Raw genomic sequence first — 57,671 nt, forward strand, 5'->3', positions numbered from 1 at the left:
AAAGAAAGCCTCCCATTTCTCATGTCCAAGAAATGGGAGGCAGTTCATTAGCTCGGCAGGAGGGCCCTTCCATCTCCCCGCAGTTTGAGTGGGGCAACGTCCCAGTGAAAATGGGCGGGCCGATTGTGGCCGGATGCTGGGCAGCTTGCAGAGCAGCCGCTAGCAAATCCTAGGCAGCTGCTCTCCCACGAGCATGTCGAGGATGCGGGTCGATCCCCAGCCGGTGCGCACGCGTACGGCGGGACGGGTGTCCTCGGCAAGCGGCAGCACGCGACCGATAATCGCGGCGTTTTCGCCGTAGCGCGCGGCGCGCATAGCTGCCAGTGCGGCATCGGCCTGCTCGGCCGGCACGACGGCGACCATCTTGCCCTCGTTTGCTACCTGCAGCACATCGTAGCCGAGCATCTCACATGCCGCCTGCACGTCGGGGCGCACGGGCACGGCATCCTCGTCGATCTCCATGGCAACGCCGCTGGCCTGGGCAAACTCGTTGAGCGTGGATGCCAGGCCGCCGCGCGTGGGGTCGCGGAAGCAGCGGGTGTCGGGGGCGGCGGCGAGCACGTCGGCAATCAGATGATTGAGCGGCGCAGCATCGCTTTCGATGTCGCTCGAAAACGCCAAGCCCTCGCGCTGGCTCATGATGGCGATGCCGTGGTCGCCTAGCGTACCCGATACCAGGATGGCGTCGCCGGGCCGACAGTTCGCACCGCTGAGCGTTACGCCCGCGGGCACTTCGCCCACGCCGGCGGTATTGATGTAGACGCCGTCGGCACCGCCACGCTCGACCACCTTGGTGTCGCCGGTGATTATGGACACGCCCGCCTCGCGCGCCGTTTCGGCCATGGTCTGCACAATCTGGCGCAGCTTGTCCATGGGATAGCCCTCTTCGAGGATAAAGCCGCATGAGAGGTAGCGCACGTTAGCGCCCGAGGTCGCGACGTCGTTGACGGTTCCGCATACGGCGAGTCGGCCGATATTGCCGCCGGGGAAGAACTGCGGCGTTACCACAAAGCTGTCGGTTGACATGGCGATTCGCCCGCTTGCGGGCAGCGCGGCGACACCGGCATCGTTGCCCGCAAGCAGCTCGGGCGACCCAAAAGCATCCAAAAAGACCTCATCGATAATGCGCTTCATCATCTGGCCGCCGGAGCCGTGGCCCAACAGGACAGTGCTATCGGTAACGCTATGGGACATATCGAAAACTCCAATCGAGGGTGGTGCCGGTGTGCGGGTGCGTCTGGGCTAGTCGTGGTAGCGGTAGTACGCCGCGCAGCTACCTTCGGAGCTCACCATGCAGGGGCCGACGGGATGCTCGGGTGTACAAGCGTGGCCGAACAGAGGGCAGTAGCTCGGCGTAATGGCTCCGCGCAGCACGTCGCCGCAGCGGCATCCGTGTGGCTCGACCGTCGGCTCGATGGGCACGTCAAAGCGGGTGCGGGCATCAAAGCGCGAGAATTCGGGACGAATGGCGAGTCCCGAGTCGGCGATTGGCCCCAGCCCGCGCCATGTGGTATCGCACGGCTCAAATACCTGCTCGACCAGCTGGCGCGCCACGGGGTTGCCGTCTGCGTTGACGCCACGGCGGTAGGCGTTGTCGATCGCCGGCCTGTTCTCGACAACCATCTGGATCAGCATGTAGATACCCTGCAAGATGTCGACCGGCTCAAATCCCGTTACCACGCCTGGGGTCTTAAACTCGTCGACCAAAAAGCCAAAGGGGGCTAAGCCCGTGATGGTGGCGACGTGGCCCGGCAGGATAAAGCCGTCGATAGTGGTCTCGGGATCGTTGGCGATGGCGCGCAGCGCCGGCGGCGTGGTCTTATGGGCGCAGTAGACCGAGAAGTTCTGCAGCCCGCGTGCATCTGCCTCCAGGATGGCGGCGGCGATGGTGGGCGTGGTGGTCTCAAAGCCCACACCCATAAAGATGACCGGGCGGTCGGGGTTTTGCTCAGCGATGTCGAGTGCGTCGAGCGGGGAGTAGACGATGCGAATGTCGCACCCTGCTGCCTTTTGCGCGGCGAGCGAGGTGGACGATCCGGGCACGCGCATCATGTCGCCAAAGGTGGTGATGATGGCGCCGTCTATGTTGGCGAGCGCGATTGCATGGTCGATATCGCGATTGGCGGTAACGCAGACGGGGCAACCTGGGCCGCTTAGCAGCTTGAGTCCCGCCGGCATAATGGAGCGAAAGCCATAGCGGCCAATGCTCACGGTATGCGTACCGCAGACTTCCATAAGGTTGATGCTGCGGTTGCCGACAAGCTCGTGAATACGATCAATGAGCTCGCGAGCCAGCTTGGGGTCGCGAAATGCCGAAAAGTCGATACCGGAGCGAACCGGCTGCGCCGCCGCCACTAGTATGCCTCGGCCGGGTTGGTGGCGAGCTGGTCCTCTTCGGCCAGCTCGGCCATGGTATTGACGAGTTCGAGTGTCTCTTGGGCTTCCTGCTCGTCGACGATCTGAATGCCAAAGCCGGCGTGCACGAGAATATAGTCGCCTACCTGTGCCGTCGGCACGAGGCGCAGCGAAACGGGGCGCTCGATGCCCATCATGTCGACGGTCGCCTTAAGGTCGTCGTCGCGTTTGACCACTTTACCGGGAACGGCAAGGCACATAATGTTCCCCTTTTATACGTTTTGCGCTGGATAGGCGCCTAATTACCCATCAATTGATGGTAGCGCTCGCGGGAGTCACGAGCAAACGCGTTACACCTGTGAGACGGCGGCGCGCAGGCTGGCAAAACAGCCTATCGCAACGCCGTCTGCGCGAGGCGAGCGCGAGCGATGGCGGCCTGACCGTAGGCGATGCAGCCGTCGTTGGCGGGTACGGTTTGGGGAACCAAGACCGTAAGGCCTGCGTCTTTAAGCTCGCGGGTGAGGAGCTGAAGCAAAAGTCGGTTCATGAACACGCCGCCCGAGAGCGCGACGGTATCGATGCCTTCGCGCGCGCAGATTTCGCGTGCAATTCGTGCCGAAGAGCGCGCGATGGCGATATGGAAGTCGAGCGCTAGCCTGTAGGCCGCAGCGCCGGCCCTGATTCCCTCCAAAAGCGCCTCAAAAAGCGGTCTGGAGTTCAGAACATGGCAGTCGTCCGGACGGGATGATTCGGTTACGGAAAAGCTGGCCATATTGCCGGCGGGGCAGGCACTTTCACTGCTGAACGCGCGCCAGGCGGCGGCTTCGAGTTCTATGGCGGGTTCGCCCTCGTAGGTTGCCTTGTCGCAGATGCCCAGAATTGCTGCCGCGGTATCAAAGAGACGCCCCATGCTGCTGGTACGCGGGCTGTTGATGCCGCGCTCGATCATGGTGGCTGTCACGCGGCGCGTTTGCTCGTCGAGGCTGTCCAAAAGCCGAGCGGCACCTGGGTGCTCGAGCAGGCCGAGCTCACTGAGCAGGGCAAAGGCGTTGCGGCGGGCATCGCGTACGGACGCTACGCCACCGGGTAGGGCCCAAGTGCGCAGATGCGCTGCGCGCTCAAAGTCAGCAAGGCCAGCGACAAGAAACTCGCCGCCCCATATGGTGCCATCGGTGCCGGCACCCGTGCCATCGAAGGCAATGCCGAGGGCGCGCGCCTCGGGCGCAAGCTGGCCTGCAACAATCGCTTCTGCCATCACGCTCGCGATGTGCGCATGATGGTGCTGGACTTCGATAAGTGGCAGATTGTGCTCCCGTGCCTGCTCGCGCGCCCACTGGCTCGATAGATAGCTGGGGTGCAAATCGCAGACCAAGGCGGCGGGCGCCAAGTCAAAGAGATCTTCCAAGCGTGTGCGCGCGGCGTTCCAGGCATCGAAGGTCCCGCCGTTTTCAACACCGCCGATATGCTGCGACACAAAACAGGTTGCCTCGCCGTTCGTCCCTTCACGCGTGAGCGCGATCGTGGCCTTTTGTTGTGGGCCGCAGGCGAGCACGCAGGGTGCAGTGCCGTCGAGCGCCGGCAGCGCTAACGGCTGCGGCGCATATCCGCGCGCGCGACGCACAGGCATAACGGCGCCGTCGACCACGCGCACCACGGAGTCGTCGTAGCGCGAGAGAATCGCGCGGTCGTTGCCGAGCAGCGCGTCGGCAATGCCGGCGGCAACGAGGCGCTCCCAGGCAAGATCGTCATCGGTCTCGATGGGCTCTTCGCTCAGGTTTCCGCTGGTCATGACGAGCGCGTGCATACCGCGGGCTTCTGCCGCGGCAAGCAACAGATGCTGAAGCGGGGTGTAGGGGAGCATAATACCGAGCTCTGGAAGGTCGTGCGCGACGGACGGCGCGAGCGCGAGGGCGTCGGGGGAGCCGCCGCTCTCGCAAGCAGCACGTCGGCGCAGCAGCACAATGGGGCGAATGCTGCCGGCCAGCAAGCCGCGTGCAACGTCGTTGACATGGCACAGGCGTTCAGCGTCGGCAAGGTCGCGTACCATAACGGCAAGCGGTTTGTTGCTGCGGCGTTTGCGGCGGCGAAGCTCGGCTACCGCCTGCTCGTTGGAAGCGTCGCATGCCAAGTGAAATCCGCCCAGACCCTTGATGGCGACGATACCGCCACCGGCCAGCAGCTCAACACAGCGGTCGATAATGGCGTCGCTGGTCTCGCGCGTGGTGCCGACGGCCGGCAACGCGGCGGCTTCGCCCGGCTCATCGCCCACGCTCGCTTCGCGCCACATGATATGCGGCCCGCAATCAAAGCAGGCATCGGGCTGCGCGTGAAAACGCCGGTCGAGTGGGTCGGCATACTCCGCGGCACACTCAGGACACATAGGAAAACAATTCATCGACGTGGCCGCTCGGTCATAAGGCAGCGACCGGATGATGGTAAAGCGCGGTCCGCAGTTGGTACAGTTGATAAAAGGGTAGTGATAGCGCCGATCGGCGGGGTCGAACAACTCGCGCAGACAATCATCGCAGGTGGCGATATCGGGCGAGACGAGCGTCGTGTGCGCGGTCTGGTCCTGCGATGCTACGATGCGAAAACCCTGTTCATTGGCGGTATCCCAACCGTGGGCTGCCAGGTCCACAACCTCGACATACTCTACGCGGGCTGCCGCAGGCGCATGCTCAGAAAGCGCGGCAACAAAAGCATCGAGCGCATCGGCCGGAGCGTGCGCCTCGATATGCACGCCGTCGCCCGCGTTGAGCACCCATCCGCAAATGCCATGCGCCATGGCCTCGCGATACACAAACGGCCGCATGCCAACGCCCTGCACAATGCCCGTTACATGAATATGCACATGTCGCATGCGACACCCCTCATCAAAACCGACCAAATAGGGACAGGTGCGCTACAGTCCCAGGCTCTGCTTGGTGGCGGCGCACGTGAGCTCGCCGTGCTTAACGCCGCGCAGGCCCAGCAGACGGTCGGCCAGCTCGTAGACGCGCTCGCCGCGACCCTTGAGCGCCAGAATCTCTAAGCAGTTGTGGTGATCCAGATGCACGTGCATGGTCGATACGATTTCGTCGGTGTAGTCGTGCTGCACTTCGTCCAGACGGCGCGTCAGGTCGCCGGTATGGTGGTCGTAGATCATGGTGAGCGACCCGATAACATGCTCATCGGGCGTGCGCATCTGCTCCTTGGCGATCGAGGCGCGAATCAGGTCGCGCACGGCCTCGGAGCGGTTGGCCACGTCGCCGCGGCGCGCGATCTGTTCGTCAAAACGGCGCAGCAGGTCGTCCGGTGCGGTAACCGAAAAGCGGACCAGCTCGGAGCCGGAGCCACTACAGTGGCAGCCTGCGTCACCGTCCGCCCCGTGCGGATGCTCGTGCTCGTACCCGCAGCCGTGCTCGTGTTCGGCCACGTTACACCAGCTTCACGGAGCCGACGGAGTTGTGGTCGGCCTCGATGGCCTCTTCGTAGCCCTCGAGTGCGTCGTGGGCCTCGTGCAGCGCGGCCATGGCTGCCTCGAGCTTGGCGCCGATGCGCTCCATGTCAAAATTCTCGGTCGCATGCAGCAACTGATGGCTCCACTCGTGAGCGAGCTCGATGGTGTCGTCGACCTGCTTGACGCTCATGGCAAGCTGGCTCATGTTCATTCCAACATCATGCATGGGAAATCTCCTTGTGTGGACGGTAATCCAGTGATTCAGATTTTACTACGCCCGCTCTGCGCGCCGCTGCATAAGAAAACGGGTGCGAGTCTGTGCGACTCGCACCCGTTCACTGGGGGCTGTTTGTAACTACCATACTATCCATGGTCGCACGCGCCGCACCCGGCAGTCCGGCGAGCGGTGCAAAACCGCTCATGGACGGCGGGCAAGTAACAAGCGTATTACAGATGCTTCTCCAGCAGCGCCTGCAGCCTCGCCTTGGGCAGAGCGCCAACCGAGCGGTCAATCTCCTCGCCGTTCTTAAACACAATCAGCGTGGGGATGCTCATGACGCCATACTTCATGGCCAGGTCCTGGTTGTCGTCGACGTTGCATTTGGCAACGGCAAGCTTGCCCGCCAGCTCATCGGCTACCTCGTCCACGATGGGCGAGAGCGATCGGCAGGGCCCGCACCAGGGCGCCCAAAAATCGACCAGCACGGGCAGGCTGTCGTTAACGATGGAATCGAAGTTCTCGGGGGTAATCTGCTTAATGTCAGCCATGGTGACCTCCATAATACGACGCGGCTCGGCCGCGTAAAACTCAGTACGACCGTGCTTATACCCAGCCGCCCGCAAAGCAACCACTCGCGGGCAGCTCTTTTATATAATGGTGGGCACGCAAACGATTGGAGAGCGCATGTCCACGTCACAAAGCCAGAAAAAAGAAGCCATCGCCCAGGCGGCCGAGCAGGAGCTCACATCGCTTGCGGTCCGTGGCGTGCGCATCGTGGGTAACGCGTGCTCGCCGATCGTGCTGGTCAAAGGCGATTTGGACGAGGCCGAGCGTTCGGGCGGCGAGCTGGCTGCCGGTCCGGACGGTGCTGCGCTGCGCAAGGCGCTTGGGGCCATCGGCTACGCGCCCGAGGATTTTTGCGTGCTGGCAAGCGTCGCCGGCACAGGTGACGGAGCGGTCGCGGTGGGCGAGACTCTGCCGTGCGAGCTGTTCCGCGAGGCGCTTGAGGCTCTGGATCCCGAGGCGGTGCTGCTGCTCGATAACAGCGCGGCCGATGTCATGCGCGAAACCTACGCCGATATGCTCGTGGCGATTGATGACTTCGACACCGCCATGCTCAAGCCCGGCCTGGTCGCCCATGTGCAGGGCCGCCGCGTGCTCGCGCTCGATGGCTTTGAGGCGGCGCTGACCGACAAAGCGGCCAAGCAGCGCATGTGGGCCTACATCAAGCAGCTGACCCCGGCGGTCGCTCCACTGTAGCGGATCGGCACCGGCGAGCGATTGCCTGGCGGGCGAGGCGCGCCGCGAGATCGGCGCCGTACTTCTACATCACAGCGCGCAGCTCAAACCGATCGCCGTTAATGCGGAACTGGCAGTTGCCGTTCATGCGCTCCACGGCAAGTTTGATGCTCTTGGTTCCAAAGCCGTGGCCCGCATGCCGGGTCACGGGCATGCCGTCGACCATGCGCGGCGCGCGGTCAAACGTGTTGGAAACTAACAGCAACAGCTGGCCGTCCTCAAGTCGCAGGTCAAGGTCGACGAATCGCTTTCCTTGGGGTGCGGCGCTTGCGGCGGTGATAGCGTTTTCCAAGGCATTTGAGAGCACGCTAAACAGGTCGGCGTCACCTACGTGGACGGTTTCGGGTACGGCGGCGCGCAGGTTGGCGGTAATGCCGTTTCTATTGATATCTGAGTTGAATGACGAAAGCGCGATGTTTACGGTCTCGTTGGCGCAGAAGCGGCGTACGGCGGTGCGGTCACCGGCTTCGCAGAGTTCGTCGATGCGTTTGAGCGCCTCGTCGGTGTGGCCCTCCTCAATTAAAGCCGCCAGGCCGCGTAGGAAGTGGCGCATATCGTGGCGAAGAATCGACAGCTCGCGCCCAGATTGACGCCAAGCCTCGAGCTCTTTGATGGCGGCGCTGTCGCGGGTTTCGAGCATCCAACGCTCTCGCTCGGCGGTTTCCTTTTCTTCGTATTCGCGCAGGTAAACGGCAAGAAACATAAGATAGAAGGCACAGAGCGCAAATGCCAAAAGCTCAACCGTCACCACCGAGCCCGAGTGGAACAGCGTGGTGTAGACGTTGGTGGCATAGTCAAAGACGTAATAGACGAGCGGCAGGATTAATAGGATGCCCAGCTCGGTGGGGCTTTTAATCGCCAGGCGGGGTCCAATGTCGCCGGCCCAATGCAGCAGGACGGCAAAGACGCCGAGCGTGGTCGCGATGCGCGCCAGATAGTACGCGATCTGCGAATCGGTTGCGGCAAAGGCGGCGATGCCCATCCAGTTGCTGAACTGACAGCTCAGATAGGCGCTGGTGACGCCCAATGCCGCGAGCAGCGGGCTCAGACGGTAGCGCGCACACAGGTAGACGGTAAGCGGCAGGTGCACGACGAGCGGATAGACCTGACGGGCAAAAAGCTCTCCGCCAACGACATTGGCGATCGAAAAGGCAGCGCCGGTTGCGGCTCCGACCCCCACCAACTCGAGTGCATGGCGTCGATTGATTTCGATACCGCATAGCGCCGCCGAGGCAAAGACGCCAAAGAGTAGCGTTGTGGCGTGGTGGATTGCCCAAAGGACCATTTCGACCGAGGAGATCATCAGCGTCTCCCGCCCTCGAAGCGCACCGCAAAGTAGGCGTCTTGGAACCCCTGCTTGCTGCTGCGCGACAGCGGAATGCACGCGCCGGAGCGCATGACGATGTCCGTGCGATCGAAGTGGTCGATGTTGCGCAAGTTGACCTGGTAGCTACGGTGGCATTTAAAGAAGGTGGCATTTTGCACCAAACGGTCCTCGACGCTGCGGAACGACTCGAGTGCCTCGATATCGCGTCCGTCGCGCAGGTGGAAGACCACGTGCTTGTTGCGCGCCTCGGCATATTCGATGTCGGACAGGCGCAGGGCGTGGTAGCCAAAGGACGTTTTGATCACGAGCTCGTCGGTTGCCGCCGGGCGCATGCTCGAAAGTTCGTCGAGTAACTGCGCCAGGCGTTCGTAAGTCACGGGCTTGAGCAGATAGTCGAAGGCGCGGACCTCGTAGGACTCCAGTGCAAACTCGGGCGACGAGGTGAGGAACACCAGGCGCACGGCGGTGTCGGCCTGGCGCAATTCGCGTGCGGTGTCCATGCCGTTGACGAGCGGCATGATCATGTCGAGCAGGATGATGTCGGCGCGCGACGCGGCATGGCGCGCCAGCAGGTCCTCGCCGCGCGTAACGAGCGCAACATCGACCGCCGTGCCCGTCTCGATCGACCAACGGTCGATCATCCGGTGCAGTCTATCTAGAAAAGCGACGTCATCGTCGCAGGCAATAATCTTGAGCATTCTGAGCCCCCTTAGTAGTTCGATTTTGCCACATTGGGCGCGGACCACTCGCGGGGGAGCGCCCGTTCGTGCCTCACGGTGCGCAACTCGCGCCGAGCGGTATTGCGGTGGCGAAAGATGCCTCCTGCGCTATCGAGAGCCCGGCTATCCTCAGCTTGCCAGTTCGAAAATGGACCTGCCGCATGATTGAATCTTTATTTCAACTTTACACCTAGGTTTACAGCTGTCTTGTCAGCTGTAAACCTAGGTGTCATACTAAAGCCCCAAGATTCGCCAAAAGAGAGGGGCCTTGATGGCACAGAGCGCGAACATGGATGCATCGGAGCTTGCACGCGATATCGCGGCCGGCCTAGCATCGGCAACGACGGCAACGGAGCGCGCGGCACTGGTGCCCGCAGAGCTCGTCGAGGCCATTCAGCAACTAAAAGCCCAACGTGACGCGGTAATCCTGGCGCACTACTATGTGGCGCCCGAGGTCCAAGCCGTTGCCGATTACGTCGGCGACAGTTTCTACCTGGCAAAACTCGCCAAGAGCCTGCCGCAGCAGACTATCGTGCTGTGCGGCGTGGAGTTTATGGGCGAGAGTGCCAAGCTGCTCAACCCCACCAAGACCGTGCTGCTGCCCGAGCCGGGCGCGGACTGCCCCATGGCTCACATGGTCAAGCGCGAGACGGTCGACGCGGCGCGCGCCGAGTACGGTGACGACCTTGCCGTGGTCTGCTACGTCAATTCGACGGTCGAGATCAAGAGCTGGAGTGACGTGTGCGTCACCAGCTCCAACGCCGTCAAGATCGTGTCCGAGCTGCCGCAGCAGCACATCCTGTTCATCCCTGACCAAAACCTGGGCCGCTTCGTGGCCGAGCAGGTGCCGCAAAAGCACGTCATTCTCAACAACGGCTACTGCCCGCGCCATCACATCATCACCGTCGAGCAGATCGTCGACGCGACGGAGGCCCACCCCGACGCGCTCGTGCTGGCGCATCCTGAGTGCAAGGCCGACGTCCTGGCCGAGGCCGACTACATCGGCTCCACCGCCGGCATCATCAAGTATGCCGAGGAGTCGGACGCGAGCGAGTTCATCATCGTGACGGTCCGCGGCGTGCTTTACGAGCTCGAGCGCCGCTGTCAGGGCGCCGGTAAGAAGTTCTACTTCCCCGCGGTGCAGCCCACCTGCGTCAACATGGATCTCATCACGCTCGAAAAACTCGTTCGCTGCCTGGAGACGGGCGAGGGCGAGGTGCAGATCGGCGTGTCGGACGAGGCCGCCGACCAGGCCAAGCTCACGCTCGACCGCATGCTCGAGTACGCAGCGCGCTAGAACAATGCGGCATGAGGGACGGTCCCTTATGCCACATTCAAGGGAGAGGATTCCTGTGGAAACCAAGCAATACCCCGACATGGAGTGCGACGTCGTCATTGCCGGCTGCGGCGTGGCGGGCCTATACGCGGCCCTCAACCTGCCGACGAGCACGCGCGTGGTCATGCTCTCCAAGGGCGCTGTCGACGAGTGCGATTCGATGCTCGCGCAGGGCGGCATCTGCGTGCTGCCCGAAGGCTCGGACTACGATGCCTTCTTTGAGGACACCATGCACGCCGGCCACTACGAGAACCGCCGCGAGAGCGTCGACATCATGATTCGCTCGAGCCGCTCGGTCATCAACGACCTGTTGGCCATGGGCGTGGACTTTGAGCGCAAGGCCGACGGCAGCCTCAACTTTACCCGCGAGGGCGCGCACAGCCGCCCGCGCATTGCCTTCCATGCCGACATTACAGGCAAGGAGATCACGACCAAGCTGCTCCAGGCCGTGCGCAAGCTGGACAACGTGCAGATTCTCGAGCACGTGGCCATGACCGACATCCTGACGGGCGAGCGTGACGGCGCCACGGTGTGCGCCGGCGTCGTCGCCGTTTCCGTGGACGAGGACAACTCGGTTCGTCCTGCCGACGAGCTGACAAATGCCGCCGAGGGCGTGCATGCCGGCGAGCCGTTTAAGATCCATGCCCGCCAGACGCTGTGGGCGACGGGCGGCATCGGCGGCGTATACGACCATTCGACCAACTACCCGCAGCTCACCGGTGACGCCTGCTACATCGCGCAGGAGCATGGCATTAAGATGGAGCACCTGGACTACGTGCAGATCCATCCCACGGGACTGTTTTCGCCGCAGCCGGGCCGCACCTTCCTGATTAGCGAGAGCTGCCGCGGCGAAGGCGCGATTCTGCTCAATGCCGCCGGCGAGCGCTTTACCGACGAACTGCAGCCGCGCGACGTGGTCGCCGCCGCTATTCGCGAGCAGATGAAGCAGGACGGCACCGAGCACGAGTGGCTGAGCTTTGCCCCCGTCGAGCGCGACGTGGTGACCGGGCATTTTGCCAATATCCGTGCGCGCTGCCTGGAGGACGGACGCGACATCCTGGACGAGCCCATCCCTGTCACACCCACGCAGCACTATTTTATGGGCGGCGTATGGGTCGACAAGGACGGCCGCACCTCGATGCCCGAGCTCTACGCCGCCGGCGAGACGGCCTGCAATGGCGTGCACGGCAAGAACCGCCTGGCTTCTAACAGCCTGCTCGAGTCCCTAGTTTGGGGCCGCCGCGCTGCTTGGCGTATGCGCACCGGCGAGTCGCTGACCGTGGAGCAGGCCGGTGAGCCCGCGCTTGACGGACGTCACCGCGCCCTGAGCGCCGAGACCCTTGCAATCGATGATTTGGCCCGTGCCGCCGGCACGCAGGCCGTGGAGGAGTAGACCATGAATCCCATTACCATGAAGCTCGTCGTCGATGATCTGATTTTGCAGGCTCTGCGCGAGGACATCACGTTTGAGGACGTGAGTACGGCGAGCGTGTGCCCTACGGCGCGCCCCGCTACCGTTGAGCTCATCGCCAAGGCCGATGGCATCATCGCCGGCTTGGATGTGTTCGCTCGCACTTTTGAGCTGCTGGATCCGCAGAGCTCGGTGCTGTTTGATGTCGCGGACGGCGACGAGGTGCACGCCGGCGACCACGTGGGCCAGGTGCGCGGCGACGCGCGCGTATTGCTTTCGGGCGAGCGCGTGGCGCTCAACTACCTGCAGCGCATGAGCGGCATCGCTACTTACACGCATCGGATGGCGGCTGCGCTCGAGGGCACCAAGACCGTGCTTGTCGACACGCGCAAGACCACGCCGGGCATGCGTGTCTTCGAGAAGGCCGCAGTCGAGATCGGCGGTGGCAGCAACCACCGCTATAACCTGTCGACGGCTGTCATGCTCAAGGACAACCACATCGACGCCGCCGGTGGCGTGGCGCGCGCGATTGAGATGGCGCGCGCCCATGCGTCGTTTACCGCGACGGTCGAGATTGAGTGCGAGAACCTGGACATGGTACGCGAGGCCGTGGAGGCCGGTGCCGACATCATCATGTTCGACAACATGACCCACGATGACATGGCTACTGCGATTGAGCTTATCGCCGGTCGTGCCAAGACCGAGTGCTCGGGCAACGTAGACGCCGACAACATTCGTGCCCTGGCCGACCTGGGTGTTGACTATATTAGTTCGGGCGCTCTGACGCACTCTGCGCCGATCCTCGACCTCTCGCTTAAGCACCTGCGTCTGCTGGACGGTAAATAATGAATGCCCGCGAGCGTCGCCGTGCCATCATGGCCGTGCTCGAGGGGGCCAAAGAACCTGTCTCGGGCAGTGCGCTTGCCCGCGAGGTGGGCGTGAGCCGTCAGGTCGTGGTGCAGGACATCGCCCTGCTGCGCGCCGACGGGCACGATATCGTCGCCACCAATCGCGGCTATGTACTACAGGAGGCCCCCAGCAGCCCCGCCGTGCCCACGCGCTTGGTCAAGGTTCGCCACAGCGTTGAGCAGGCAGGCGATGAGCTCACGAGTATCGTCGACGCCGGCGGCGCCGTGCTCAACGTGATCGTCAATCACCGCGTGTACGGTAAGATCACAGCCGACCTGGACATTCGCAATCGTCGCGATGTTGAGCGCTACCTGCACGATATCGAGAGCGGCAAGAGCTTTCCACTATTAACGGTGACGAGCGGCTATCACTTCCATCGCATTGCGGCAGAGGATGAGCAAACCCTCGACGAGATCGAGGCCATGCTCAAGGAGAAGGGCTACCTTGCCGATTTAATGCCTTACGAGGACGATCTATCGTAGCCGATGCTGCAAACGTCCCTAAGCGGCAATCTGACGTTCAATCGTCGGTCGCGTACCAAAGTACGCTTCCCTCCTCTTTCACGTCACCTTGCTCGCTTAGGGGCGTTTTCGCTGACGTGAGCTCAACCTGCGACGGTGCCAAATTAGTTATCCGCACAAAAAAGGAGGCCTCCGCGGCGATGCGGAGGCCTCCTTTTTGTGCACGGTGTACTTGTGAGTGTGCAAGCGGGGGAGTTGTTACTCCTCGACGATCTCGGTGATCGCGCCGGCGGGGCAAGCGTCCTGGCAAGCGCCACAGGCGACGCAGGAATCCTCGTCAGCGACGGTAGCGACGTCCTGGAGCTCCAGAACACCAGCGGGGCAGGAGTCGACGCAAACGCCACAAGCGATGCACTCGTCGGCATCAATTACGGGATGAGCCATGGTAGTTTCCTCTCTGTTGACCGACGCTACAGGCGATGCGCGCCGGTTTGATTCGGGCAAAAACATACCACGGGAGCGACCGTTTGCAATACCCTCTGACCGGCATCTTCATACCGTTCGCCGAGTATGCCACGGCTTACTAAAAAACATGCAGGTGAGGCCGTTGAGCTGCGCAAATGTTAGCTACAGGTGACTTGAAATAAAGGGCGATTGAGTGTGCTTGCGGAAACCGCATCCCATTATTTGGCCGAAAAACGGGTCGAACTTTCCCCAGGGAAGCCCGGGGCCGCCATGTGCGCTCCCAAGCCCAAACCTCAGCCATCTCTACATAGATCTCAATAGATCTGCCGAGAACTCAAACAGTGCATTTACCTGCGCATTTGAGAACCTAAACTCTCAGAGATAAGAAATCTTATATGAATTGACTTAGATTTTGTATATTCCGGCCCATAAGGGGATACACTACATCCTGAAAGACAAGCCGAAGCGCCGCGCGACAGACCGTCGAGGCGGCGCGAACGCACAAGAGAGAGGGAATTTCTAATGAGTAAGATTCTTGGTATCGACCTTGGTACTACTAACTCCGCTATGGCCGTCCTCGAGGGCGGTTCTCCGACCATTATCGTGAACGCCGAGGGCGACCGCACCACCCCGTCCGTCGTGGGCTTCCGTGCCGACGGCGACCGCGTCGTGGGCAAGGCCGCTAAGAACCAGGCGGTCACCAACCCCAAGAACACCGTGTTCTCCATCAAGCGCTTCATGGGCCGCAAGTACTCCGAGTGCACCTCCGAGATCAAGACCGTGCCGTATGAGGTCAAGGAGGGCCAGGGTGGCCGTGCCGTCGTCGACATCGAGGGCAAGGACTACACCGCCGAGCAGGTGAGCGCCATGACGCTCGCAAAGATGAAGGCCGACGCCGAGAAGTATCTGGGCGAGACCGTCACCGATGCCGTCATCACCGTCCCGGCCTACTTCAACGACGCCCAGCGTCAGGCCACCAAGGACGCCGGTAAGATCGCCGGCCTCAACGTCAAGCGTATCGTCAACGAGCCGACCGCTGCTGCTCTTGCCTATGGCCTGGACAAGCAGGGTACCGACCAGCGCATCCTGGTCTTCGACCTGGGCGGCGGCACCTTCGACGTCTCCATCCTTGACCTCGCTGACGGCGTGTTTGAGGTTCTGTCCACCTCGGGCGACAACCACCTGGGCGGCGATGACTGGGATCAGCGCGTCATCGACTGGATGGCCGATAAGTTCCAGCAGGAGAACGGTGTCGACCTGCGTCAGGACCCCATGGCCCTGCAGCGTCTGAAGGAGGCCGCCGAGAACGCCAAGAAGGAGCTCTCCGCAGCCCAGCAGTCCACCATCAACCTGCCGTTCATCACCATGAACCAGTCTGGCCCGCTGCACCTCAACTACACGCTGACCCGCGCCGAGTTCGAGAAGATCACCCGCGACCTGCTCGAGCGCTGCAAGCAGCCTGTCACCAACGCCCTGCGCGACGCTAAGCTCAAGCTCTCCGATCTGACCGAGGTCATCCTCGTCGGCGGCTCCACCCGTATGCCCGCCGTCCAGGATCTGGTCAAGACCATGACCGGCAAGCAGCCCAACATGTCCGTGAACCCCGACGAGGTCGTTGCCGACGGCGCTGCCGTCCAGGGCGGCGTGCTCACCGGCGACGTCGAGGGCATCCTGCTGCTCGATGTTACCCCGCTGTCGCTGGGCGTCGAGACTATGGGCGGCATCATGACCAAGATGATCGACCGCAACACCACGATCCCGACCTCCAAGACCGAGGTCTACTCCACCGCTGCCGACAACCAGACCAGCGTCGAGATCAACGTGCTCCAGGGCGAGCGCGAGCTTGCCCGCGACAACAAGTCGCTCGGTAAGTTCCAGCTGACCGGTATCCCGGCTGCCCGCCGCGGCGTGCCGCAGATCGAGGTCACCTTCGACATCGACGCCAACGGCATCGTCAAGGTCTCCGCTAAGGACAAGGGCACCGGCAAGGAGCAGCAGATTACTATCTCCGGCTCCACCGCGCTTTCCGACGACGAAGTCGATCGCATGGTCAAGGACGCCGAGGCTCATGCCGAGGAGGACAAGAAGCAGAAGGAAGAGGTCGAGGTCCGCAACCAGACCGACAGCCTGTGCTACTCCACCGAGCAGACCCTCAACGAGCTGGGCGACAAGGTTTCCGCCGACGTGAAGTCCAAGGCCGAGGCCGCTATCGCCGACGCTAAGAAGGCGCTCGAGGGCTCTGACGTCGAGGCTATCAAGGCCGCCGGCGAGTCCCTGCAGTCCGTGGCCTACGAGCTGGCCCAGGTTGTCTACGCCGACGCTCAGCAGCAGACCGACGGTGCCGCCGGCGCCCAGCCTGCCGATGATGACGTCGTCGACGCCGACTACGAGGTTGTGGACGACGAGGACAAGTAATCATGTCCGCCCGTAAAGCTCGCACGGAGGCGGCTGCCGCTGGCGCCGCCCCCGTTGACTCTGAGGAGAAGGACGTGAAGATTCCCGTAGAAGCCGTCGACGATACCGAGGCCAACGAGGCCGAGGCCGCCGAGGCTGCCGAGAACCAGGTAGAGGATTCCAACAAGGAGGCGACGATGACCGAGGACGAGATGGTGGAAGCCGCTATCCGCGCCGGTGAGGAAGCCGCCGACAACGACTTTAAGCTTAAGTTCGAGCAGGCCCAAAAGGAGCTTGCCGACGTGCGCAGCGAGCTCGATGCTGCGGCAGAGGCCCAGAAGGCCGCCGAGGACAAGGCAAAGGACGCCACCGAGCGTACCGCCCGTCTGCAGGCCGACTGGGAGAACTTCCGTCGCCGCACTGCCAACGAGCGTATCGCCGAGCGCGAGCGCGCGACCGAGAAGCTTGTCACCGCGCTGTTGCCGGTGGTTGACGATATCGAGCGTGCAATCGACCATGCCCGTAGCCAGGAGCTTTCCGAGGACTTTAAGCAGTTCGTCGATGGCGTTGACGCGGTACATGCCAAGCTGCTCGATGTGTTTGCGCACGAGGGCGTTGAGCCCATCGACCCCAAGGGCGAGGCGTTCGATCCGCTCGAGCACCAGGCTGTGGGCCGCGTCGAGGACGCATCGCAGTACGACGAGACTGTCAACGACGTGTACCAGAAGGGCTACCGCATGGCGGACCGCATCCTGCGTTCCGCGATGGTGACGGTGACCTACGGTGGCGAGAAGCGCCCCGCACCGGAGCCCGAAGCGGCGCCCGAGGATGCTGCGGCTGATACGGCTGAGAGCACCGAGGAGTAATTGAGAAGGGCCCCGGGGCAACACCCGGGGCCCTTTCTGGCCTAGTGCCATATGAAAGCATGAGCCGCCGTCCGCTGGACGGCGGATAAAACAGGAGAGGAGCTACGATGGCTGCAGGCAAAACCTTCTATGACATCCTGGGCGTATCCAAGAGCGCCTCCGACAAAGAGATCAAGAGCGCGTTTCGCAAGCTCGCGCAAAAATATCACCCCGATGCCGGCGGCGACGAGGCCAAGTTTAAGGAGATTAGCGAGGCCTACGAGACGCTTTCGGACGAGAAGAAGCGCAAAGAGTACGACCAGATGCTCATGTTCGGCGGCATGCCGGGCGCGGGCGGCGCGTATGGCGGCGGCTACGGTGCCGGCGCGGGCGCCAGCGGCTGGGGCGACATCTTCGACAGCATCTTTAGCGGCAACGGCGCTTGGGGTAGCGATTGGGGCTCGGGCTTTGCCGGGGCTGCGGGTGCTGCCGGTGCCGGCGCGGGTCGCAGCCGCGCGCGCAAGGGCGGCGACCTGTCGCTGACCGTCGATGTGACGGCCGAGGACGCGTTTCGCGGCGTGACGCACAAGGTCACCTATCGCATTCCTTCGACAGGTGAGCAGCAGACCATTACGGTCTCGGTGCCCGCGGGCGCGGTCGACGGCGGCAAGCTACGCTACAAGCGTCGCGGCGAGTATGGCGTTGCGGGTGGCGAGCGCGGCGACCTGGTCGTGACCACGCATGTGGAGGAGCACCCGCTGTTTAAGCGCAAGGGTGCCGATGTGACCATGGAGGTACCGATCTCGGTTTACGAGGCGGCGCTCGGCTGCACGGTGGATGTGCCCACACCCGGCGGCGCGACGGTTCGTCTGAAGGTGCCCGCGGGTACCCAGACGGGCAAGAAGTTCCGCTTTAAGGAGATGGGCGCGCCCGATGTTAAGCACCGTGGCCGCACGGGCGCGCTGCTCGTCGAGATCAAGGTGCAGGTTCCCACGAACCTGTCCGACGATGAGCGCGATGCCATGACCAAGCTGCGCGAGGCCGACACGCGCGACTATCGCGAGAAGGTCAATCGTTACAAGGCGACGTACTAGGGCGGTCGCGGCGCACGCCCACGCCCGCGGGCTTATGATGGACGATAACGAGACGGAAAGGGGTCAGGTAGCATGGCCGAGGACAATAGGAACAAACCGCTGTACATGATCAGCGTGGCGGCCGAGCTGACCGGCATGCACCCGCAGACTCTACGCGTCTACGAGTCCAAGGGCCTGGTGAACCCCCAGCGCTCGGGCGGTAACACGCGCCTGTATTCGCGCGCCGATATCGAGCGTCTGGAACTCATCAACCAACTGACCGATGAGGGCATCAACCTCGCCGGCGTGGTGCGCATCCTCGATATGAAGGAGCGTGCTGAGGAGCGCGAGCGCGAGAACGAGAAGCTCCGCGCCCGCGTACGCCAGCTCGAGGACGAGCTGCACGAGTATAAGATGCAGAAGAAGATCACCGCCCTGGCCCCGCGCGACGGCTCAGTCAACCCCGAGCAAGTCATGCGCAAGCTGCTGGGCGCCGGCGGGGACTTGTAGGTTACGCCGTTCTACCGAACGGCGTAACGGCTCCACTCATTGGGGACAGACTTAAATGAGTGCCCGCAGAATGAGAGTGGATAATCTCCCGTTTTTGGCCTGTTTGCAGGCTCAAAGTGGGAGATTATCCACTCTCGTCATTTCGGCGTCTAAGTCTGCCCCCGGCACCCAACTCGTTCTTTGCTTTACTGAGATAAAGTGAACGTGCAGATTCGTAACCCACTCGCAACCGTTCTATGGCACGATATTGAACGAATGTATGCTATGCGCCCAAATCGTTTTGGGCAGAGTGGGAGACAGTATGGTCAAGCTGTACGAGGACGGCATCTACCTGCGCGGCGGCAGCGAGGTTGTGCCTGCGGCCGAGGCTGCCGAGCGCGGTATTACGCAGACGCCCGAGGATGCCAAGCGCGGCACCATCGCGTATTCGATCCTCCAGGCACACAATACGTCCGGAGATCCCGAGGCACTCAAGATTCGCTTCGACGCCATGGCGAGCCACGACATCACCTTTGTCGGCATCATCCAGACGGCGCGCGCCTCGGGCATGGAGCAGTTCCCGCTGCCTTACGTGCTCACCAACTGCCATAATTCGCTGTGCGCCGTGGGCGGCACCATCAACGAGGACGACCACGTCTTTGGCCTCTCGGCCGCCAAGAAGTACGGTGGCATCTTCGTTCCGCCGCATATCGCCGTTATCCACTCCTTTATGCGTGAGAACTTCGCGGGCTGCGGCAAGATGATCCTGGGTTCCGACTCGCACACCCGCTACGGCGCTCTGGGCACTATGGCCGTGGGCGAGGGCGGTGGCGAGCTGGCAAAGCAACTGCTGCGCGACACCTACGACGTCGCCTATCCCGGCGTCGTCGCCATCTACCTCACGGGTGCCCCGCGCCCCGGCGTCGGCCCGCACGATGTGGCGCTCGCCATCATCCACGCTGTCTTTGCCAAGGGCTACGTCAAGAACAAGGTCATGGAGTTTGTGGGCCCCGGCATCGCGAGCATGACGACCGACTACCGCAACGGCGTCGACGTCATGACCACCGAGACCACCTGCCTGTCGAGCATCTGGGCCACCGACGAGGACACGCACGCGTTTTTGACCATGCACGGCCGCGGCGACGACTATCGCGAGCTCAAGCCCGCCGATGTCGCCTACTACGACGGTTGCGTCGAGGTCGACCTGTCGAGCATCAAGCCCATGATCGCACTGCCGTTCCATCCTTCCAACGGCTTTGAGATCGACGAGCTCAACGAGAACCTCGAGGACATCCTGCACGAGGTGGAGCTCGAGGCCGCCAAGATCGGCGAGGGCAAGACGCACTTTAGCCTGCTCGACAAGATCGTCGACGGCAAGCTGCACGTGCAGCAGGGCGTTATCGCCGGCTGCTCGGGCGGCAACTATGACTCCGTGGTCCAGGCTGCCCGCGTGCTCAAGGGCGCCAATACCGGCTGCGGCGAGTTCTCGCTGTCGGTCTATCCCACGAGCCAGCCCGTGGCGCTCGAACTTACACGCCGCGGCTACATCTACGACCTCATGGAGGCCGGCGCAATCGTGCGCACGGCATTCTGCGGCCCGTGCTTCGGCGCCGGCGACACGCCCGCCAACAACGGCCTTTCGATCCGTCACACCACGCGCAACTTCCCCAACCGCGAGGGTTCCAAGCCGGGTAATGGCCAGCTGAGCGCCGTGGCCCTGATGGACGCCCGCTCCATTGCGGCAACGGCTGCCAACGGCGGCGTCCTGACGCCGGCGACCGACCTGCCCGAGGACACTTGGGACGAGGCCTGCGAGTACACCTTTGACGACGCGCCGTACAAGAAGCGCGTGTACTGGGGCTTTGGCAAGGCGGAGCCTGCCGACGAGCTGGTCGAAGGCCCCAACATCAAGCCGTGGCCCGCGATGGAGCCGCTCGGCGACGACATCCTGCTCAAGGTTTGCTCCAAGATCATGGACCCGGTCACCACGACCGACGAGCTCATTCCCTCGGGCGAGACGAGCTCCTTCCGCTCCAACCCGCTGGGCCTGGCTGAGTTTACGCTGAGCCGCCGCGACCCGGCCTACGTGGGTCGCTCCAAGGAGGTCGACGCTGTGGAGAAGCGTCGCGTTGCCGGCGAGTCCGCGGGCGACCTGGCGGCGTTCGATGCCGAGCTTGCCGGTGTGTTTGAGGCGCTGGCCGGCGCGGGTGTCGCGGCCGATGCCAAGGCGACCGAGTTCGGTTCCATGATTTACGCCAAGAAGCCTGGCGACGGCAGCGCCCGCGAGCAGGCCGCGAGCTGCCAGCGCGTAATTGGCGGCCTGGCCAACATCGTCCACGAGTACGCCACCAAGCGCTATCGCTCCAACGTGATGAACTGGGGCATGGTGCCCTTCCAGATGGAGGCCGAGCCCAACTTTGAGGTGGGCGATTACGTCTTTGTGCCGGGTATCCGTGCCGCGCTCGATGGCGACCTGAAGGACATCGCCGCCTACGTGGTGCGCGCCGATGGTGCGGTCGAGCAGATTGAGCTCTACATTGCCGATATGACGGCAGAGGAGCGTGCCATCGTCAAGGCCGGCTGCCTGATCAACTACAACAAGTTCAAGGCCGCTGCCGAGTAACGCACTTAATTGTCCGCCCGGGGCTTACCCTTTCCCGCTCGCTCACGCGCTTCGCGAGGGTCGCGTTCGGGAAAGGGTAAGCCCCGGGCTACATTTCTGCGTTCTCGTTGGGTCTTGAGGGACGCTAATAAATGGACCTGCTTGATGCCGCCCCTTTTTATTGGGGCGGCTTCTTTTTGTCGAAAACCGCCACAAAGGGGACAGGCGCCTTTGTGGTGGTGGGGCGAGCTCGATATTGCCGCGCTCGTTGAGGGACAGTTCAATAAATGTCCCTACAGGATTTCATCCGGGTTGACGGGTTTGATTGTTTTGGGGATGCCGAGTTTGGATGACGCGAAATCGTCAACATTGTCCTTAATTCCGTCTTTGGTGTAGACAGTGACCGTATAGGTGCTGTGTCCGAATTCGCCCTTGTCGCGTATCGCCCAGGCCTGCCAGTAGGCAGCTCCGCCTCGCTCTCTGATTTTTCCAATGCGGCGGAGTTCTGTTCGCTTTAATTTCTGGTCGCTGTCGACGGTTCGGCCGACCTCATCGGTGAGCCCGCACTGTTCAAGCAGTTTGTCGAGGACTTGGTTCATGTGACGCTCATCGGTGTTTGGAGCATAGTCGTAAGCGAGGGTGATGGAGTCGAGTGGCTGGTCGTCGATCAAATAATTCATCGTCTGAGGTTCAAGGCTGAAATGGGGGAAGCATCCGTCAATCGTTCCGAGCAGCGGTAACATTGACCGCCAAATTCCGGTGGGAATTCCATCTTCGTAGAACACGCCGCGACAGATAAAGGAGAGCGAGGTGGCACGCGAGCCGGCGTCGACCATTCCGCATAAATCGAAGGGCGAGGCGATGCCAAGGGAAAAGGGCGTGGCGACGATAAGGAAGAGCATCACGATGGGTATGGCGAGAATGGCGATGACGTTGCGACCGGTGGAATGAGACGGCTTCATATGCGCTCCTCGAGACAAAGATCTGTTGAGGATAGGCAGAAATGGATATGTTCAGAGAACAATTCAAGTTTAATCTCATGGCGCGAGATGGTCGACCGTTAGCGTCGAAAACCACCACAAAGGTGCCTGTCCCCTTTGTGGTGGTGAGGAGCGCGCGGCTTCTTTTGGTAATAATGCTGGCTGGCGATATCATTAGTGCAGGTAGCGAAGGTTTGCGTTGTGGGGTGTTTTGCCGTGAGCCGTTCTGCCCGTATTGGATTGATTGTCTTGGCGCTTGCGATCGCTGTGGTTGGCGCGGGCGCTGTCGGTATGGCATTTCTACCTGCTGCGGTGACGGAGCCGGTGGTCAAGCCTGTGACTCAATCTGTCGAACTTCTGACCGGCGACGACAAGCCCGAGACCATTACCGTTGATTTTGATGAGCAGCCGGCTGTGCTGGGTATTAGCAATTATCCGCGTATTCAGCTTGGGGCCATGCGCTATACCACGGATACAAGCCTGATCGATAGGGCGTCCGAGCTACTCAAGGGCAAAACATTTAAGCGTTGGTACGGATATGCGTCCTATCGGGCAAAAGCGAACGACATGGTTGGCGGATGCCACTCTTCCATCGAGCTGGACACTGCAAACGGCGCAAAGTTATGTGATGTCTCGTACGATCCGGGCTACGAGGGCAATGAGGGTCCGGGCATCTACATCATGGACGGCGATGTCGCCTATGTCATGGAGGGCGACCAGACCGAGCTCAACGATTTTATGGGTCAGTGTATCCAAGATGCCTATAAACAGACCTGCTTGCCTGACCCGCAGACTGCACGCGATAGTGGGTCTGCCCGTACATGGCTGTTCGAGGATGAGATGCCCTGGACCGTCGAATCGGGAAGTACGGGTTCGGCGAAGGAGTAGAAACCGCGACCACCACAAAGGTGCCTGTCCTCTTTGTGGTGGTTTTCGGTCTGTCTCGATCTGTAACATCTAGGATCAAAAATGGCTGCTAGATGTTACAGATCGAGACGGTAGCGCGCCTGGGCAGCGGCGGGCTGACATCTCAGTACCCTATCCGTAATTCACTCAGAAAACCTTATATATAGAGACTTAGATTTGTGTATAAGATCGCGTAAAGCTGGCAACAATACTTCTCGAACAACGTGAAGCCGCCCCGTAGGGCGGCCGCCCCAAGAGAGGTGATTCCATGAGAATCGATAAGCTAGCAATGACGTCGCGCGAGGCGCTGCAGACCGCCATGAGCACGGCTGCCGACGCGCAGGCCGGCGCGGTGGAGCCGATTCACCTGCTGTCTGCCCTGCTTGGTGCCGGCGAGCGCAATATCTCCGTGATCATCGAGCGCATCGGCGCCGACCCGGCCCAGCTTGCACGCTCCACACAAGATGCCATCGACCATGCGCCCAAGGTGTCGGGCGAGGGTCAGCAGATGGGCCTGTCCAACGAGCTCGTTCGCGTGATCGAGAAGGCCGAGAAAAAGGCCACCAAGATGGGCGACAGCTTTGTGGTGACCGAGCATCTGCTGATGGCACTTGCCGAGGACAAGGGTGAGGCGGGTCGCGTGCTGCGTGACGCCGGCGTGACCAAGGAGCGCATCGAGCAAGTCTACGAGGAACTGCGCGGCGATGACCGCGTGACGTCTGCCGAGGACAAGACGCAGTTTGAGGCGTTGGAGCAGTACGGTCGCAACATCTGCGATCTGGCTCGCGCCGGCAAGCTCGACCCGGTCATCGGCCGTACCGACGAGATCCGTCGTACTATTCAGGTTCTGTCCCGCCGCACCAAGAACAACCCCGTGCTTATCGGCGAGCCGGGCGTCGGCAAGACGGCCATCGTCGAGGGCATTGCTCAGCGAATCGTGGCCGGCGACGTACCGAGCACCCTGCGCGACCGCGACCTCATCGAGCTCGACATGAGCGCGCTGGTCGCCGGCGCCAAGTACCGCGGCGAGTTCGAGGACCGCTTGAAGGCCGTGCTCAAGGAAGTGCAAAAATCCGAAGGCAAGGTCATCCTGTTCATCGATGAGCTCCATACCATCGTGGGCGCGGGTGCCACCGAGGGCTCCATGGACGCCGGCAACATCCTCAAACCGGCGCTCGCTCGTGGCGACCTGCACGCGATCGGCGCGACCACGCTCGACGAGTACCGCAAGTACATCGAGAAGGACGCGGCGCTCGCCCGTCGTTTCCAGACCGTGATGGTCAGCGAGCCTACCGTCGAGGACACCATTTCAATCCTGCGTGGCCTGAAGGAGAAGTACGAGATCTTCCACGGCGTACACATCACCGATAGCGCGCTCGTGGCTGCCGCCGACCTCTCCGACCGCTACATCGCCGACCGCTTCCTGCCCGACAAGGCTATCGACCTGGTCGATGAGGCCGCGAGCCGCCTGCGCATGGAACTCGACAGCATGCCGGTCGAGATCGACGCCACCACGCGTCAGCTCACCCAGCTGCAGATCGAGGAACAGGCGCTCATGAAAGAGACCGACGACGCCTCTAAGGAGCGTTTGGAGGCTCTGCGCCAAGAGATTGCCGAAGTCCAGGAAAAGCTCAACGTGCAAAAGGCCGGCTGGCTCAACCAAAAGAACGCCATCGACCACGTGCAGGAGCTTAAGGGCCAGCTTGACGCGGCCAAGAGCGAAGAGGAGCGCGCGACGCGCAACGGCGATCTGGGCCGTGCGTCCGAGCTTCGCTATTCTGTGATCCCGGGTCTGCAGCAGCAGATTCAGGATTCCGAGGCTGCGCTCGAGGCGCAAAAGCAGCAGGACGGCGAGGGCCTCAACGAACAGGTGACCTCCGACGAGATCGCCGAGGTCGTGAGCGCCTGGACCGGTGTGCCCGTGTCCAAGATGATGCAGGGCGAGCTCGACAAGTTGAAGGGCTTGGAGGGCGAGCTGCATAAGCGCGTTATCGGTCAGGACGAGGCCGTCTCCGCTGTAGCCGCGGCCGTGCGTCGCAGCCGTGCGGGTCTCTCCGACCCAGACAAGCCCATCGGCAGCTTCTTCTTCCTGGGCCCCACCGGCGTAGGCAAGACCGAGCTCGCCAAGGCGCTGGCCGAGTGCCTGTTCGATGACGAGCGCGCGCTCGTGCGTATCGACATGTCCGAGTATATGGAGAAGTTCAGCGTCCAGCGTCTGATCGGTGCGCCCCCGGGATACGTGGGCTATGACGAGGGCGGCCAGCTCACCGAGGCCGTGCGCCGTCGTCCCTACTCCGTGATCTTGCTCGACGAGATGGAGAAGGCTCATCCGGATGTCTTTAACGTGCTGCTGCAGGTGCTCGACGACGGCCGTTTGACCGACGGTCAGGGTCGCCAAGTGTCCTTCAAGAACACGATTATCATCATGACGTCCAACGTGGGCTCCAAGGCTATCGCCGATCTGTCCGGCAAGGACGAGGAGGAGATGCGCCATCAGGTTGACGGGGCCATGGCTCAAACCTTCCGCCCCGAGTTCCTCAACCGTATCGACGATATCGTGGTGTTCCATCCGCTCGGCATGGCGCAGATCGAGAAGATCGTCGACATCCAGCTCGCCGACGTCCGCGCGCGTCTGGCCAAGGAGCGCATGACGCTGGCCATCACCCCGGCGGCCAAGCAGATGCTCGCCGTGGGCGGCCTGGACCCGGTCTTTGGTGCCCGTCCGCTCAAGCGTCTCGTGCAGCGCGAGGTCGTGGATGCCATTGCCGCCGCTATCATCGACGGTACGGTGCGCGAGGGCGATCAGGTGACGGTCGATGTCGACAAGGACGGCGGCTTTACCGTCGTGTGCGACAACACGCCGTCTGCTACCTACGAGGTCCCCGACGCCGAGTAGATTTATGGGACATGCCTTAAAATCTGCCAGCCGTCTCTAAACGCCAAGGGCGGCGGATCCAATTGGGTCCGCCGCCCTTTTTCGTGCGACAATCGATAATGTTGAACACGATTGCATGGCAAGGAGATATGCAGATGATAGACAAGAACAAGACGAATGCGCCGGTCGCCAACGCCGCGCCGGCCGCGCCCAAGCCTGCACCCAAGCCTGTGCCCAAGCCGCGCGACCCCTATATCCGTGCCGAGAACGAGGATGACGACGGCTACGATCCTTATAGCGATCGTCGCCCCGAGCGCGAACCCCTCTTCGAAGCCGACCCCTGGCGTTAAGTAGCTCATTTGGGACGGGGCTTTTTTAGCTACTTTGTTTTCGGCTAGAGGCGTTCATGCCTGCCCCCTCGGCCGCTCGATATCCTCCGGGAGGGGCCACTAATAGAAAACTTGCTTATCCATTAATCAAGATACGCATAATCTTGCTCTCCTGCTAATCAAGAATCGTTATAATCTTGATTAGCAGGAGAGCAAGATTGGAGAATTATGGCATTCAACGACTTGGTGGCTCAAAAAATAAAGGACTTTGAGCAACAGGGGATTCCGCAGGTCTTTGAGCGCGACCTTGATCTGGGCAACCCGCAGGAGCCAAAGCGCGACAACATCGTATATGTGATTGTGGGCGCCCGTCGTTGTGGAAAGACGTATCGCCTGTATCAGGAGATGCGGCGGCTTCAGGGCCAAGGCGTCGAGCTTGACCGGATGCTATATTTCAATTTTGAGGATGAGCGCTTGCGTCCGTATGAGCCATCGCTACTAGCGGACGTGCTCGATACATTCTATGCACTATATCCTGCTGCTCGAGGCGAGGGCGCCTACCTTTTCTTTGACGAGATCCAGGAAATACCCGAATGGGGTGCGTTTCTGCGACGCGTGGTCGATACGGAGAAGGCGACCGTTTACGTGACGGGATCTTCTTCTAAGATGCTGTCCTCAGAACTTGAGAGCGAGTTCAGGGGCCGTTCTCTTGTGCGAGAGCTTTTTCCGTTGAGTTTTTCGGAATACGTCCGATATAAGACGGGGGGCGTTCCTGAGTCGAACGCGCCCTTCTCCTCAAGCGCTGCAGCGTTGCTCCGACACCATCTGGTCGGATATCTCGAGCGAGGGGGATTCATCGCGACACTTGAGCAGACGCCCGCAGACGCGATTCAGCTGCTACAGGAATATGCGTCGCGAACGGTCGCCATGGACGTCGTTGAACGTTACGACGTCAAGAACCCCCGTTTGGCCTCGCTGTTTCTGGCGCGGTGCATGGCATCTTCGGGACGAGAGCTGTCAGTGAACAAAGTGTACAACGAGTTCAAGAGCAGACAGATATCCGTCAGTCGAAATACGCTCAGCGACTTACTTGAGTATTACGAGGACGCCTACCTGCTGTTTTCGGTGCCGGAGTTCACGCGTTCGCTTGCAAATAATACGCGGTCTGCGTCTAAGGTCTACGCCGTCGATCCTGCGATGTTCGGAGCGTTCTCCCCCGCATCGGCATTGGATCATGGTCAGAGGCTCGAGACCGCGGTGTTCAATGCGCTCAGAAGAAGGACCCCCGCCGTGCGGCCCGGTTCGGTTTGCCGCCTGCTGATTAAAGATAAGAATAAAAGCCATGAGGTGGACTTTGTGGCTGGGGATGCACTGCTCATGCAGGCTTACGGCCTGATTCAGGTAAGTGTGGATATGACAAGCGAGAAAACGCGCGAGCGCGAAATTGCCGCGCTCGATGCCGCGATGGCCCAGTTTGATCTTGGCGAGTCGGTAATCGTTACCATGGATGAGCAGGCCGATATTCCATGCAAACACGGCGTGGTACATGCTGTGCCCGCATGGAAGTGGCTCCTTTCCTAATCGTCTATGGATTTGCGAGGCCAGGACTCAGGTGTCATGGTCCGCTAGTCCTGGGCCTTGATGCTCGGCAGGAGAATCTGGGCGAGGTAGTCGGTCTCGAGTTTGGTCGCGGCGTCTGCCTTGCCGTCTTTGCCGACCAGTACGTTCTTGATCTGGCTATAGGTGTAGCGGTTACCGGTCGTGAGCTCGACAAGCTCAATGGCCGTGTCCATGGGGTAGGTTGACACGGGATTCTGCGTCCGTCCGTTGATGGTCTGGGGCACCACGTACGGATAGACGGGGCCGCTGGCGTAGACGGTATAACCGTTGCCTAGATTGGCCGCACCCAAAACCGTATCGCCCTCATCGGGCGTAAAGCTCTCGCCCTCGCGCACCGCGACGAGCGTCACAATCGGCGTATCGCTGTCGCCGGCAAGATAGATGCATAGCGTGCTGCCATTTTGCCAAGTCTCGACCTTGCCGTACCACTCGACGGGGATATCGAGCTGGTAGAGGTCGGTTGCCTTGTGGCGAGCGTCAGCATCGCGGGCTGCCTGTGCCTTTTGCGCGCTCACGGCATTGACGGCGGCGTCGCGCCGCGCGGTTGCCGCCTGCTGGAGCACCTTGGCGGTGGCGGCGGAGCTCGCGCCTCCCTCCTCGGCATATTTGGCGGCGGCATCGATCTGGTCGTCGGTTACCGTGTCGGCCGAAGGCACCTTGAGCTTAAAGGCGGCCTGGCTGCTTAGGTCCTGTCCGTCGCTCTTGATCGTGACCTGCGCCTTGGTGGTCGGCACGGTATAGACGGTGCCGTCGGACGCGATGGGGGAGGCAGCGATGGAGAGTGTGTAGTCACCGGGTAGCAGTTTGATGCCACGGCCGTGCTCGTCAACATAGAGTGTTTCGCTCACGGAGGATCCGTCAGAATCCTGGCCACTCACTTGTACGGGAATCTTGGAGCCGGCGGAACAGTCGAGGCCCGCGGCATGCACGCCAATCTGCACCGACATCATTGTGTGGGCATTGGCGGCGACAGCGGCAGCCTGCTCTTGCTGATATCCGTTCCAGGCAGCATAGCCTGCACCGCCGGCGACGAGCGCGACGGCCACGACACCGGCGACCATCAGATTGCGGCGCTTGGGCGACATCTTGCGATGGCGGACCTCGGCTTCGTGTGCCGAGGGAACGGACGGCAGGGGAATATCGCCCATGGCGATGGTCTCATCCACGGCTGGTGCGGAACCCAGGCCAGGAAGCTCGCGAGTCAGCGAATCTTCGGCCGGTAAGCTGTCGAGCAAGACGGTTTCCTCGCCCGTGTCGGATTCGGGCTGGTCGTCGGCCTCGCTATCGTCCTCTTCGGCTTCGTCAGGAGCGTCTTTGGCGTCGCCGCCTTCGTCCTCAGTGTCTTCGTGCACCTCGTCTTGCGCGTCGACGACCGAATCGCTAAACGAGAGCTCGTCTAGCGCGATCCGGTCAAGGCTCTCCAGGGCTTCGGCACATGCTTCCGCATCCTGGGCCGCATCCTCGCGGCCATACGTCTCATCGCTCATATATCCCCCAATGCAATATCGGCTCAACACTGTACCCAAAAATGGAGCCATATAAAGCGCATACGAAATATAAGATCCGATTTAACCTGAGCGCATCGTTCGGCCGCATCCTCGCGGCAGCAAAAGGCCCCCGGAACGCGGACGAATCACATTCCGGGGGCTCTGCAATGCGTTGAGTTGCGCGGAGCCGGCTATGCTGCTTCACATTCAAGCGGCGTTTGCGCCGGGCATGTTACTCGGCGTGTGCGTAATCCACCTTGGCGCGGCGAGCGGTAGCCTTCTCCCAATCGCTGGTGCCCTCAAAGACATCCTGCTTGTAGGGATTGCGGCCGAGCTTCTTGGCGCGGTAGGCGATGTAGATGATCGCGGCGATGTTGGCGATCAGCGCGGCGATCGAGACCGCGGTGGCGGCGACGGGGTCGAGCGTGGAGTGGGTCACAAAGATGGACTCCTCCTGGAAGAACGGGAACACCTGGGCAAACATGCACCAAATGGCCAGCGTAAAGGCGCGGTTCTGAATCCAGCCGCCCTTGTTCCAGATAAAGGCGGCGACGGTGGGCGCCAGCAGCAGCGCAAAGCCGCAGAACCAGGAGTGGGTGGGCAGGCAGTTGTAGGTGTAGCAGAAGTTCCAGATATCGTAGGCGATGATGTAGACCCAGGTCATGTCGGGCCACAGCATGTCGGTCTTGTCCTCGGAGGCGTAGACGCTCCACCAACCGGTCATGCAGAAGATGTTGATGATACCGGCGATGCCGTTGAACACGTTGTTCCAGCCGGCAAGTTGCGTAGCACCTTCGGAGGTGACCCAAGTGGACTGGCCCAGGACAAAGAAGTGATAGGCGCTCTCAAAGTCGGACACGACGGCGATCATGATGTTGATGGCGACGATCACAAACGGCCACGCGCGGAACCAGTGTGCCTTGCCGATTTTGCCCCACTGATACTTAATGGCGATGAAGCCCCAGCAACCGGCCAACGCCGCGTAGACCTTGGCGTAGTGGAACCAGCTGTTCTGGTACACATGGGTGGGGTTGGTGAGCGCCCACTCGGCGCCCTGCGAAACGCCGATGGCGATGGCGACGCAGTAGATGGTCATGGCCAGCGGAGCCACGCCAAAGATGATTGCCGCGCCCAGCTTGGTGCGGCGGCCGACCTCGTTGAGCACGATCAGGCCGATAAAGACCATGGCCCAGCCGACCCAGTGGATAAGGGTATTGCTACCCCAAACATCGAACAGCATGCTGCTCTCCTTTCACGCGCCCGCGGCCCCTCTTCCGATCGCGGGCAGTTTGGCAAAATGTCGTCAGTTCTGGGGCTTGCGCTCGGGATACTTGGCGGTGTAGCCCTCGATGTGGAGCGTCGAGGCGATGATTTCCTTGACCGTCTCGTCGGGCACATCGGGGTGCGTGCGGATATACATCAACAGTCCCATGATGAGGGTGTAGAACGTCTCATAGACATGGTCGATGCGCAGGTCATGATGGGCGACAAAGTCCACCACGGTGGTGTCGCAAATGTATTGCGCCACGCGCTGGACCACGTTGTGCAGAAAGCCGCCGTAGAGCGCGCCGCTGCTCGAGGTAAGCGTGCTCGGCAACTCGTGGCCGCTCACGACCAGGCGCTTAAAGAGCGGAGCGACGGTGTCGAGTGCGCCTTCGATGTCACCAACCGTGCGGCTGGCGTTCCACTGCTCGAGCTCGGCGATAAAGCCGTCGATCGCCTCGTCCATAACGGCGGTGACGGCGGCGTCCATATCGGCAAAGTAGTGGTAGAACAATGAACGCGTGCAGCCGGCTCGCTTGGTCACGGCCGATACCGATAGGTGGGACACGCCCAGCTCGGAGCTTACGGTGCGCACGGCATCGAGGATCTCGCGACGGCGTTCGTCGCCCGTCAGGCGCTTTGCCGCACTATCGGATGCGGGGACGGCATCGACCACAGAGGTATCTGCTGTGTTGTTGCCCATGTTTTGCCGCCTTTCGTCCGTTTGAGCCCGACCGTTCACCTAACAGTCTTGAATATTGTTGACGGTTCGTCAATACTGTTTTTGACACAATGTCAACAATAACGGGTGAACGGCGTGGGGGCATGTCGAGCCCGTAAAAAGAGGGGCGCTGCGTGCCTGCCAGGCTGCGGCAAGAGAAGGGACAACCATGATTCTCAACGGACCGGGGATTAGCTACACCGAGCCCGACATCGGTTCGGAGTTCGTGCCGCCGCTGCCGGAGCATCCGCGCGAGGCAATCGTCAAGCTGTGCGAGCACTGCACCAACCGTCTGCTGCATCGCGACGAGCTGCTGGGCTACGAGTACTGGTCGTTTGCCGAGGCCGCAACCGACGAGCAGGCCGAAGTGCTCTGCAAGATGAAGATGCGCCGTCCCTATACGCTGCCCGAGATGGTCAAGCTCACCGGCATGCCCGAGGCCGATATCGAGAAGATGCTCGACGACATGAGCTACACGGGCCTGCTCGAGTACAACTGGGAAAACCCCGAGCGCGCCAAGCAGTGGGTGCTGCCCATGCTGGTGCCGGGCTCTGCCGAGTTCCTCAACATGCGCGTGAGCCAGCTCGAGGAACACCCGGTCTATGCCAAGTTCTTTGAGCAGGCGTCCAAGGGACCGCTGTCCAAGGCCACGCCGATGGTGCCGCCCGGTGGTGCCGGCATCGGCATGCATGTCATTCCGGTCGAGAAGGCCATCGATGCTGCGAGCACGTCGGTGCCGATCGAGCATATCGAGCATTGGCTCGACAAATACGAGGGTAAATATGCCGCCAGCACCTGCAGCTGCCGCGCGAGCCGTCGCGTGATGGGAGAGGGCTGCGCCGACGACCCGGCCGATTGGTGCATCGCCGTGGGCGATATGGCCGACTACGTGGTCGAGACCGACCGCGGTCATTACGTGACCCGCGAGGAGGTCTACGACATCCTGCGCCAGGCCGAGGACAACGGCTTTGTGCACCAGATCACCAACATCGACGGCGAGAACAAGATCTTCGCCATCTGCAACTGCAACGTCAACGTGTGCTACGCCCTGCGCACCTCGCAGCTGTTCAACACACCCAACCTGTCGCGCTCGGCCTATGTCGCCAAGGTCGAGAAGGACAAGTGCGTGGCCTGCGGTCGCTGCGTTGAGGTGTGCCCGGCTGGTGCAGCCAAGCTCGGCCAGAAGCTCTGCAGCAAAAAGGCCGGCGGACAGGTGCCCGAGTATCCGCGCCAGGAGCTGCCCGATGCCACCAAGTGGGACCACACCAAGTGGTCGCCCAACTACCGCAACGACAACCGCATCGAGACGCATGAGTCCGGCACCGCTCCCTGCAAGACGGCCTGCCCCGCGCACGTTGCCGTTCAGGGCTATTTGAAGCTCGCGGCGCAGGGTCGCTATGACGAGGCGCTCGCGCTCATCAAGCGCGAGAACCCGCTGCCCGCTATCTGCGGCCGTGTGTGCAACCGCCGCTGTGAGGATGCCTGCACCCGCGGTCGTGTGGACGCCGCCGTGGCTATCGACGAGGTCAAGAAGTTCATCGCCCAGCGCGATCTGGATGCCGCGACCCGCTATGTCCCACCTGTGGTGACCCCGACGCGTGCCGGCGGCTTCGACCAGAAGATCGCTATCATCGGTGCCGGTCCGGCCGGCCTGTCCTGCGCTTTCTACCTGGCCGAGAAGGGCTACAAGCCCGTCGTGTTCGAGAAAAACGAGCGCCCGGGCGGCATGCTCACCTATGGCATTCCTAGCTTTAAGCTGCAGAAGGACGTTATCGAGGCCGAGGTCGAGGTCATTCGCCTGATGGGTGCCGAGTTCCGCTATGGCGTGGAGGTCGGTCGCGACGTGACGCTCGACGAGTTGCGCGCGCAGGGCTTTAAGGCCTTCTACGTGGCTATAGGCTGCCAGGGCGGCCGCCTTGCCGGTATTCCGGGCGAGGACGCCGAGGACGTGACCGTGGCCGTCGACTTTTTGCGCGAGGTCAACAGCGGCAAGATCGATGCGCTGCCCGGCCGCACCATCGTGGTGGGCGGCGGCAACGTGGCCATCGACGTTGCCCGCAACGCCTGCCGTCTGGGTTCCGAGCACGTTGAGATGTTCTGCCTGGAGAGCGAGGCGCAGATGCCCGCCAGCGAGGAAGAGCGTCGCGAGGCCATCGAGGACGGCGCACACATCAGTTGCGGTTGGGGCCCCAAGGAGGTCCATCTGGACGAGGCCGGCCGTGTGTGCGGCATCACCTTTAAGCGCTGCACGCGCGTCTACGATGACGAGGGCCGTTTTGCGCCCGAGTACGACGAGAACGACCTGCGCCGCGTCGATGCCGACCGCGTGGTCATGTCCATCGGCCAGTCCATCGTGTGGGGCGACCTGCTGGCTGGCTCCAAGGTGGAGCTTGGCCGTGGTCAGGGCGCCCTTGCCGATCCCCAGACCTACCAGACCGCCGAACCCGACATCTTTGTGGGCGGCGACGTCTATACCGGTCCGAGCTTTGCCATCGATGCCATCGCCGCCGGTCACGAGGCCGCCGTGTCCATCCATCGCTTTGTGCAGCCGGGGTCCACGCTCACCATCGGCCGCAACCAGCGCCGCTACACCGCGCTTGACCGCGACGATGTCGTGATCGAGAGCTACGACAACGCGAGCCGCGAGGTTGCCCACGTGGACCACGAGCGCGAGAAGGCCGCGCCCTTCAGCGAGTACGTCGAGACCTTTACCGAAGAGCAGGTGCGCGCCGAGACCGCCCGTTGCCTTGGCTGCGGTGCCTCAATCGTCGACCCCAACAAGTGCATCGGCTGCGGCCTGTGCACCACCAAGTGCGCGTTCGATGCCATCCATCTGGATCGCGATCGCCCCGAGTGCTCCACGATGGTCAAATACGAGCAAAAGCTCCCGAGCCTTGGCAAGTATGCTTTAAAGCGTGCAATCAAAATCAAGTTCGGTCGTAAATAGGTAACCATGGCGGGTAAGGGGACGGCGCAGACTAGATTTCGCCGTCCCCTTGCTTTGAGTTTGCATCGCATCAACCGTTGTTGAAAGGTTTCTACCTTGCATGAATTGGGAATCGTTTATCACATTATTCGCGATGTTGAGAACGTGGCGCGCGCCAATGGCGTGCGTCGCGTTTCGAGCGTCACGCTGCTGCTGGGCGAGGTCTCGGGCGTCGTTCCCGACTTGCTGCTCGACGCTTGGCGCTGGGCGGCAGATAAAAAGTCCATCACGCAGGGCGCGGAGCTTATCGTGGAGCCCGTCGAGGCCGTGACGCATTGTGAGGCGTGCGGCCGCGACTATGCGACAGTCGAGCACGGCAAGACCTGCCCCCATTGCGGCAGTGGCGATACCTATTTGCTCCAGGGCCAAGAGGTCATGATCAAGCAGATTGAGACCCCCGACGAGGATCCGGCAGACGCTGCCCCCGGCGGCCCTTCTGACGCCCCCGACGCCGTCGACGCCGCTAACCCTCTCCACATCGTCTAGCCCCTAGTCGTTGGGGACGTTCTTGTTTGACTAGTCGTTTAAGAACGTCCCCAACGACTACTTGCGCTAGAGCATAAGTTATACAATTAGTCAAGTTATGTCTGTTTAAACAAAATAGCGGCACGCAGGCGCATTGGGATTAACCTAAAAGCGGCGTTAATGAACAGAGTGTCTGTATATATCTGTGAAAGTAATTGGGAAATCACGTTTTAGTAGGCAATGAGCTGTAAATCAGCAACGTAATCAATTTGTAACAAACTTAGACGTTTAAACAAATAATGCAACCGTTTGCGAATTTAGCTATAAATCCACAAGGCGAACAGGTATACTCCTTTATTGTCGTGTAGGAATTACGTAGACAAAAAGGAGGTTATGTGATGGTAAGTATTGTTCTTGCTAGCCATGGTGACTTGGCGGCTGGAATCAAGCAGACGGGCTCGATGGTCTTTGGCGATCAGCCGTCTGTAGCCGTGGTCTCGCTCGAGCCGAGCATGGGCCCCGACGACTTCCGAGCCAAGGTCGAGGAAGCAGTCGCTTCCTTCGAGGACCAGGAGCAGGTGCTCTTCCTCGTTGATCTGTGGGGCGGCACGCCCTTCAACCAGATCAGCGGTCTCATCGAGGGCCATGATTCCTGGGCTATCGTCACCGGTGTCAACCTGCCTATGCTCATCGAGGCATATTCGCAGCGCTTTGACGCAAAGAACACTGCACATGCGATCGCAAAACATCTCGTGACTGAGGCTAAGGCCGGCGTGCGCGTCAAGCCCGAGTCTCTGGAGCCCGAGGAGAAGAAGCCGGCTGCGGCCGCCGCTGCTCCTGCGGGTGCCATTCCTCCGGGAACGGTGATCGGCGACGGGCACATCAAGATCGCCCACGTCCGTATCGACACGCGTCTGCTGCATGGTCAGGTGGCCACCACGTGGACCAAGCAGATCAACCCCAACCGCATCATCGTGGTCTCCGACGGCGTTGCTCACGACGAGCTCCGCAAGACCATGATCGAGCAGGCTGCCCCTCCGGGAGTCCACGCCAACGTCGTGCCCATCAAGAAGATGGCCGAGGTCGTCAAGGACACGCGCTTTGGTGACACCAAGGCCATGCTGCTGTTCGAGAACCCGCAGGATCTGCTCAGGGCCATCGAGGCCGGCGTCGACATCAAGGAAGCCAACATCGGTTCCATGGCCCACTCCAAGGGCAAGGTCGTCGTCACCAACGCTGTCGCTATGGGCGATGACGATGTCAAGACCATCGAGGCTCTCAAGGCCAAGGGCGTCAAGTTCGAGGTCCGCAAGGTTCCTTCGGATGCCTCCGAGGATCTCGACGCCATGTTGAAGAAAGCTAAGGCCGAACTGGCCGCTCAAGCATAGTAAAGGAGGGTCCGATACATGTCTGCAATCACTATTCTGCTCGTTGCGATTGTCGCGTTGCTTGCCGGTATGGAAGGCATTCTGGATGAGTTCCAGTTCCATCAGCCGCTCGTGGCATGCACGCTTATCGGTCTCGTAACCGGTCACCTTCAGGAGGGCATCCTCCTGGGCGGTTCGCTCCAGATGATGGCCCTTGGCTGGGCTAACGTCGGCGCCGCCGTCGCGCCTGACGCCGCTCTGGCCTCGGTCGCATCTTCCATCATCATGGTGCTCGCCCTTAACGGTGGCGCCACCGATTCGGCCAAGGCCGTTACCGCCGCCATCGCCGTCGCCGTCCCGCTGTCGGTCGCTGGCCTGTTCCTGACCATGATCTGCCGTACCCTGGCTACCGCTATGGTTCACGGCATGGACGCCTGCGCCGAGAAGGGCGACTTCGCCGGCATCGAGCGTTGGCAGTACGCCGGCATCCTCATGCAGGGTGTTCGTATCGCCATCCCGGCAGTACTTCTGTGCATCATCCCGGCCGAGGCCGTTACCAACGCGCTTAACGCTATGCCCGATTGGCTGTCCGGCGGCATGGCTGTCGGCGGCGGCATGGTCGCTTCCGTCGGTTACGCCATGGTCATCAACATGATGGCCACCAAGGAGACCTGGCCGTTCTTCATCCTCGGCTTTGTCCTTGCTGCCATCCCTCAGCTCACGCTGATCGCCCTTGGCCTCATCGGCATCTCCCTTGCCCTCATCTACCTTGGCCTTAAGGATCTGGCCAAGCAGGGTGGCGGCATGGGCGGTGGCTCCGGTGACCCGCTCGGCGACATTCTGAACGATTACGAGTAGGAGGGGAGTGATACATATGGCAGAGAACAAGATTCAGCTCACCAAGGCTGACCGTAAGAAGGTTTGCTTCCGTCATCAGTTCCTTCAGGGCTCGTGGAACTACGAGCGTATGCAGAACGGCGGCTGGTGCTTCGCAATGATCCCTGCGATCAAGAAGCTCTACACCAGCAAGGATGACCAGATTGCCGCTCTTAAGCGCCACCTGGAGTTCTATAACACCCACCCCTATGTTTCCGCCCCCGTCATTGGCGTTACCCTCGCCCTCGAGGAGGAGCGCGCCAACGGTGCTCCGATTGACGACGTCGCCATTCAGGGCGTCAAGGTCGGTATGATGGGCCCGCTCGCCGGCGTCGGCGACCCCGCCTTCTGGTTCACCCTTCGCCCGATTCTGGGCGCACTGGGCGCTTCCCTGGCCCTGTCCGGCAGCATCGCCGGTCCGCTGCTGTTCTTCTTCGCGTGGAACATCATCCGTTACGCCTTCCTGTGGTACACGCAGGAGTTTGGCTACAAGGTCGGCTCCTCCATCGCCAAGGACCTCTCCGGCGGTCTGATGGGCAAGGTCACCGAGGGTGCTTCCATCCTGGGTATGTTCATCATCGGCGCCCTGGTCGAGCGCTGGGTGTCCATCTCCTTCACCCCGGTCGTCTCCAAGGTCACGCAGTCCGCTGGCGCCTATATCGACTGGGCCAACCTGCCCGCCGGTTCTGAGGGCATCAAGCAGGCATTGACGATGTACAGCTCTGTCGGTGCCAACGCACTCGACCCGGTGAAGGTCACCACGCTTCAGGCCAACCTCGATCAGCTCATCCCCGGCCTTGCCGCCGTGTGCCTGACCCTTCTGGTCTGCAAGCTCCTCAAGAAGAAGGTCAGCCCGATCGTCATCATCCTGGCTCTCTTCGCCGTCGGCATCATCGGTCGCGTCTGCGGCTTCATGTAAGCACGCTTCGGCTTAAGACCGAGAGTTGCTAGGCAAGGGCTTTTGAGCCATTGAAACGGACCGCACCCGGTGGGTACACTGGATGCGGTCCGATTGTTTTTATTGGAGGGCGAGGCGCGTATGGCGCAATCTCAGAACAGCACGGTCGATCTGGCAACGCCGGCAACCTGCCTGATGGGGCTTACCAGTCACGGTAACGTGATGGTGGGCAATAAGGCGTTTGAGTACTATAACGAGCGTAATCCCGAGGATTATATCCAAATCCCGTGGGACGAGGTCGACTATATTGCCGCCGAGGTTTTGCGCGGCACCAAGAAGATTACGCGTTTTGCCATCTTTACCAAAGAGAATGGCCACTTTACGTTTTCGACGCGCAATGACAAGGAAACGCTTCGCGCGGTGCGTAAGTACATTGACGAGGACAAGCTCGTTCGTTCGCCCGACTTTATCGATGTGACGGCCAAGGGCGCCAAGAGCATCCCCTCCGTCATCAAAAGCCTCTTCCATAAAGGCGACTAGTCGCCTGGGACGTTCTTAAACGACTAGTCATTAAAGAACGTCGCAGACGACTATCTCGAAGAGTGGCTATGCGCTGCATGGTAGTGGCGCAAATCTGCTACACTAGTACAACATGCCTCCGTAGCTCAGGGGATAGAGCACCGCTCTCCTAAAGCGGGTGTCGACGGTTCGAATCCGCCCGGGGGCACCAGAGGAATATCGAGCCCGGTACCGCTACGGTGCCGGGCTCTTCTGGTCTAAGGGCAGGATTCGGACCGTCGACACCCGCGTCACCAATTTCCCGCGGGGGGGGTTGAATTCGCCCGGGGGCACCAGAGATTGATCGAGCCCGGTACCACCACGGTGCCGGGCTCTTCTGGTTCATGCCATGTCAAAAACGAAGCGCCCGCTTGCTGGGGGAGCAAGCGGGCGCCTGTGAGCGAATATGTTTGCGGCGAGAGCCGTAATGAGCGGTTGGGTTGCGACTAGTTGGTCGTACCGGAATCGTCGCCCGTGCTCGTGCCTGAACCCGAACCCGAGCTAGAAAGTGCGACCGTCAGCGTAATCGTGCTGTCGGTGGATTGCTTACCGGTGGGGGAGACGCCCGTAACGGTGGCATTCTCGTTGCCGCTCACAGGGTTGCCGTTCTGGTCACAGAAGCTGATGTTGTAGAAACCGGCGTTGTTGAGCGCGGTGACGGCGGCGGAGATACTCTTGCCGTACAGGTTGCCCGGGACGCTGGCCTTGCCGGACTTCTTGGCGATGACGACGGTGATCGTGGCACCGGGCTTCTGCTTGCCGCTGGGGTTCCAGCTAATTACGGTACCCTCGGTAACCGAGTCGTTTTCCTGGTAGCTCACGTCGACGCCAAAGCCAGCCATGTCGAGAGCGTTGCGTGCCTGGGCCTCGGTCATGTCGGTCAGATCGGGCACCGAGGTGGTGTCCGGGCCGCTGGAGACCTTGTAGGAGATGGTTGTGCCCTTCTCGACCTCCTTGCCGGCAGCAGTGCTCTGTTCAAAGACCTGGCCCTCTTCGGCCTCGTTGGCTTCTTCCGAAGCGCTGCCCTTCAGGCCCACACTTGCCAGTGCGGCCTCGGCTTGGTCCTTGGTCAGGCCGATGAGCTGCGGAACCTCAACCTTCTCGGAGGGCTTAGGGCCCTTGGAGATTACCAGGTTCACCCTCGTGCCCTTGGCCTTCTTGGTGTTGCCGTTGGGGGTCTGCTCGGCGACCTTTCCCTCGTCGACATCGTCGTTGTAGCTCTGGTCGACGGAGCCAACCTCAAGGCCGGCTTTCTTGATCAGCTCAATAGCGGTTTCCTGGTCCTTGCCCAGCACGTCGGGCACCGTGACCTGTTCGCCACTGAACATGCCCGTGGCAAAGGCCACTACAATGCCAATCACGGCGACGGCGGCAATCACGGCGGCGATGATCTTGTTCTTGTTGGACTTAGGCTTCTCAGCCTCGTAGGAGCCCGTGGAGCCCGAGGCAGCACTGCGGGCGGTATTCTGACCGCTCACGCCCGAGACGGGACGAACCATAGCGCGCGTTGAGTCGGAAAGCTCGCGGGTCTTGGTGGCACCCAAGTCGCCGGCGGCACCGATGACGCGCGTGGGCTCCGAGACGTTGACAGCACGGCCGGACAGATAGCTGTTGAGCACCTGACGCAGCTCGTCGGCTGTCTGGAAGCGGTTTGCCGGGTCCTTCTCCATGCACTTGAGGATGATGCGCTCCAGGTCGGCATCGACGCCGGAGTTGATCTGGCTCGGCGGGATGGGGAGCTCGTTGACCTGCTTGAGCGCGACCGAGATGGCGTCATCGCCGTCAAAGGGTACGCGGCCGGTGGCGCACTCGTACATGACGACACCCAGCGAGTAGATATCCGAGGTGGGACCGAGGTCCTGGCCGCGGGTCTGCTCGGGGCTTACATAGTGGGCGGTGCCCAGCACATTGTTGTCCTGCGTGAGATGACTGTTCTTGGCGCGTGCGATGCCAAAATCCATTACCTTGATGTTGCCGTCGGGCAGCACCATGATGTTTTGCGGCTTAATGTCGCGGTGGATGATCTCGTGCTTGTGTGCGACCGAAAGCGCGGAGCTGATCTGCGAGCCGATCTGCGCGACCTTCTTGGGATCGAGGGCGCCGTGGCTCTTGATGCCGCTCTTAAGGTCGGTACCGCGCAGGTACTCCATGACGATGTAATAGGTGTCGCCGTCCTTGCCCCAGTCGTAGACGCCCACGATATAGGGGGAGGACAGGCCGGCAGCTGCCTGGGCTTCCTGCTTAAAGCGAGCGGCGAAGGTGGCGTCGCCGGCATACTGCGGCAGCATGATCTTGACGGCAACCGTGCGGTCGAGGACCTGATCCTGTGCGCGGTAGACGGTCGCCATACCGCCCGTTCCCACCTTATCCTTGAGGAGGTATCTTCCCCCGAGGACCCTCTGTTCCATTCCTGCTCCTAACATAACTATTCGCTCAACGATGTGTGTAGTACCAAATGTGTGGCCGCTGGGGCCGTGTGGCGCGTAGCCGCTAGCTCATCGGCCGTGGCGCGTCCCAAGTATCCGCTTTGATCACGGGCATCACGCCCCCTGTGCGGCGAGCGCCGCGGTCAGGACGATACCGGCAATCTTAGCCGCCTTGACGTCGTGTTTGTCGTAATCCTCCAGGGCCACCGAGATGGCAACCGTGGGTGAATCGTAAGGTGCAAAGCCAACAAACGTAGAGTTGACGTTGGTGCCGCCGGTCTCGGGCGAACCGGTCTTGCCGGCAACCTTGACGCCCGGAATCTGGGCATCGGTGCCGGTACCGGACTGGACGACGGCGAGCATGGCCTGCTTGACCTGGTCGGCCGTGGCAGAGCTGACAGCCTGGCCCAGAGAGCGGGACTGCGTGGTCTTAACCACGGTTCCGTCCGGGGCGAGTATCTGGGACACAAAGAACGGGTCCATGACCACGCCGCTGTTGGCGATAGCGGCGGCGATCACGCAACTCTGCATAACGGTGGTCTGCGGGCCAGGCGTGTGGTCCATGCCGACGGGCTGGCCGGCGCCTGCCCAAGCGGTCTCCCACTCGGTCATAAGCGACGGGTCGGCCATGATGGAGGCGGCGGAGGTCAGATCTTGGCCGAGCTTTTGGCCGTAGCCAAAGGCGTTGGCAAACTGGACGAGCGAGCTGGCGCCAATCTCGTTGGCCACCTGGCCAAAGACGACGTTGGACGACACGGCGAAGGCCTGCTGCAGGCTGATGGTGCCGTAGCTTTCGTTGGCATAGTTGGTGACCGGCGCGTTGCCGATGTCCATGGAGCCGGGCGCCTGGTACGTGCTGGTAAGGCTGGCGGTGCCGGTTTCGAGTGCCGCGGAGAGCGTGACGACCTTAAAGGTCGAGCCCGGGGTGTACAGTGCGTCCATGGCACGGTTGTACATGGAGCCGTCCTCACCGCCGCCCGACTGGAGCAGCGCATCGATGTTGGTGTTGTCGTAGGTGGGCGAGCTCGCGCACGCAAGGACCGCACCGGTGCGCGGATCCATGACCACCACAGCGCCCTTAAAGCCCTTGAGCGCCTGCTCGGCAGCCGTCTGGATGCGCGAGTCGATGGTGAGCTTGGCGGTATTGCCCGGCTGGGTCTGCCCCGCGAGCGACGCGATGGCGTTGTTCCAGCTGGAGTAATCCTTAGAGCCGGTGAGCGTGTCGTTCATGACACTCTCGATGGCGGTGGTGCCATACTGCTGGCTCACGTAGCCAACCACGTGCGCTGCCAGGTTGCCGTTGGGGTAGGAGCGTACGTAGGTGCCGTCCTCCTGCTGCAGCGACTCGGCCAGCGTCACGCCGTCGGACGTGATGATGGAACCGCGCTGGATGTACTTGGAGCGGGCAATAGTGTGGTTGTTGGTCGGCATATCCTGATAGTCCTTGGCCTTGATGACCTGGACATAGGTGAGGTTGCCGATAAGGATGGCGAACAGCGCCGTAAAGGCGAGCACCGCACGGGTTAGACGGTTGGCGAGCGCCACGCGGCCGAGCACACCGGATTCAGGCGTGTCGAGCAGGCGACGGCGCATGCGCGAGCCGACGGAATGGCTGCCGCTGCCGTAGGAAGACGAGGTGGCAAAGCGCGTGCCCGTCGGGGCGGCGGCGGATGCGACCTGATCATCGGTGATGGCGGTCATGGTGCCGGTGCCGGTAAGCTCGGCCTCGCGTCCGGTCGCTTCGTCACCGGCGCGCAGCAGGAGCGCGACGATGATAAAGCTTGCCAGCAGCGAGGAACCGCCCTGGCTCATAAAGGGCAGGGTGACGCCGGTCAGCGGTATCAGGCGGGTAACGCCGCCCACGATCAAAAAGGCCTGGAAGCTGATGGCGGCCGTAAGGCCCGTGGCGCTAAAGGCGGCGAGGTCGGATTTAGCGCGGGCAGCCGTGGTGAGGCCACGCACGGCAAAGAGCATAAACAGGATGAGCACGGCGCCGCCGCCCAAAAGGCCCATCTCCTCGCCGATGGCAGAGAAGATAAAGTCGGACTCGACGACAGGGATGTTGTTGGCCATGCCGTTGCCGATACCAACACCGACCAGACCGCCATCGGCAAGCGAGAAGAGCGACTGGACGATCTGGTAGCCCTGGCCCTGGGCGTCCTTAAACGGATCGACCCAAACTTGGAAGCGCACCTGAACGTGCGACAGGAACTTGTAGGCGCCCACGGCGCCGACGGCCAAGAGCGCAAGGCCGATAACGACATACGAGAATCGACCCGTGGCAACGTAGAGCATCAGCAAGAAGATGGTGTAGAACAGCACGGCCGAACCCAGATCGCGTTCGAAGACGACGACGAGCAGGCACACACCCCACACGGCAAACAGCGGCAGCAGCAGTCGCAGGCGAGGGATCTTAAGACCTAAGATCTTGCGGTTGGAGATGGAGAGCAGCTCGCGGTTCTCGGCCAGGTATCCGGCCAGGAACAGCACGATAAAGACCTTGGCGAACTCGCCGGGCTGGATGGTAAAGCCCGCGATGCGAATCCAGAGCTTGGAGCCCGAGATCGTGGTGCCGATAAAGATGGGCAGCATCAGCAGGATGATGCCGATAATGCCAAAGGTGTACTTGTAGCGCATGACCACGTCGAGGTTTTTGACCAGTGCGAGCGTTCCCACCATCAGGGCCACCGAGACAAACAGGATGATGAGCTGTGAGATGGCGAGAGCGGGGGCGAGACGCGTCACGAACGTGATGCCGATGCCCGAAAGCACAAAGACAATGGGCAGGATGGCGGGGTCGGCACCGGGCGCCAAGATGCGCACGGCAATGTGGGCCGCGGCAAAGGCGGCAAAGAGGCCGATCGGTACGGCGAGCGTCTCAAAGGAGATGGCAGCGCCCGCGGTGAGCACGTACATCGCATACAGCAGGATGACGGGGAACGCCGAGGCGATGAGCAAGAGCAGCTCGGTGTTGCGGCGACTCATAAGCGGCACTCCCTTTCTAATTCTTATCGGAGGCTTCGGCCTCGGCGGACTGTTCGGCGGTTTTCTCGGAATCTGATTCGGAGGTCGATCCCTGATTGGTGTTGTCGCGAATCGTTTGCGCGTCGATTACCTGGCGGGTCTGCTCCTCGTCGATCTGGTGGCGGTACTTGGATATCGTGTCCTGCGCATCGTCGACACTTGTTTGCGGAATGCCCGCCTTGAGGCGGTTTTGCGTGTCTTCGGGCAGGTCGGATAGCTTGATGCTGGTTTCGCTTTCGAGCCAGTGGAGCTTGAGTCCGAGCGGCTTGCCGGGCAGGCCGCGCCAGACGGCGACATTGCCCTGGTAGGTACCCAGGTAGTACGAGCCGGTGACACCCGTGTAGGCCCAGATGCCAGCTGCCAGCACAAAGACGAGGGCCAGAATGGCGGCGATAGTAATGTTGCGGCGACGCACGCGCTGCGCCTCGCGCATAACGCCATCGTCAACCAGGTCAACGACTACTACGGTCACGTTGTCGTGGCCGCCGGCGGCAAGCGCCGCGTCCACTAGGTTGTCGACGCAGATTTGCGCGGTTGAGGACTGCGTGGCGATGTTCTCGATATCGCTATCGGGAATCATGCTCGAAAGGCCGTCGGAGCACAGGATCAGGCGGTCGCCTTCCTCGATATGCAGAGTGAAGTGGTCGGCATACATGGCGGGGTCCGAGCCCAGCGCGCGGGTGATGACCGAGCGGTTGGGGTGGACGCGAGCCTCGTCTGCCGTAATCTCGCCGGCGTCCACGAGCTCCTCCACGTAGGAATGGTCGCGGGTCACGCGGATGAGCGTGCCCTCGTGGAGCAGGTAGGCGCGAGAGTCACCCACGTGGGCGATGGCGAGCGTGTCGTTTTCGATATAGGCGCAAGTGGCTGTGCAGCCCATGCCGGGCTTGCCCAGGCCGTTCAGGGCCGCCTCGATTACGGCGGCGTTGGCGGCCTCGACGGCTGCCGCCAGGCGTGCGGCGTCGGCGGACTGCGGGGCCGTCTTGGCAATAGTCTCAACGGCGATGGAAGAGGCTACCTCGCCGGCAGCGTGACCACCCATGCCGTCGCATACGCAAAAGAGCGGCGACTGCACCAGGTAGGAATCCTCATTGTGCGGGCGTACGCAGCCAACGTCGGAGCGGGCGCCCCACATGAGTTGCGTGGTGGTGCCGGCATCATAGGTCGAGTCGGTCTCGATGCGCTCCTCGGTCAGGGGCTCAAAGCTCATGGTCGAGCCGGGGTCTTTGAGCTTGGCCTCAACGGCGGCAACGTCGATCTCGGCTGTGTCACCGGGAGAGACGGTGTCGGTCTCGGCGTTTGATTCGGAATCGCCGGTGTCCGGAGAGCCGGGCTCCTCGGACACGCGGGCGGTCGACTCGTCGTCTTGCGGGCTGACGTCTATAGGCTCGGGCGCCGGCGTAGACGCGGGCGCAACCTCGGATGCCGGGGCTATGGGAAACGCCGGCGCGGCGGGCTCGGGTGCCGCAAACACCGCAGCACTCTCGTTGATTGCCGCGGCGACGGGCTCTGCAAAGTGAGCCGGCGCCGGGGTTGCTTCGGGCGCTGTGGGATGTTCCGCAGCATGTGCGCCGATGGGCGCCGCTACGGCATCCTCTTCGTCTTCGTTATCGGCGAGATCAGAAATATCATGCGTTACATGCGAAAGAGGCAGGGAGAACACGGTGTCCTCGGGCTCCACGGGTGCGGAGCCCGCCGGAGCGGCGTGGGCCGGCGCAGCTGTGGCGGCGGCCGGTGCCTCGGTCATAGTTGCGGACTTGTTCTCCTCGTCGATCATCGACGGTTCACCTTCATGACCACGTCGCCAATCTGGACTTCGTCGCCCTCACGCAGCGTCGCGGGCTCCACGAGCTGGCGGCCGTTGACGAGCGTGCCGTTAAGCGAGTTGAGGTCCTCGATGATGAGCGCCGGGCCCTGCAGCGAAAAGCGCGCATGCGAGGCCGAGACGAATGGTTCGTTGATGCAGATGTCCGAAGACGGCGAGCGACCGACGATGACGGGGCCGAGCATGTCTACGTGGATGCCGCGGATACCGCGCGGACCCTTGTCCACATCGATCGTCCAGATAGCCGAGTCGCGGCGCTGTCCGCGCACAAGTCCCACGCCGGTCTTCATGACGGCGAACAGGAAGATATAGAGCAGGGCGACCAGGACGATGCGGCCTGCAAAAAGGACGATATCGATGTTCATAAGCGACTATCCCCTAAATTCAAAGGTGCTCAGGCCAAACGTCAGCAGATCGCCGTTGCGCAGCGGGCAGCGCGTAATGCGGCGGTTGTTGACGAGCGTGCCGTTGGTGGAATTGAGGTCCTCGATCGACCAATCCGAGCCCGTAAAGGTGAGCTGGGCGTGGCGGCGCGACACGTTGGGGTCGCGCAGGGCAATGTCGGAAACTGAGCGCTCGCGACCGATAGTCACCTGTGCGGAGGTGATGCTATGGCTCTCGCCGCTCACGACGTCGACGAGCTGGGCGAGCGGGCGCTGCGGGGCGCGAGTGCTTGCCATGTTGGAGGCGATGCCGGCTGCGGCGCCTAGGCCCACGGCGGCACCGGTCGCGGCGGCTCCGCCCATGCCGGCAAGCGCGTCGCGCGAGACGGTCTGCGGCACCGGGATAGGAGCGGCGGGGTCGGGGACGCTAGGCGCGAAGGGATCTGCTACGGCAAGCGGGTCGGGAGCGGCGGCGCGAGGCGTCGGCTGCTGCTGGGGCATGGCGGCGGGGCGCTGCTGCTGCGGGGCAGCAAACTGCTGCTGGCCGGCGCGCGGGGCGCTGGCGGCACGGCTTGCCGCGGAGTTGTTTTGGCCCAGACCGTTTTGATAGGCGCGCTCTTCTTCGTACAGGCGGCCGAGCGTGGGGGCATCGACGTTCTCGGCAAAGACCGAGAACTTGCCGGCGCGCAGCTGCGGATCGATCATAAAGCGCACGAGGGGCTCGCCGACAAAGACATAGCGGCGCTTTTCGGCCTGCGCCTTCACAAACTCGCGGACCTCGCGCGAAAGCTCGGGGTAGAACGGGGCGAGCATGGGATCGTCGTCGGCGGCGATCAGGATGGTATAGAGTGCCGGCGCCGTGTTGACGCCGTTGATCACCAGAGTCTGATCCTCCATGTCGCGAGCGGCCTGCTTGGCAAGCTTCTTAAAGGAGAACGGGGCACGGGTGGCACCGAAGATGCCGGCCACGTGGTCCTCGAAGATGTTCAGGAAGTTCACGAAAGATCACTCTCCGTATAGGTTCTTTGGTATCCGAGCAAATATAGGCATATCCCAACGATTATAGAGGATAGGGTTCCCGCAACCGCCGCCTTGGCGACGACCGCGGCTGCAAGGCTGGCAATTTCCATATGGTGTGCAAGACAGGACGCCGCTGCGCAGCCGATGCCGGCGACAGCGATGGCGGCGATTACGGCAAGGTTTGAGCCCTGATCGGCACGCTTGGCATGGGCGTTGAGCAGCGCAGATGACGCCGCGGCAGTTGCCGCTACCAGCACAAAGGCAGCCCAAAGGAGTGGGTCTCCCAGCGCTGCGGCAACGTTACCGAGCCCCAGCACGCCTCCGGCTGAAAGCGCGACCGTGGCCAGACGGGCAAAAAGTGCGCCCATGCCCGTTGCCGCGGCGGCGCTTGCCGGGCCGAGCCAAAATGACGCGACGCCGGCGGTGACCCCAGCTGCCAGGAAGGTATTGCCGGTCAGACAGCCAAGCGCGAGTGCACAGGTGAGTGCGGCGCTCGCGGCAGCCTCGGTGCGACCCCAGGCGATCCACCAACCGGACATGGCGGCGGCAAAGATCACCGCGACGGGCAACATCGACAGGACGCCCTGTGCCTGCATGGTGGCGTTTGCCATGAGCACCAAAAAGCCCACAGCCGAGATGGCCGAGCCAATCTGGGGGGCCAGGCCGGCCGCCGCTCCGATCGCGATAGCCGCAATGACCAGGCCGGGAAGCGCCGCGACGCCGGCCGTCTGCATCAGCAAAAAGCTAAAGGCGCCGCACGTTAGCGCCGAGATAGCGTGCATGGCGTAGTCGCGCGCATGGCTCCAGCGCGTGCCTGCCCAGCCGAGTGCGGGGTCGACTTCGATGGTGTCGTCCTCGTAGTGCGACGGCTCGATATCGTCGAGCTCCTGCTCGTCATCCGAAAGTTCGCCAACCATTTGCTCCAGGCTGCGACGGCCTTCGCGCACGCTGCCCAGACCGGCAAGGAGCTGGTCGCAAAATGCCTCGATGCTGTTGGGGCGGTCCTGCGGCATGGGGGAGAGCGCGCTCATGAGCGCGGCCTCGGCTCCCGGGGGAAAGTGTGGTATCAGCTCGCTGGGATAGGTGGCGCCGCCGATGATACGGCCGAGCGAGTCGGCGGGCGTGGCCGCCATAAAGGGAGCGCTGCCGCACAGGCCCTCGTAGATCACACAGGCGAGGGCAAAGACATCAGCGCGTTCGTCGACCGTGCCGGTCTCGATATCGAGCTGCTCGGGCGGCATGTAGCCGATGGTGCCGCCGCGTGAGCCGCCAAAGCCACCGGCGGACGACAGCCGCGCCATGCCAAAGTCGGTGAGCTTTACATTGCCCGAGTGGTCGATGAGCACGTTGGCGGGCTTGATGTCCAGGTGGAGCACGCCATTACTGTGGGCGAAGGTGAGCGCCTGGCCCAGGGCATCGGCAATGGCCGCGGCCTCGTCAAAGGTGAGCGAATGGCCGTCCACGCGATGCAAAAACTCGGCCAGCGACATGCCGTCGACATATTCCATAACCAGGTAGGCATAGGCGGTATCGTGCGTAAAGTCGATGACCTGCACGATATTGGGATGTTGAAGCATGGCGGCAGTGTGCGCCTCGCGCAGGACATCCATGATGTCGCTAGCGGGCATGCCAGCACCGTTGATAAGGGGGATGCGTTTAATGGCGACGCGGCGGCGCAGGTGCGTGTCGCGGCAGATCTCGATGGAGCCAAAACCGCCGGTCGCAAGTGTCTCGAGCGGCTGGTACCGCTTGAGCAGCTCGCGAGAGCTGGTGCCCTCCAAAGGAACGTCCGGCGAGAACCGGGCGGTATGTTGCGAGAAAAGCGGCATGGCCAACCCTCGTGCGTTTAAAGTTCGTTTGCGAGCGGCGGGCGTGGGGCCGAGCCATTCGCGGTGGCATAGATGCTGCTAGTGTAGCACGCTCGGGCAGATGGCGAGGAAACGGGGATGAGGTGGTCCGATCGATTCGGGCCGTTTCGGCTCGTTCGGAAAGCGCACCCCAGTTTTCAGCCAAATTATGGGATGCGCTTTCCAAATGGGGTGGGCTGCGGAAACTGCATCCCAGAATATTGCCCTGGAACGGGATGCGCTTTCCGAACCGGCGTCCAAAAGGAAACCGCATCCCGCTTTGATGTGGGGACTGCGAACAAAAGCCGGACCGTGATCTGGCGCGGATTGGAGTTCGCCTGAATCATTGATGCTGGCTGGTGTGAGAACAGAGATAAACGAGCGGCTCGAGCGATATAATGACACGCTATGGAGGCCGTATGCTCTTTTCCCGCCGTTCTGCTACATTTGCCTGCGCCATTGCGCTTGTCGTAATGGCGGTCACCCCTTATCACCGGTTTTCATCTTCAATCGGCCTAGCGTCAGGTGCAATGACCTGGCTCGTTATCCTGGGCGCATGCCTCGCGGCGTTTGTTCATGGTGCTGCGCTATGCAAGGGGGGAATGAGAAGGCCGAGGCATCTCGGTGCCATCGGTGTTTTCCTTGGTGTTATTGCAACGGTTCCCGAATGGGCCGACCTGGCTTTCTATGCTCGCGGAGACTCTATTCCAATCGTGTTTGCACCGATTTGGTTGTTACATGGCGTTTCGTGTGTCTCGTGCTTTGTTGGGTCGCTGCTTCTCTCATATGTTATTTGGGGCACGGCGGACTCTCCTTTGACGCAGAGGTCGACACGGACTGACGAAAGGGAAACTCGTCACCCGCAGGACGCGATTTTTACAGAAACAATAGCCGTCATGTCTTGCCTGCTGTTTTGCTGTCGAGTTTCATGGAGAGTCGTTCCCGAGCCATGGGGGATGCCCCCTGTAACGGCCGCGTCAATTGGCCTTGCGCTTTTAATTCCGTTGGTCTATCTCGCATTGACTGTGGCCCCGCCGTTTTGCCGCCCTCGTGCCTTTGGCCATGGGCGGCGCGACGTGTTTGCCTGTTCTGTGCTCGTAGCAGTTCCTATTGGTCTTATTCCGGCTGTTGAGGCGGCATACTTCGCAAGCGATGCCGTGGTCATTGCATTGCTGGCGATGGGGTCCGTTATCGCTGCTGCCTTCGTATGCATGTTGCTAAGGGGGAAACGGGACAACAATTCGGATATCGCCTGTGCGTCCGACACATTCGATGCGGGGGTGTTTTCCCCTGCCCTGTCGCCTAGAGAAGAGCAGTTTGTTCGACTGCTGCTCAAAGGGAAAACGCCGGCGGAAATTGCCAAGGAGACGGATACGAAGCCATCGACGGTGAGAACAACGCTTCACCGAGCATACGGGAAGGCGTCGGTTGCGGGCTCACGCGAGCTCGTGGCGCTGTTTGCGGGTGAGGGCGATACTGTAGGGCATGAGCTACCGCAGCGGCATGCTGACGATATAGTGGCATCAGCTCGAACGCGCCGGCTGTTTCGATACCTGCTCACATTATTCTTTATCCTCCTTGCGGCGGGGCCCTTGGTAATGGCGGATAGCGATTGGGGGTCCGGTGTTTCGCGGGCTGTCGCCTTTTCCCTCTTAAGCTACGCATTGGGTCTCGGACTGCTTCTGTCGCTACGCTACGCGGGTGGAAAAGCGAATCGTGGCGCTGCGCTGGATAGAGCGGGTGAAGCGATTTGGCTCGGAAGCCCGTACGTATGGGCGGTGCTATCTGCTGTGGAATGGTCTTTTATCTATATCGCGGCATTGATGTGCATACGCGTTCCGTTGATGGCTGTGCCGGTCCTGTTTTGCGGCGTGGCGTCTACGGCTTCGCTCGCTGTTGGGCTGCGTCCGTTTAAGGTGCATGCCCATGCTCGGGCTATCGTGCCGTTGGTGCCAATGGGCATGGTTGCCTTAATCTATGCGGTCGCTAGGGGGCGAATCCATGGACTTGCGGTGCTGACGGGGGTGCTGCTCACATATATAGTGATGCGAAGCTGTCCGCAGCGCAAAATGCTTGGGATATGGATGCTTTGCTTCGGGGCGACGGCTCCTGTTTGGGCTGTCTTGCTCAATATGGTGCAGGATCTGACGGTTTTCGAGCCGTTGTTCCTCGCGTCGTTGTTGGGGCAAAGTTCGGCTGTCAATGTCGTCGTGGCAACGGTGATTGTTTGCTGGTCTGTGCCCATGTTCGTTACGCACATCGCGCTCGCCCGCTCGGTTGAGGACGAGAAGGCCGTCTTGGAGTACCGGGCGAACGGGTCCACCGAAACGGCCCGCGTGCGCCAGCTGGCCCTGCTTACGTCGCGCTCCCTTTCTGATGTTCAGTCGCAAATTTTGCTGATGACGGCAGAGGGGGCAACGACAAAGGCCATTGCGGAGGATGTCGGTTACGCTGCATCTACGGTGCAAGCGCTGCGGTCTGCATCTTACCGCCAGTTGAAGATCAAGAATAAGGCGGAGCTAATTTTATTGTTATCGCAGGTAAATAACGTATAAACGCCTGAGCAATCAACTCAATAGCGGGTGTTTACAGACATCTTTCTCTATTCATGCGAAGGTTGCCGTGCGTCGACGCATTGTTAACCGCTTTTGATTGGAGAAGGCCATGATTAAGCCAAGGAGCGCTATTGCTCGAATCGGAGTCGGCTTGGTGATTGCAGCTGGTCTGTCCCTAGGGGTTCCCGCTGCATCGTTTGCACAAGAGGAGTTTGACACCTCTCAGGTTTCCAGCATTACTCAAAACGCCGATACGGGAATTACGACCTGTACGAACAATGCCGATAAGGCATTTAGTTTTCAATGTGCCGGGACGAGTGCAACTGGCTACCGTCAAAAGGATGATTCCTCATCGCTCTATCTGGATATCCAGGGCCATACGGGAAATCCGCTTCGGTTATATACAGACGGTGCGTATAACACAAGCGGTAGCGGCAGCATGAATTGTACTCAGGGAACGTATCGTTCGAATCACAAGGGACAGTGGGAAATGTATAACCTCGTCCGTGAGAACGGGCGATCTGCGGCGCGACTGACTGCATGGGCGGAGTCTGGCTACGGCACTGTTATTGGCGTATGGAGCCCCGACTGCGTCGGGCATTTCCACAAGCTTCCCGCATAGTTGTTTGAAATGGCTCCCTTCCGGCTTTCTGGGTCGGAAGGGGGAGGAGGACGTATGAACCAAAAGCTCGCAAGATACGAACTGTCGAAAACGATTAGACGTCCAGCTTTTATCCTTGCTCTCTTGATTGCGGTCGCAGTTGCAATAGCTGCCGCGCTGGAGCCGTGGGCAAATTTGGAAAAAGAGCGCCACAACCTTCTTTCTTTTGGTTACGGCGTTGGCGTGCAAGCCGAAAATTATCTCGGTCAAACACGTGAAAGCAGCTTCGGTAACTGGATTGTTGTGAGCGCGAACGCGCCACTGTCTGCGTCGGTGTTTTTCTATGCACTGCCCCTGCTTGCAATGTTGGCTGGATCTTGGTCGTGTCTCTTTGAGCGTTTGAGTGGTTATGACATGCAGATATGCACGCGCGTTTCCAGAAAGGCGTACGTGAACGTAAAGATGCTGTCTGCTTTCCTCTCCGCGTTTACAGTGACTGCCATTCCTCTGCTCGTCAATTTCCTGATCGTCTCGATGCTTTTTCCTGCGTATCTTCCTCGGGTCGATGAGTCGACTTACGTAGGACTTTACCTGCATAGCTACTTCTCCGGTCTATTTTATTCGCATCCTTTGTCATATGTGCTCGCATACACGCTGTTCGATGCTGTCACGCTCGGGACTTTATCCATGGCTGTAACTGGCTTCTCAATTTTGTTTCGTAGCAGAATCAAAGCGATAATTGTCCCGTATCTGCTAATGGTTGCGTGGCATTTTGCAAATGGCTGGATCTTCGGCGTAATGGCTTGTGTGGGGTTTAACTGCAATATCCTCAACAGCATCAGGTCGGAATCGCTGAATAACTGGCCAGACATTCGAGCCGGTTTTGCGGAAATCATATTATTGACCCTTGCTTCGTTGGCTTTTTCTGGGGCGTGGAAAAGACGCGAGGTGGTCTGATGCTGTTTAGGCTGGTCGCCGCGGACCTGAGGACCGTTTTGAAGAAGAACATCATCACTTTTATTGCAATTGCGGCAGTGACCGTTGCGAACTTGGTGTACGCCTACGGATTGTCTTCTGTGTATGGGGTTAGAACGGATACCTTGGGGTTTGCGGATAATCTTGCGCTCGTGTTTGCCGGATCTGCTCCGTTTGAGCCTAGGCCCGGGGTCATGTTTGTGCCTCCGCTAGGATGGCTATTTCTCATTCTGCTTATTCTCTATACAACACTCGACTATCCGACCGAATCGTTGCACGGGTTTGGTTTGCAAGCGCTTGTTCGATGCCGGGCAAGAACCCTTTGGTGGGTCTCGCGTTTTATCTTGGTGGCGGCAGTAACGGCATTTTCACTGCTCGTGGTGGTTTGCTCTGTTGTGATTTGGAGCTTGGTGGTGAGCTCCTCGTTCAGCGCGGTCATTCATGGTGAGTCGCTTCAACTGGCTAATTTGGCGCCGTGGTTTCTCAAAGCTGCCGAGGCAGATGCGCTGCCGTTTTTCATAGGTCTCTTATTTGCTTTTGAGGCGCTTGCGTTTGCGCAGGCAGCGGTTGGGTTTGTGCTTGGGTCGTCAGTCTCGTTTGTGGTTTTAATGAGCTACCTGATCTGCTCGGCATATGCACGACATTGGGCGCTATTGGGTAACGCCTTGATGCTGTTGCGCTGGGGTGGAATTGTCAAAGAGGGAATCGCGGCGGGCTCGAGTGTCTTGTCATCAATTGGGCTTATGTCGTTATGCCTATCGTTGGGTGGACTGTGGTTTCGAAGGGCCGACCTTATAGAAAAGGGGGACAAGATATGAGTGTGATCGTAAGGGGCGTATCGAAGCGCATGGGTAAAAACGATGTCCTGCGCAACGTGTCCATCGAGGTTGACCCTGGGACTGTGGTCGGGCTTCAGGGGATAAACGGTTCGGGTAAGACCATGCTCATGCGAGCGGTTTGCGGGTTGATCAAGCCTACCGAAGGCGAAATCTCTATCGATGGCCAAAGGCTTGGGGCGGACATCTCGTTCCCGCCGAGTCTGGGGATGTTGATCGAGGCGCCTTCCTTTTTGGGATATCTGTCTGGCTACGACAATCTGAAGCTCATCGCTCAGATCAAGGGCGTTGCCACCCCCGAGGACATTCGCTCTGCCCTGCGGCTCGTGGGGCTCGATGCAGACGAAAAAAAGAAGTTCCGAGCATACTCGCTTGGGATGAAGCAGCGTCTGGGGATAGCTGCGGCAATTATGGAGAAGCCGAAGCTGCTTGTTCTCGATGAGCCAACGAATGCCCTCGACGAAGCGGGCGTTGAAATGCTCAAGCGCGTTGTGGCGATGGCGGCATCAACGGGTCGTGAGGTCCTTCTGTCCAGCCATGACGGAGAGGTGCTCGAGGAACTGGCCGATCGGGTTTACTGCATGCGCGACGGTGCCGTTGTGAAAGTTCGGGAAAGGTCGTGAGCGCGATGAAGAAGACCCTGTGGACGAGAAGATCGGCGCTCGCGCTTTTTTGCTGTGCTGCTGCCGGCCTTGCGGGCATGAGGGTGAGCGTCGTTAACGGGAACCGGACGGTCATTCCTGAGAAATATTACGCGGAGGGCGAATGGCTCTCGATGGATGGAGCGTTTCTGGGGTCGAAGGATGTGGTGACTGATGGGTATTCGTTTTGCATAGACGGGGCAGAGTTGCTCACGCCGCGCGAGTATCTCAAACGAGCACATGACGATTATTCAAAATATGGCACCGTGGATACGAAAACGAGACTGAAGGATGCCGACATCACGTGCGTTATCGCCGTAAAGATGCGTGTCAGAAATAGGGATAATATCGACGGTGGAATCAAAGCGTATGTTTGGCATCTGGTTCCGGAGTCTGCGCCAAACTATGATTTTGTAGTCAATACCGATCTGATAACGCAAGCCATGCCGGTCCTTGGCGGCTCTGCTGCGTTTGCCGTGGAGGTTGGGGCAGAAAACGAGTTGCTCGTCCCATTTATGATGCAGAACACCAACGACTATTTCGAAGGTTACGAGACCGTCCGTTTTGAGAAAGCATTTCCCGGGACTTACACGATGAAGATGACCGATCTGCCGGAGCGGAAGCTCTTAAGGTTTGAAGTGAAATAGCTCGAGAGCAAGGCAAAACGGGTCCATTGGCGGTACGCGCGCCCGATTCCAGGCGCCCCGGCCCGGAATCGGGCGCGGGACGAGGCGCCTTCGGTGTCGGCCGGCCTACCGCTTCTTCTTGCTCTTCTTCTGCTTGCGCTGCTTGCCCTTGGTCTCCTGGGGCTTGTCGCCCTGTTTTGCTTCGGCAGCGGCCTTTTCTGCCTTCATCTTCTTGCGTTTGGTCTCGATGCGGAGTTTTTTGTTGATGCGCGCCTTAAGGAAGGGACCGAACTGCTCGGCATCGCCGCGGACAAAGGTGTCCTTAGGGATCGTCACGCCCTGGTCGGCGAACATGGCCACAAAGATGCGCTCGCCGTCGAGCACGTGGTCGAGCTTTTCAAACGGGAAGAACTGCGACTTGCCGCTCGTGCCCCAAACCATCAGGCCGTCCTCGTTGGCGGCGACGCGGCGATAGCGGCCACCCATGGACTCGTCGGCCTCAACGGCGTCGATAAAGTCGCGGGCGAGGGTGTGGTGCAGGTTTTTGCTCCACCAGGCCAAAAAGGCGCCGAATACGATCAAGACGACGCCAAACTTGATCCAGTTGCCGCCGGCCACCAGCATGCCGATGCCGATGAGCGCGGCAATTGCCGCGGCGACATACAGCGAGCCGCGACGCCTGGGCGAGGCGACCAGGCGGGCGAAGTCGGTGACGAGGTCGTTTTCGTACTGATACTCGTTGAGGTACAGAATGCCGTCATCGGCCGCGGCCTGCGCCTCGAGCGCGACCTCGACTTGGTCGGCTGCTTCGGAGGGAATGAGGTTGCTCTCTGCGTCTGCCATGCTCTTTGGACTCCTATCGCGGCGGGCTCGCCGTACGGGTTATTATGGAATGCAGTATGCCGTGCGACCGCATGGCCGCCGCGGCAACAAGACTCAGTATACCCGGGGGAGCACCCATGGAATCGTTGTACCGAAAGTATCGCCCGCTCACCTTCGACTCCGTGGTGGGCCAGCAGCATATCGTCTCGACGCTCGAGCACGCCATCACCGAGGGGCGCCTGTCCCACGCCTACCTGTTCTGCGGACCGCGCGGCACGGGCAAGACCACCATGGCGCGCATTCTGGCCAAGGCGCTGCTGTGCCGCAATGCCGAGGCGGCGCGCGCCGAGGGAGCAAGCGGCTGCATGCCCGACGGCACCTGCGAGGAGTGCGAACTCATCGCCGAGGGCAACCATCCGGACGTCTACGAGCTCGATGCCGCAAGCCGCACGGGCGTGGACAATGTGCGCGAGGAAATCATCAACTCCGTCAACTTTGCCCCGGTGCGCGGCAAGTACAAGATCTATATCATCGACGAGGTCCACATGCTCACAACGGCGGCGTTTAACGCGCTGCTCAAGACGCTCGAGGAGCCGCCGGCGCACGTGATCTTTGTGCTGTGCACCACCGACCCGCAAAAGATTCTGGAGACCATCCTCTCGCGCTGCCAGCGTTTCGATTTCCATCGTATCGGCAACGAGGATATTGAGCATCGCCTGGCATACGTGTGCGAGCAGGAGGGCTTCGACTACGACGATGAGGCGCTCGCTATCGTGGCGCGCCATGCCAAGGGCGGCATGCGCGACGCGTTGTCCACGCTGGAGCAGCTGAGCGTTTTTGGCAACGGCGCTGTGCATGCGGACGATGCCCGCTCGCTTTTGGGCGAGGTTTCGGACCAGATTCTGGGCGAGTTTTCCCGCGCCATTGCCGATCGCAATGTTGCCGAGCTCTATGGACTGATTCGTGCGCAGGTCGAGGAAGGAAACGACCTGCTGGAGCTGACGCGCGACCTGGTGGCGCATGTGCGTGACGTGTACGTTGCCTGCGTTGCCGGTGCCCGTGCTGAGCTGTTTGAGGGCGGCTCCGAGCAGGCCGAGGCGCTTGCTGCCGAGGCCGCTGCCTTTGGCGAGCATCCTGCCGACCGCCTGGCCCGTGTGCTGACAGTGCTCGACGATGCCGCACTGGAGATGAGGGGCGCGAGCGACGTGCGCCTGGTGCTCGAGATTGCCTGCACGCGTCTGGCACGTCCCGAGGCTGATTTAACGATTGAGGCATTGGCCGAGCGCATGGCACGTCTGGAGGCCATGGTTGCCAATGCAGCGGTACCGGCGAGCGTGGCTGCTGCTCAGGCCGCCGCGCCTGCAGCATCCGTATCCGCTGCTGCCCAGCAGCCGACGCTCATTTCGGGCGCCCGT

Annotated in this window: 48 protein-coding genes and 1 tRNA gene (1 of these 49 running past the window's edge); 28 read left to right on the forward strand and 21 right to left on the reverse strand. The window is 61.1% G+C overall.

The genetic code is table 11. The features are described from left to right. Window positions 1–159: 159 nt before the first annotated feature. The 7 genes from hypE to trxA all read right to left on the reverse strand — a co-directional run bounded on the left by hypE (window position 160) and on the right by trxA (window position 6,562). On the reverse strand, window positions 160–1,194 hold the full coding sequence (gene hypE / locus DXB86_RS07905; RefSeq protein WP_117736744.1) for a hydrogenase expression/formation protein HypE: 1,035 nt from the start codon (window positions 1,192–1,194) through the stop codon (window positions 160–162). Between the two features lie 48 nt (window positions 1,195–1,242). Next, on the reverse strand, window positions 1,243–2,355 hold the full coding sequence (gene hypD / locus DXB86_RS07910) for a hydrogenase formation protein HypD (protein WP_117736745.1): 1,113 nt from the start codon (window positions 2,353–2,355) through the stop codon (window positions 1,243–1,245). Next, on the reverse strand, window positions 2,355–2,615 hold the full coding sequence (locus DXB86_RS07915; RefSeq protein WP_117736746.1) for a HypC/HybG/HupF family hydrogenase formation chaperone: 261 nt from the start codon (window positions 2,613–2,615) through the stop codon (window positions 2,355–2,357). Before DXB86_RS07915 ends, hypD begins: the two co-directional genes overlap by 1 nt. Window positions 2,616–2,746: 131 nt before the next feature. Then, on the reverse strand, window positions 2,747–5,215 hold the full coding sequence (gene hypF, locus DXB86_RS07920; protein ID WP_117736747.1) for a carbamoyltransferase HypF: 2,469 nt from the start codon (window positions 5,213–5,215) through the stop codon (window positions 2,747–2,749). A gap of 42 nt (window positions 5,216–5,257) precedes the next feature. After that, window positions 5,258–5,770 carry a nickel-responsive transcriptional regulator NikR gene (gene nikR, locus DXB86_RS07925; protein WP_118205863.1) on the reverse strand — a complete coding sequence of 171 codons (513 nt, stop codon included), beginning with the start codon at window positions 5,768–5,770 and terminating at the stop codon, window positions 5,258–5,260. A gap of 1 nt (window position 5,771) precedes the next feature. Then, window positions 5,772–6,020: a hypothetical protein gene (locus DXB86_RS07930; protein WP_006235225.1), complete on the reverse strand. Its 249-nt coding sequence runs from the start codon at window positions 6,018–6,020 to the stop codon at window positions 5,772–5,774. Window positions 6,021–6,241: 221 nt separating this feature from the next. Next, on the reverse strand, window positions 6,242–6,562 hold the full coding sequence (gene trxA, locus DXB86_RS07935; RefSeq protein ID WP_055250861.1) for a thioredoxin: 321 nt from the start codon (window positions 6,560–6,562) through the stop codon (window positions 6,242–6,244). Between the two features lie 136 nt (window positions 6,563–6,698). Between trxA and DXB86_RS07940 the strand changes: the two genes are divergently transcribed. Then, window positions 6,699–7,274 (forward strand): hypothetical protein, encoded by a 576-nt coding sequence (locus tag DXB86_RS07940; RefSeq protein ID WP_055250826.1) that lies wholly within the window; start codon window positions 6,699–6,701, stop codon window positions 7,272–7,274. A 64-nt stretch (window positions 7,275–7,338) separates the two neighbouring features. On the opposite strand, the gene DXB86_RS07945 is transcribed toward DXB86_RS07940, so the two are convergent. Both DXB86_RS07945 and DXB86_RS07950 read right to left on the reverse strand, forming a co-directional pair. After that, window positions 7,339–8,616, reverse strand: coding sequence for a GHKL domain-containing protein (locus tag DXB86_RS07945; RefSeq protein WP_117736748.1), 1,278 nt, complete (start codon window positions 8,614–8,616; stop codon window positions 7,339–7,341). Further along, window positions 8,616–9,338, reverse strand: coding sequence for a LytTR family DNA-binding domain-containing protein (locus DXB86_RS07950; RefSeq protein ID WP_117736749.1), 723 nt, complete (start codon window positions 9,336–9,338; stop codon window positions 8,616–8,618). Before DXB86_RS07950 ends, DXB86_RS07945 begins: the two co-directional genes overlap by 1 nt. 292 nt (window positions 9,339–9,630) lie before the next feature. Between DXB86_RS07950 and nadA the strand changes: the two genes are divergently transcribed. Genes nadA through DXB86_RS07970 form a run of 4 tightly spaced genes read left to right on the forward strand, consistent with a single transcriptional unit; the run spans window position 9,631 to window position 13,497 of the window. Beyond that, complete coding sequence (gene nadA / locus DXB86_RS07955; protein WP_117736750.1) at window positions 9,631–10,656, forward strand: quinolinate synthase NadA; 1,026 nt, start codon at window positions 9,631–9,633, stop codon at window positions 10,654–10,656. Window positions 10,657–10,684: 28 nt separating this feature from the next. Beyond that, on the forward strand, window positions 10,685–12,088 hold the full coding sequence (locus DXB86_RS07960; RefSeq protein ID WP_117736751.1) for an L-aspartate oxidase: 1,404 nt from the start codon (window positions 10,685–10,687) through the stop codon (window positions 12,086–12,088). A 3-nt stretch (window positions 12,089–12,091) separates the two neighbouring features. Next, window positions 12,092–12,952: a carboxylating nicotinate-nucleotide diphosphorylase gene (gene nadC / locus DXB86_RS07965; RefSeq protein WP_117736752.1), complete on the forward strand. Its 861-nt coding sequence runs from the start codon at window positions 12,092–12,094 to the stop codon at window positions 12,950–12,952. Then, a complete protein-coding gene (locus DXB86_RS07970; RefSeq protein WP_117736753.1) occupies window positions 12,952–13,497 on the forward strand; it encodes a transcription repressor NadR in 546 nt (181 codons plus the stop codon). The genes nadC and DXB86_RS07970 overlap by 1 nt, the downstream gene beginning before the upstream one ends. A gap of 237 nt (window positions 13,498–13,734) precedes the next feature. Here DXB86_RS07970 and DXB86_RS07975 read toward each other — a convergent pair whose 3' ends face one another. Beyond that, window positions 13,735–13,920, reverse strand: a complete 186-nt coding sequence (locus tag DXB86_RS07975) for a DUF362 domain-containing protein (RefSeq protein ID WP_006235216.1) — start codon at window positions 13,918–13,920, stop codon at window positions 13,735–13,737. 543 nt (window positions 13,921–14,463) lie between these two features. Here DXB86_RS07975 and dnaK point away from each other — a divergent pair. The 5 genes from dnaK to DXB86_RS08000 all read left to right on the forward strand — a co-directional run bounded on the left by dnaK (window position 14,464) and on the right by DXB86_RS08000 (window position 21,365). Then, window positions 14,464–16,356 carry a molecular chaperone DnaK gene (dnaK, locus tag DXB86_RS07980; RefSeq protein ID WP_117564548.1) on the forward strand — a complete coding sequence of 631 codons (1,893 nt, stop codon included), beginning with the start codon at window positions 14,464–14,466 and terminating at the stop codon, window positions 16,354–16,356. A gap of 2 nt (window positions 16,357–16,358) precedes the next feature. Continuing rightward, window positions 16,359–17,201, forward strand: a complete 843-nt coding sequence (locus tag DXB86_RS07985; RefSeq protein WP_117736754.1) for a nucleotide exchange factor GrpE — start codon at window positions 16,359–16,361, stop codon at window positions 17,199–17,201. 107 nt (window positions 17,202–17,308) lie between these two features. Next, entirely contained in the window at window positions 17,309–18,274 is a 966-nt protein-coding gene (locus DXB86_RS07990; protein WP_035136622.1) for a DnaJ C-terminal domain-containing protein, read from the forward strand. A gap of 72 nt (window positions 18,275–18,346) precedes the next feature. After that, on the forward strand, window positions 18,347–18,763 hold the full coding sequence (locus DXB86_RS07995; RefSeq protein ID WP_006235210.1) for a heat shock protein transcriptional repressor HspR: 417 nt from the start codon (window positions 18,347–18,349) through the stop codon (window positions 18,761–18,763). A gap of 301 nt (window positions 18,764–19,064) precedes the next feature. Next, on the forward strand, window positions 19,065–21,365 hold the full coding sequence (locus DXB86_RS08000; protein WP_117736755.1) for a hydratase: 2,301 nt from the start codon (window positions 19,065–19,067) through the stop codon (window positions 21,363–21,365). Window positions 21,366–21,637: 272 nt separating this feature from the next. Here the strand turns inward: DXB86_RS08000 and DXB86_RS08005 are convergent, their stop codons facing one another. Beyond that, complete coding sequence (locus DXB86_RS08005) at window positions 21,638–22,306, reverse strand: hypothetical protein (protein ID WP_117736756.1); 669 nt, start codon at window positions 22,304–22,306, stop codon at window positions 21,638–21,640. 234 nt (window positions 22,307–22,540) lie between these two features. Between DXB86_RS08005 and DXB86_RS08010 the strand changes: the two genes are divergently transcribed. The 4 genes from DXB86_RS08010 (at window position 22,541) to DXB86_RS08025 (ending at window position 28,015) form a co-directional block, all read left to right on the forward strand. Then, window positions 22,541–23,212: a hypothetical protein gene (locus tag DXB86_RS08010; protein ID WP_147329350.1), complete on the forward strand. Its 672-nt coding sequence runs from the start codon at window positions 22,541–22,543 to the stop codon at window positions 23,210–23,212. A gap of 286 nt (window positions 23,213–23,498) precedes the next feature. Next, window positions 23,499–26,126, forward strand: coding sequence for an ATP-dependent chaperone ClpB (clpB, locus tag DXB86_RS08015; protein ID WP_117736757.1), 2,628 nt, complete (start codon window positions 23,499–23,501; stop codon window positions 26,124–26,126). 134 nt (window positions 26,127–26,260) lie between these two features. Continuing rightward, on the forward strand, window positions 26,261–26,455 hold the full coding sequence (locus DXB86_RS08020) for a hypothetical protein (RefSeq protein ID WP_233502698.1): 195 nt from the start codon (window positions 26,261–26,263) through the stop codon (window positions 26,453–26,455). Between the two features lie 207 nt (window positions 26,456–26,662). Next, window positions 26,663–28,015 (forward strand): ATP-binding protein, encoded by a 1,353-nt coding sequence (locus DXB86_RS08025; protein WP_117736758.1) that lies wholly within the window; start codon window positions 26,663–26,665, stop codon window positions 28,013–28,015. A 44-nt stretch (window positions 28,016–28,059) separates the two neighbouring features. Here DXB86_RS08025 and DXB86_RS08030 read toward each other — a convergent pair whose 3' ends face one another. The 3 genes from DXB86_RS08030 to DXB86_RS08040 all read right to left on the reverse strand — a co-directional run bounded on the left by DXB86_RS08030 (window position 28,060) and on the right by DXB86_RS08040 (window position 31,507). Continuing rightward, on the reverse strand, window positions 28,060–29,541 hold the full coding sequence (locus DXB86_RS08030) for a hypothetical protein (protein ID WP_117736759.1): 1,482 nt from the start codon (window positions 29,539–29,541) through the stop codon (window positions 28,060–28,062). A gap of 232 nt (window positions 29,542–29,773) precedes the next feature. Further along, entirely contained in the window at window positions 29,774–30,781 is a 1,008-nt protein-coding gene (locus DXB86_RS08035; protein ID WP_117736760.1) for a DUF5692 family protein, read from the reverse strand. Between the two features lie 63 nt (window positions 30,782–30,844). Then, complete coding sequence (locus DXB86_RS08040) at window positions 30,845–31,507, reverse strand: TetR/AcrR family transcriptional regulator (protein ID WP_117736761.1); 663 nt, start codon at window positions 31,505–31,507, stop codon at window positions 30,845–30,847. 187 nt (window positions 31,508–31,694) lie between these two features. On the opposite strand from DXB86_RS08040, the gene DXB86_RS08045 reads away from it, so the two are divergent. From DXB86_RS08045 to DXB86_RS08075, 7 genes are all read left to right on the forward strand, one after another. Then, on the forward strand, window positions 31,695–34,472 hold the full coding sequence (locus DXB86_RS08045) for an FAD-dependent oxidoreductase (RefSeq protein WP_199411024.1): 2,778 nt from the start codon (window positions 31,695–31,697) through the stop codon (window positions 34,470–34,472). 96 nt (window positions 34,473–34,568) lie between these two features. Further along, window positions 34,569–34,997 (forward strand): hydrogenase maturation nickel metallochaperone HypA, encoded by a 429-nt coding sequence (locus DXB86_RS08050; protein WP_117736762.1) that lies wholly within the window; start codon window positions 34,569–34,571, stop codon window positions 34,995–34,997. A 377-nt stretch (window positions 34,998–35,374) separates the two neighbouring features. Beyond that, on the forward strand, window positions 35,375–36,364 hold the full coding sequence (locus tag DXB86_RS08055) for a PTS sugar transporter subunit IIB (protein ID WP_117736763.1): 990 nt from the start codon (window positions 35,375–35,377) through the stop codon (window positions 36,362–36,364). A gap of 18 nt (window positions 36,365–36,382) precedes the next feature. After that, a complete protein-coding gene (locus DXB86_RS08060; RefSeq protein WP_089573274.1) occupies window positions 36,383–37,201 on the forward strand; it encodes a PTS mannose/fructose/sorbose transporter subunit IIC in 819 nt (272 codons plus the stop codon). A gap of 16 nt (window positions 37,202–37,217) precedes the next feature. After that, window positions 37,218–38,138: a PTS system mannose/fructose/sorbose family transporter subunit IID gene (locus DXB86_RS08065; protein WP_117564942.1), complete on the forward strand. Its 921-nt coding sequence runs from the start codon at window positions 37,218–37,220 to the stop codon at window positions 38,136–38,138. Window positions 38,139–38,258: 120 nt separating this feature from the next. Then, window positions 38,259–38,657 carry a DUF956 family protein gene (locus DXB86_RS08070; protein ID WP_117736764.1) on the forward strand — a complete coding sequence of 133 codons (399 nt, stop codon included), beginning with the start codon at window positions 38,259–38,261 and terminating at the stop codon, window positions 38,655–38,657. Window positions 38,658–38,771: 114 nt separating this feature from the next. Next, window positions 38,772–38,847, forward strand: a tRNA-Arg gene (locus DXB86_RS08075). A 274-nt stretch (window positions 38,848–39,121) separates the two neighbouring features. Here the strand turns inward: DXB86_RS08075 and pknB are convergent. From pknB to DXB86_RS08105, 6 genes are all read right to left on the reverse strand, one after another. Beyond that, window positions 39,122–41,083, reverse strand: coding sequence for a Stk1 family PASTA domain-containing Ser/Thr kinase (gene pknB, locus DXB86_RS08080; protein ID WP_117736765.1), 1,962 nt, complete (start codon window positions 41,081–41,083; stop codon window positions 39,122–39,124). A 132-nt stretch (window positions 41,084–41,215) separates the two neighbouring features. Further along, complete coding sequence (locus DXB86_RS08085; protein ID WP_117736766.1) at window positions 41,216–44,086, reverse strand: FtsW/RodA/SpoVE family cell cycle protein; 2,871 nt, start codon at window positions 44,084–44,086, stop codon at window positions 41,216–41,218. A gap of 16 nt (window positions 44,087–44,102) precedes the next feature. Continuing rightward, complete coding sequence (locus DXB86_RS08090) at window positions 44,103–45,902, reverse strand: Stp1/IreP family PP2C-type Ser/Thr phosphatase (protein ID WP_117736767.1); 1,800 nt, start codon at window positions 45,900–45,902, stop codon at window positions 44,103–44,105. Continuing rightward, window positions 45,899–46,315: an FHA domain-containing protein gene (locus tag DXB86_RS08095; RefSeq protein ID WP_006235180.1), complete on the reverse strand. Its 417-nt coding sequence runs from the start codon at window positions 46,313–46,315 to the stop codon at window positions 45,899–45,901. The genes DXB86_RS08090 and DXB86_RS08095 overlap by 4 nt, the downstream gene beginning before the upstream one ends. A 6-nt stretch (window positions 46,316–46,321) precedes the next feature. Beyond that, window positions 46,322–47,332, reverse strand: coding sequence for an FhaA domain-containing protein (locus tag DXB86_RS08100; RefSeq protein ID WP_070097545.1), 1,011 nt, complete (start codon window positions 47,330–47,332; stop codon window positions 46,322–46,324). Continuing rightward, window positions 47,329–49,182, reverse strand: a complete 1,854-nt coding sequence (locus DXB86_RS08105; RefSeq protein ID WP_117634460.1) for a serine/threonine-protein kinase — start codon at window positions 49,180–49,182, stop codon at window positions 47,329–47,331. The genes DXB86_RS08100 and DXB86_RS08105 overlap by 4 nt, the downstream gene beginning before the upstream one ends. Before the next feature lie 437 nt (window positions 49,183–49,619). Between DXB86_RS08105 and DXB86_RS08110 the strand changes: the two genes are divergently transcribed. The 6 genes from DXB86_RS08110 to DXB86_RS08130 all read left to right on the forward strand — a co-directional run bounded on the left by DXB86_RS08110 (window position 49,620) and on the right by DXB86_RS08130 (window position 55,455). After that, on the forward strand, window positions 49,620–51,755 hold the full coding sequence (locus tag DXB86_RS08110; RefSeq protein WP_158555303.1) for a LuxR C-terminal-related transcriptional regulator: 2,136 nt from the start codon (window positions 49,620–49,622) through the stop codon (window positions 51,753–51,755). A gap of 109 nt (window positions 51,756–51,864) precedes the next feature. Then, window positions 51,865–52,377 carry a hypothetical protein gene (locus tag DXB86_RS09920; RefSeq protein WP_124785772.1) on the forward strand — a complete coding sequence of 171 codons (513 nt, stop codon included), beginning with the start codon at window positions 51,865–51,867 and terminating at the stop codon, window positions 52,375–52,377. 54 nt (window positions 52,378–52,431) lie between these two features. Further along, window positions 52,432–53,313 carry a hypothetical protein gene (locus tag DXB86_RS08115; protein WP_089573265.1) on the forward strand — a complete coding sequence of 294 codons (882 nt, stop codon included), beginning with the start codon at window positions 52,432–52,434 and terminating at the stop codon, window positions 53,311–53,313. 38 nt (window positions 53,314–53,351) lie between these two features. After that, window positions 53,352–54,149, forward strand: a complete 798-nt coding sequence (locus DXB86_RS08120) for a hypothetical protein (RefSeq protein WP_147326479.1) — start codon at window positions 53,352–53,354, stop codon at window positions 54,147–54,149. Further along, a complete protein-coding gene (locus tag DXB86_RS08125; RefSeq protein ID WP_089573263.1) occupies window positions 54,146–54,790 on the forward strand; it encodes an ATP-binding cassette domain-containing protein in 645 nt (214 codons plus the stop codon). Before DXB86_RS08120 ends, DXB86_RS08125 begins: the two co-directional genes overlap by 4 nt. Before the next feature lie 5 nt (window positions 54,791–54,795). Further along, window positions 54,796–55,455, forward strand: coding sequence for a DUF5028 domain-containing protein (locus tag DXB86_RS08130; protein WP_147330833.1), 660 nt, complete (start codon window positions 54,796–54,798; stop codon window positions 55,453–55,455). Window positions 55,456–55,560: 105 nt separating this feature from the next. Here the strand turns inward: DXB86_RS08130 and DXB86_RS08135 are convergent, their stop codons facing one another. Next, complete coding sequence (locus DXB86_RS08135; RefSeq protein WP_117736770.1) at window positions 55,561–56,277, reverse strand: hypothetical protein; 717 nt, start codon at window positions 56,275–56,277, stop codon at window positions 55,561–55,563. Window positions 56,278–56,393: 116 nt separating this feature from the next. On the opposite strand from DXB86_RS08135, the gene dnaX reads away from it, so the two are divergent. Beyond that, window positions 56,394–57,671 carry the 5' portion of a DNA polymerase III subunit gamma/tau gene (gene dnaX, locus DXB86_RS08140; RefSeq protein ID WP_158555304.1) on the forward strand. 1,191 nt of this gene lie beyond the right edge of the window, so only the first 1,278 of its 2,469 coding nucleotides appear in the window; its start codon is at window positions 56,394–56,396; its stop codon lies beyond the right edge, outside the window.

This window comes from Collinsella sp. OM06-18AC, from assembly GCF_003438785.1.
In the GTDB taxonomy this organism is placed as follows: Bacteria; Actinomycetota; Coriobacteriia; order Coriobacteriales; family Coriobacteriaceae; genus Collinsella.

Excerpts from the sequence above, each read along its gene's own strand:
- DXB86_RS07930 (WP_006235225.1), bottom strand. The coding sequence starts at position 6,020 with ATGCATGATGTTGGAATGAACATGAGCCAGCTTGCCATGAGCGTCAAG.
- DXB86_RS08060 (WP_089573274.1), top strand. The coding sequence starts at position 36,383 with ATGTCTGCAATCACTATTCTGCTCGTTGCGATTGTCGCGTTGCTTGCC.
- DXB86_RS08035 (WP_117736760.1), bottom strand. The coding sequence starts at position 30,781 with ATGCTGTTCGATGTTTGGGGTAGCAATACCCTTATCCACTGGGTCGGC.
- DXB86_RS08135 (WP_117736770.1), bottom strand. The coding sequence starts at position 56,277 with ATGGCAGACGCAGAGAGCAACCTCATTCCCTCCGAAGCAGCCGACCAA.
- DXB86_RS08110 (WP_158555303.1), top strand. The coding sequence starts at position 49,620 with ATGCTCTTTTCCCGCCGTTCTGCTACATTTGCCTGCGCCATTGCGCTT.
- DXB86_RS08125 (WP_089573263.1), top strand. The coding sequence starts at position 54,146 with ATGAGTGTGATCGTAAGGGGCGTATCGAAGCGCATGGGTAAAAACGAT.
- DXB86_RS08095 (WP_006235180.1), bottom strand. The coding sequence starts at position 46,315 with ATGAACATCGATATCGTCCTTTTTGCAGGCCGCATCGTCCTGGTCGCC.
- DXB86_RS08055 (WP_117736763.1), top strand. The coding sequence starts at position 35,375 with ATGGTAAGTATTGTTCTTGCTAGCCATGGTGACTTGGCGGCTGGAATC.
- DXB86_RS07945 (WP_117736748.1), bottom strand. The coding sequence starts at position 8,616 with ATGATCTCCTCGGTCGAAATGGTCCTTTGGGCAATCCACCACGCCACA.
- DXB86_RS07915 (WP_117736746.1), bottom strand. The coding sequence starts at position 2,615 with ATGTGCCTTGCCGTTCCCGGTAAAGTGGTCAAACGCGACGACGACCTT.
- DXB86_RS07970 (WP_117736753.1), top strand. The coding sequence starts at position 12,952 with ATGAATGCCCGCGAGCGTCGCCGTGCCATCATGGCCGTGCTCGAGGGG.
- pknB (WP_117736765.1), bottom strand. The coding sequence starts at position 41,083 with ATGGAACAGAGGGTCCTCGGGGGAAGATACCTCCTCAAGGATAAGGTG.
- DXB86_RS07985 (WP_117736754.1), top strand. The coding sequence starts at position 16,359 with ATGTCCGCCCGTAAAGCTCGCACGGAGGCGGCTGCCGCTGGCGCCGCC.
- DXB86_RS08040 (WP_117736761.1), bottom strand. The coding sequence starts at position 31,507 with ATGGGCAACAACACAGCAGATACCTCTGTGGTCGATGCCGTCCCCGCA.
- hypE (WP_117736744.1), bottom strand. The coding sequence starts at position 1,194 with ATGTCCCATAGCGTTACCGATAGCACTGTCCTGTTGGGCCACGGCTCC.
- trxA (WP_055250861.1), bottom strand. The coding sequence starts at position 6,562 with ATGGCTGACATTAAGCAGATTACCCCCGAGAACTTCGATTCCATCGTT.
- DXB86_RS08090 (WP_117736767.1), bottom strand. The coding sequence starts at position 45,902 with ATGATCGACGAGGAGAACAAGTCCGCAACTATGACCGAGGCACCGGCC.
- DXB86_RS07950 (WP_117736749.1), bottom strand. The coding sequence starts at position 9,338 with ATGCTCAAGATTATTGCCTGCGACGATGACGTCGCTTTTCTAGATAGA.
- nadC (WP_117736752.1), top strand. The coding sequence starts at position 12,092 with ATGAATCCCATTACCATGAAGCTCGTCGTCGATGATCTGATTTTGCAG.
- DXB86_RS09920 (WP_124785772.1), top strand. The coding sequence starts at position 51,865 with ATGATTAAGCCAAGGAGCGCTATTGCTCGAATCGGAGTCGGCTTGGTG.
- dnaK (WP_117564548.1), top strand. The coding sequence starts at position 14,464 with ATGAGTAAGATTCTTGGTATCGACCTTGGTACTACTAACTCCGCTATG.
- DXB86_RS07975 (WP_006235216.1), bottom strand. The coding sequence starts at position 13,920 with ATGGCTCATCCCGTAATTGATGCCGACGAGTGCATCGCTTGTGGCGTT.
- DXB86_RS08005 (WP_117736756.1), bottom strand. The coding sequence starts at position 22,306 with ATGAAGCCGTCTCATTCCACCGGTCGCAACGTCATCGCCATTCTCGCC.
- DXB86_RS08085 (WP_117736766.1), bottom strand. The coding sequence starts at position 44,086 with ATGAGTCGCCGCAACACCGAGCTGCTCTTGCTCATCGCCTCGGCGTTC.
- DXB86_RS07960 (WP_117736751.1), top strand. The coding sequence starts at position 10,685 with ATGCCACATTCAAGGGAGAGGATTCCTGTGGAAACCAAGCAATACCCC.
- DXB86_RS08115 (WP_089573265.1), top strand. The coding sequence starts at position 52,432 with ATGAACCAAAAGCTCGCAAGATACGAACTGTCGAAAACGATTAGACGT.
- DXB86_RS08025 (WP_117736758.1), top strand. The coding sequence starts at position 26,663 with ATGGCATTCAACGACTTGGTGGCTCAAAAAATAAAGGACTTTGAGCAA.
- DXB86_RS07995 (WP_006235210.1), top strand. The coding sequence starts at position 18,347 with ATGGCCGAGGACAATAGGAACAAACCGCTGTACATGATCAGCGTGGCG.
- DXB86_RS07990 (WP_035136622.1), top strand. The coding sequence starts at position 17,309 with ATGGCTGCAGGCAAAACCTTCTATGACATCCTGGGCGTATCCAAGAGC.
- clpB (WP_117736757.1), top strand. The coding sequence starts at position 23,499 with ATGAGAATCGATAAGCTAGCAATGACGTCGCGCGAGGCGCTGCAGACC.
- DXB86_RS08030 (WP_117736759.1), bottom strand. The coding sequence starts at position 29,541 with ATGAGCGATGAGACGTATGGCCGCGAGGATGCGGCCCAGGATGCGGAA.
- DXB86_RS08065 (WP_117564942.1), top strand. The coding sequence starts at position 37,218 with ATGGCAGAGAACAAGATTCAGCTCACCAAGGCTGACCGTAAGAAGGTT.
- DXB86_RS08105 (WP_117634460.1), bottom strand. The coding sequence starts at position 49,182 with ATGCCGCTTTTCTCGCAACATACCGCCCGGTTCTCGCCGGACGTTCCT.
- DXB86_RS08045 (WP_199411024.1), top strand. The coding sequence starts at position 31,695 with ATGATTCTCAACGGACCGGGGATTAGCTACACCGAGCCCGACATCGGT.
- nadA (WP_117736750.1), top strand. The coding sequence starts at position 9,631 with ATGGCACAGAGCGCGAACATGGATGCATCGGAGCTTGCACGCGATATC.
- DXB86_RS08020 (WP_233502698.1), top strand. The coding sequence starts at position 26,261 with ATGATAGACAAGAACAAGACGAATGCGCCGGTCGCCAACGCCGCGCCG.
- DXB86_RS07940 (WP_055250826.1), top strand. The coding sequence starts at position 6,699 with ATGTCCACGTCACAAAGCCAGAAAAAAGAAGCCATCGCCCAGGCGGCC.
- DXB86_RS08000 (WP_117736755.1), top strand. The coding sequence starts at position 19,065 with ATGGTCAAGCTGTACGAGGACGGCATCTACCTGCGCGGCGGCAGCGAG.
- DXB86_RS08130 (WP_147330833.1), top strand. The coding sequence starts at position 54,796 with ATGAAGAAGACCCTGTGGACGAGAAGATCGGCGCTCGCGCTTTTTTGC.
- DXB86_RS08070 (WP_117736764.1), top strand. The coding sequence starts at position 38,259 with ATGGCGCAATCTCAGAACAGCACGGTCGATCTGGCAACGCCGGCAACC.
- hypF (WP_117736747.1), bottom strand. The coding sequence starts at position 5,215 with ATGCGACATGTGCATATTCATGTAACGGGCATTGTGCAGGGCGTTGGC.